The sequence below is a fragment of the Telluria sp. LT1R51-2 genome (assembly GCF_059685775.1).
In genome coordinates, this window is the sequence record NZ_JCASIM010000001.1 from 3554018 (window position 1) to 3611688 (window position 57671).

Annotated in this window: 47 protein-coding genes and 1 tRNA gene (2 of these 48 running past the window's edge); 11 read left to right on the plus strand and 37 right to left on the minus strand. The window is 62.5% G+C overall.

All coding sequences use genetic code 11. From position 1 onward, the window contains the following. The 13 genes from AC56LH_RS15625 to AC56LH_RS15685 all read right to left on the minus strand — a co-directional run. On the minus strand, window positions 1-2927 hold the 5' portion of the coding sequence (locus AC56LH_RS15625; RefSeq protein WP_499647506.1) for a methyltransferase domain-containing protein. Its footprint begins 676 nt before the window's first position; the window shows 2927 of its 3603 coding nt (coding positions 1-2927); its start codon is at window positions 2925-2927; the stop codon falls past the left edge of the window. A gap of 25 nt (window positions 2928-2952) precedes the next feature. Further along, entirely contained in the window at window positions 2953-4350 is a 1398-nt protein-coding gene (locus AC56LH_RS15630) for an ABC transporter ATP-binding protein (RefSeq protein WP_499647508.1), read from the minus strand. Continuing rightward, on the minus strand, window positions 4340-5092 hold the full coding sequence (locus tag AC56LH_RS15635) for an ABC transporter permease (RefSeq protein WP_499648485.1): 753 nt from the start codon (window positions 5090-5092) through the stop codon (window positions 4340-4342). The genes AC56LH_RS15630 and AC56LH_RS15635 overlap by 11 nt, the downstream gene beginning before the upstream one ends. A 98-nt stretch (window positions 5093-5190) precedes the next feature. Beyond that, on the minus strand, window positions 5191-5736 hold the full coding sequence (gene rfbC, locus AC56LH_RS15640; RefSeq protein ID WP_499647510.1) for a dTDP-4-dehydrorhamnose 3,5-epimerase: 546 nt from the start codon (window positions 5734-5736) through the stop codon (window positions 5191-5193). Next, a complete protein-coding gene (rfbA, locus tag AC56LH_RS15645; protein WP_499647512.1) occupies window positions 5736-6620 on the minus strand; it encodes a glucose-1-phosphate thymidylyltransferase RfbA in 885 nt (294 codons plus the stop codon). Before rfbA ends, rfbC begins: the two co-directional genes overlap by 1 nt. A gap of 2 nt (window positions 6621-6622) precedes the next feature. Then, on the minus strand, window positions 6623-7540 hold the full coding sequence (gene rfbD, locus AC56LH_RS15650) for a dTDP-4-dehydrorhamnose reductase (RefSeq protein ID WP_499647514.1): 918 nt from the start codon (window positions 7538-7540) through the stop codon (window positions 6623-6625). Further along, entirely contained in the window at window positions 7537-8607 is a 1071-nt protein-coding gene (rfbB, locus tag AC56LH_RS15655) for a dTDP-glucose 4,6-dehydratase (RefSeq protein WP_499647516.1), read from the minus strand. Before rfbB ends, rfbD begins: the two co-directional genes overlap by 4 nt. A 210-nt stretch (window positions 8608-8817) precedes the next feature. Then, window positions 8818-9597: a glycosyltransferase gene (locus tag AC56LH_RS15660; protein WP_499647518.1), complete on the minus strand. Its 780-nt coding sequence runs from the start codon at window positions 9595-9597 to the stop codon at window positions 8818-8820. Window positions 9598-9606: 9 nt separating this feature from the next. Further along, a complete protein-coding gene (locus AC56LH_RS15665; RefSeq protein WP_499647520.1) occupies window positions 9607-10533 on the minus strand; it encodes a glycosyltransferase family 2 protein in 927 nt (308 codons plus the stop codon). 44 nt (window positions 10534-10577) lie between these two features. Then, the gene (locus tag AC56LH_RS15670; protein ID WP_499647522.1) at window positions 10578-12140 is read right to left on the minus strand and encodes a DEAD/DEAH box helicase; all 1563 of its coding nucleotides are present in this window, start codon (window positions 12138-12140) and stop codon (window positions 10578-10580) included. Between the two features lie 281 nt (window positions 12141-12421). Further along, window positions 12422-13171: a hypothetical protein gene (locus tag AC56LH_RS15675; protein WP_499647524.1), complete on the minus strand. Its 750-nt coding sequence runs from the start codon at window positions 13169-13171 to the stop codon at window positions 12422-12424. Between the two features lie 23 nt (window positions 13172-13194). Continuing rightward, window positions 13195-13815, minus strand: coding sequence for an LON peptidase substrate-binding domain-containing protein (locus AC56LH_RS15680; RefSeq protein ID WP_499581143.1), 621 nt, complete (start codon window positions 13813-13815; stop codon window positions 13195-13197). Window positions 13816-13913: 98 nt separating this feature from the next. Continuing rightward, window positions 13914-14357, minus strand: a complete 444-nt coding sequence (locus tag AC56LH_RS15685) for a hypothetical protein (protein ID WP_499647526.1) — start codon at window positions 14355-14357, stop codon at window positions 13914-13916. A gap of 201 nt (window positions 14358-14558) precedes the next feature. On the opposite strand from AC56LH_RS15685, the gene AC56LH_RS15690 reads away from it, so the two are divergent. After that, window positions 14559-16853 (plus strand): CHASE domain-containing protein, encoded by a 2295-nt coding sequence (locus AC56LH_RS15690; protein ID WP_499647528.1) that lies wholly within the window; start codon window positions 14559-14561, stop codon window positions 16851-16853. A gap of 16 nt (window positions 16854-16869) precedes the next feature. On the opposite strand, the gene AC56LH_RS15695 is transcribed toward AC56LH_RS15690, so the two are convergent. Then, entirely contained in the window at window positions 16870-18696 is a 1827-nt protein-coding gene (locus tag AC56LH_RS15695) for a bifunctional diguanylate cyclase/phosphodiesterase (RefSeq protein WP_499647530.1), read from the minus strand. 330 nt (window positions 18697-19026) lie between these two features. Here AC56LH_RS15695 and AC56LH_RS15700 point away from each other — a divergent pair, with 330 nt between their 5' ends. The 4 genes from AC56LH_RS15700 (at window position 19027) to AC56LH_RS15715 (ending at window position 22027) form a co-directional block, all read left to right on the plus strand. After that, window positions 19027-19452, plus strand: a complete 426-nt coding sequence (locus tag AC56LH_RS15700) for a YbaN family protein (protein WP_499647532.1) — start codon at window positions 19027-19029, stop codon at window positions 19450-19452. Window positions 19453-19511: 59 nt separating this feature from the next. Continuing rightward, complete coding sequence (locus AC56LH_RS15705; protein ID WP_499647534.1) at window positions 19512-19970, plus strand: Rrf2 family transcriptional regulator; 459 nt, start codon at window positions 19512-19514, stop codon at window positions 19968-19970. Continuing rightward, a complete protein-coding gene (locus tag AC56LH_RS15710) occupies window positions 19957-20940 on the plus strand; it encodes an NAD(P)/FAD-dependent oxidoreductase (protein WP_499647536.1) in 984 nt (327 codons plus the stop codon). Before AC56LH_RS15705 ends, AC56LH_RS15710 begins: the two co-directional genes overlap by 14 nt. A gap of 61 nt (window positions 20941-21001) precedes the next feature. Beyond that, window positions 21002-22027: a ribonuclease Z gene (locus AC56LH_RS15715; RefSeq protein ID WP_499647538.1), complete on the plus strand. Its 1026-nt coding sequence runs from the start codon at window positions 21002-21004 to the stop codon at window positions 22025-22027. 12 nt (window positions 22028-22039) lie between these two features. Here AC56LH_RS15715 and AC56LH_RS15720 read toward each other — a convergent pair whose 3' ends face one another. Then, window positions 22040-22642: a hypothetical protein gene (locus tag AC56LH_RS15720; RefSeq protein ID WP_499647540.1), complete on the minus strand. Its 603-nt coding sequence runs from the start codon at window positions 22640-22642 to the stop codon at window positions 22040-22042. 282 nt (window positions 22643-22924) lie between these two features. Between AC56LH_RS15720 and AC56LH_RS15725 the strand changes: the two genes are divergently transcribed. Next, window positions 22925-24085, plus strand: coding sequence for a sensor histidine kinase (locus AC56LH_RS15725; RefSeq protein WP_499647542.1), 1161 nt, complete (start codon window positions 22925-22927; stop codon window positions 24083-24085). 163 nt (window positions 24086-24248) lie between these two features. Here the strand turns inward: AC56LH_RS15725 and AC56LH_RS15730 are convergent, their stop codons facing one another. The 14 genes from AC56LH_RS15730 to ybiB all read right to left on the minus strand — a co-directional run bounded on the left by AC56LH_RS15730 (window position 24249) and on the right by ybiB (window position 45676). Next, window positions 24249-24740: a hemagglutinin repeat-containing protein gene (locus tag AC56LH_RS15730; RefSeq protein WP_499648487.1), complete on the minus strand. Its 492-nt coding sequence runs from the start codon at window positions 24738-24740 to the stop codon at window positions 24249-24251. Window positions 24741-24755: 15 nt separating this feature from the next. Further along, window positions 24756-24893 (minus strand): hypothetical protein, encoded by a 138-nt coding sequence (locus tag AC56LH_RS15735; protein ID WP_499647544.1) that lies wholly within the window; start codon window positions 24891-24893, stop codon window positions 24756-24758. Window positions 24894-24935: 42 nt separating this feature from the next. Further along, complete coding sequence (locus AC56LH_RS15740) at window positions 24936-25352, minus strand: Imm70 family immunity protein (protein WP_499647546.1); 417 nt, start codon at window positions 25350-25352, stop codon at window positions 24936-24938. Window positions 25353-25612: 260 nt separating this feature from the next. Next, window positions 25613-29974, minus strand: a complete 4362-nt coding sequence (locus tag AC56LH_RS15745; RefSeq protein WP_499647548.1) for a hemagglutinin repeat-containing protein — start codon at window positions 29972-29974, stop codon at window positions 25613-25615. Between the two features lie 178 nt (window positions 29975-30152). Further along, a complete protein-coding gene (locus AC56LH_RS15750) occupies window positions 30153-30542 on the minus strand; it encodes a hypothetical protein (RefSeq protein WP_499647550.1) in 390 nt (129 codons plus the stop codon). A gap of 2 nt (window positions 30543-30544) precedes the next feature. Continuing rightward, a complete protein-coding gene (locus AC56LH_RS15755; protein WP_499647552.1) occupies window positions 30545-36766 on the minus strand; it encodes a hemagglutinin repeat-containing protein in 6222 nt (2073 codons plus the stop codon). 255 nt (window positions 36767-37021) lie between these two features. Next, on the minus strand, window positions 37022-37552 hold the full coding sequence (locus AC56LH_RS15760; RefSeq protein WP_499647554.1) for a hypothetical protein: 531 nt from the start codon (window positions 37550-37552) through the stop codon (window positions 37022-37024). Between the two features lie 381 nt (window positions 37553-37933). Then, window positions 37934-38012, minus strand: a tRNA-Ile gene (locus AC56LH_RS15765). Window positions 38013-38125: 113 nt separating this feature from the next. Continuing rightward, entirely contained in the window at window positions 38126-40381 is a 2256-nt protein-coding gene (gene rpoD / locus AC56LH_RS15770) for an RNA polymerase sigma factor RpoD (RefSeq protein ID WP_499647556.1), read from the minus strand. Between the two features lie 226 nt (window positions 40382-40607). After that, window positions 40608-42404: a DNA primase gene (gene dnaG, locus AC56LH_RS15775; RefSeq protein WP_499647558.1), complete on the minus strand. Its 1797-nt coding sequence runs from the start codon at window positions 42402-42404 to the stop codon at window positions 40608-40610. A 130-nt stretch (window positions 42405-42534) separates the two neighbouring features. Then, a complete protein-coding gene (locus AC56LH_RS15780; RefSeq protein WP_183556374.1) occupies window positions 42535-42984 on the minus strand; it encodes a GatB/YqeY domain-containing protein in 450 nt (149 codons plus the stop codon). Between the two features lie 127 nt (window positions 42985-43111). Further along, a complete protein-coding gene (gene rpsU / locus AC56LH_RS15785) occupies window positions 43112-43324 on the minus strand; it encodes a 30S ribosomal protein S21 (protein WP_005665410.1) in 213 nt (70 codons plus the stop codon). 95 nt (window positions 43325-43419) lie between these two features. Further along, entirely contained in the window at window positions 43420-44637 is a 1218-nt protein-coding gene (locus tag AC56LH_RS15790; protein ID WP_499647560.1) for a BaiN/RdsA family NAD(P)/FAD-dependent oxidoreductase, read from the minus strand. A gap of 58 nt (window positions 44638-44695) precedes the next feature. Further along, window positions 44696-45676 carry a DNA-binding protein YbiB gene (ybiB, locus tag AC56LH_RS15795; protein WP_499648489.1) on the minus strand — a complete coding sequence of 327 codons (981 nt, stop codon included), beginning with the start codon at window positions 45674-45676 and terminating at the stop codon, window positions 44696-44698. 147 nt (window positions 45677-45823) lie between these two features. Here ybiB and AC56LH_RS15800 point away from each other — a divergent pair, with 147 nt between their 5' ends. The 3 genes from AC56LH_RS15800 (at window position 45824) to AC56LH_RS15810 (ending at window position 48995) form a co-directional block, all read left to right on the plus strand. Beyond that, window positions 45824-46885 (plus strand): 3-deoxy-7-phosphoheptulonate synthase, encoded by a 1062-nt coding sequence (locus AC56LH_RS15800; RefSeq protein WP_499647562.1) that lies wholly within the window; start codon window positions 45824-45826, stop codon window positions 46883-46885. Window positions 46886-46974: 89 nt separating this feature from the next. Continuing rightward, on the plus strand, window positions 46975-48015 hold the full coding sequence (gene tsaD, locus AC56LH_RS15805; RefSeq protein ID WP_499455522.1) for a tRNA (adenosine(37)-N6)-threonylcarbamoyltransferase complex transferase subunit TsaD: 1041 nt from the start codon (window positions 46975-46977) through the stop codon (window positions 48013-48015). A gap of 134 nt (window positions 48016-48149) precedes the next feature. Then, window positions 48150-48995, plus strand: a complete 846-nt coding sequence (locus tag AC56LH_RS15810) for an endonuclease/exonuclease/phosphatase family protein (RefSeq protein ID WP_499647564.1) — start codon at window positions 48150-48152, stop codon at window positions 48993-48995. Here AC56LH_RS15810 and AC56LH_RS15815 read toward each other — a convergent pair. The 3 genes from AC56LH_RS15815 to ybaK all read right to left on the minus strand — a co-directional run bounded on the left by AC56LH_RS15815 (window position 48992) and on the right by ybaK (window position 50953). Then, window positions 48992-49660, minus strand: a complete 669-nt coding sequence (locus AC56LH_RS15815) for a DsbA family oxidoreductase (RefSeq protein WP_499647565.1) — start codon at window positions 49658-49660, stop codon at window positions 48992-48994. The genes AC56LH_RS15810 and AC56LH_RS15815 overlap by 4 nt on opposite strands. An 88-nt stretch (window positions 49661-49748) precedes the next feature. After that, window positions 49749-50372, minus strand: a complete 624-nt coding sequence (plsY, locus tag AC56LH_RS15820) for a glycerol-3-phosphate 1-O-acyltransferase PlsY (RefSeq protein WP_499647567.1) — start codon at window positions 50370-50372, stop codon at window positions 49749-49751. An 89-nt stretch (window positions 50373-50461) separates the two neighbouring features. Beyond that, a complete protein-coding gene (gene ybaK, locus AC56LH_RS15825) occupies window positions 50462-50953 on the minus strand; it encodes a Cys-tRNA(Pro) deacylase (protein ID WP_499647568.1) in 492 nt (163 codons plus the stop codon). A gap of 38 nt (window positions 50954-50991) precedes the next feature. On the opposite strand from ybaK, the gene AC56LH_RS15830 reads away from it, so the two are divergent. After that, window positions 50992-51948 (plus strand): endonuclease/exonuclease/phosphatase family protein, encoded by a 957-nt coding sequence (locus AC56LH_RS15830; RefSeq protein WP_499647570.1) that lies wholly within the window; start codon window positions 50992-50994, stop codon window positions 51946-51948. 8 nt (window positions 51949-51956) lie between these two features. On the opposite strand, the gene AC56LH_RS15835 is transcribed toward AC56LH_RS15830, so the two are convergent. From AC56LH_RS15835 to AC56LH_RS15855, 5 genes are all read right to left on the minus strand, one after another. Then, window positions 51957-54119: a putative bifunctional diguanylate cyclase/phosphodiesterase gene (locus AC56LH_RS15835; RefSeq protein WP_499647572.1), complete on the minus strand. Its 2163-nt coding sequence runs from the start codon at window positions 54117-54119 to the stop codon at window positions 51957-51959. A 206-nt stretch (window positions 54120-54325) separates the two neighbouring features. Further along, window positions 54326-54547 (minus strand): hypothetical protein, encoded by a 222-nt coding sequence (locus tag AC56LH_RS15840; RefSeq protein ID WP_499647575.1) that lies wholly within the window; start codon window positions 54545-54547, stop codon window positions 54326-54328. 85 nt (window positions 54548-54632) lie between these two features. Continuing rightward, entirely contained in the window at window positions 54633-55535 is a 903-nt protein-coding gene (gene xerD, locus AC56LH_RS15845; RefSeq protein ID WP_499647577.1) for a site-specific tyrosine recombinase XerD, read from the minus strand. After that, entirely contained in the window at window positions 55508-56032 is a 525-nt protein-coding gene (locus AC56LH_RS15850; protein ID WP_499647579.1) for a methylated-DNA--[protein]-cysteine S-methyltransferase, read from the minus strand. The genes xerD and AC56LH_RS15850 overlap by 28 nt, the downstream gene beginning before the upstream one ends. Before the next feature lie 413 nt (window positions 56033-56445). After that, a complete protein-coding gene (locus tag AC56LH_RS15855; RefSeq protein ID WP_499647580.1) occupies window positions 56446-57447 on the minus strand; it encodes a TRAP transporter substrate-binding protein in 1002 nt (333 codons plus the stop codon). A gap of 108 nt (window positions 57448-57555) precedes the next feature. Between AC56LH_RS15855 and AC56LH_RS15860 the strand changes: the two genes are divergently transcribed. Then, on the plus strand, window positions 57556-57671 hold the beginning of the coding sequence (locus AC56LH_RS15860; RefSeq protein WP_499647582.1) for a PAS domain-containing sensor histidine kinase. 1918 nt of this gene lie beyond the right edge of the window; the window shows 116 of its 2034 coding nt (coding positions 1-116); its start codon is at window positions 57556-57558; the stop codon falls past the right edge of the window.

Consider the following 57671-nt stretch of genomic DNA (forward strand, 5'->3'; position numbering starts at 1 on the left):
AGGATGGCGCCGTCGCACAGGCAAATCGCGGCCAGTTCACGCTGCTTCATCGCATCGGCGGCACGCTGCTTGACTGCATCCGCCTGCAAGGCAGCCTCGCGTGACATGCGCAGGAAATGCAAATCGACCGTGTGGAACAGTGCCTTTGCCTTAGGGCAATAGCGCCGCACTGCGGCCAAGTGCCGATCCACCACGCCGGGACGGAACAGCGACACCAAGTCGTACCGCGCGCCGTGCGCCACCAGGTGCTGTTCCACGCTAATCACATACGGCGCATACAACACTTCGATGCCGGCGCGCTGCAGCGCAGCCGTATACTCAGGCATGTAAAGGAAATTGTCTTCAGCGATAAACGTCACCTGGAACCCCATGTCGCGCAACAGCAACATGATGTTGTAGGCGATCACCGAACCGGCATCCTGATTCGGCGTCGGCGTGCAGTGGTCCAGCACCAAAGCACGGCGGGTGGCGCCGCGGTCTTTCTCAGCATCGACGTTGATACCGTTCGGCATGTGTTCGTCCAGCTGTGTGTGCCAGCGCTGGTACAGTTTCTTGAAATTCTCGATCTGGTAGGCCTTCACCCCCTGCGAGGTGTCGGTGCCGGACGAGATGCCTTCGTGATGAATCACCGCCGACAGCGGCTGATAGATCACGCGGTAGCCGCGAGCGCGGACTTTCAGTGCCAGGTCGGCGTCTTCGCAATACGCCGGTAAATACAATTCGTCGAATCCGCCGAGATCGTCGAACAGCGCTTTCGTCAGCATGATCGAAGCGCCGGAGATGTAGTCAACCTCGCGCGCGTAGTTATACACGGGCAGGGCCGGGTCTTGGAAGCGGCCGAAGTTCCAAGCGCTGGCGTCCTGCCAGATGATGCCGCCGGCCTCCTGCAGGCGGCCATCCGGATACAACAGTTTGGACCCGGCCAGGCCAGTGCCGGGGAAGGTGGCGAAGGTGCGCAGCAATTCGTCCATCCAGCCGGCCAGCACTTCCGTATCATTGTTGAGGAAATACACGTATTCGCCCAAGGCCAGGCGCGCGCCATGGTTACAGGAGCGGATGAAGCCCTGGTTGACCTCGTTGCGCACCAGGCGAATTCCGGGGACGCCGTTCAGCACTGCCACCGAGTCGTCCGGCGAACAATCATCGACGACGATGACTTCAAATGCGGCGGCAGGGGGATGGGCGGCGATCGAGGCCAAACAACGCAAGGTGTAGTCGATTTTGCCGTAGATCGGGATCACCACGCTGACAAGCGGATGTGCCGACGGCTGTATGGCGGCCGGCACCACAACACTGGTACGCGGCGTAGTCTCTGGCAAGACAGCGGGCACGGACACTGCCACCGGTACGATCGCGGCAGCGGGCGGCGCCACACTGACCGACGCCAGCTTAGCCGGCGGCGCCACGCTGGCGTGCGCGGGACCGGCCTGTGTTTCCGACGAGCGGCCAGTCAGCGTCAGCGCGGCGCGTCCATAGCGCCGCACCTGCTGTTTTGGTGAACTGAGCCAGCGGCGCGCCTCGCGCAAGGGCAGCGTCAGGCGCCATGAGTTGGTGGCGGCCATGCGCTGTAGCCGACCTTCGGACTCGGCCAGCAATCGGTCCAGATGGGCGATTTGACCGTCGCGGGCCACAATCAGCTCATCGAGATGAAGCGTGCGGTTATCGAGATGGGCCACTTGGCCGTCGCGAGCAACGATCAGCTCGTTCAAATGTGCAATATGCGCATTTTTCTCGGCGAGTTGGCCTTCCCGCTCCAAGCGAAGCTTGTTCTGGCGCAGTATGTGGTCATCGCGTTCGCTGATCCCCTGATTGGCCTGCGTGGTCCATGCCTGGTACTGCGCCACAGTGCGCGCCAGTTCCTCGACGCGCCGGTAGCCGGCGGAGATCGCCTGATTCAGGCCGTCGATCTGTCCAGCGCTGTGGGCGGCCTGAACCGCATTCCCCTCCACGGCCTGAGTCAGTTGCCGCACTTGGGCATCACGGGCGCCGATCGCCAGGTCACGCTCGTTCAAGACCTCGATCAGCCTGAGCTTCTCAGTATCGCGCTCGCCGATCCCCTCCATGGCCTGAGTCAGTTGCAGCACTTGGGCATCACGGGCGCCGATCGCCAGGTCACGCTCCTTCAAGACCTCGATCAGGCTGAGCTTCTCAGCATCGCGCTCGGCGATGACCTGATTTTGATCCTGCGCCCACTTGGCAAAGCCGACATAGTGCTTCACCAAATCCAGCTTTTCCGGATACAGAAGCGACGTCATGGTCGAGACCGCAACCGGCAAGTACCCGGCGTCGGCAGCGCAGACCGCGACAAAATAAACGGGGTCCGTCAGCCCGGCCGCACCCGGCAGCATTTGGGTGCCTTCCAGATGCCAGGCCCGGTACGCCGATGGCTGGCCATCGAGAAGTTGGATTACCGAGCCCATCAACATGCGCTGGCCTAGGTAGCGGATGGCCCCGAACTGCTGCTTGAGCAAGGCGTCAAATTCGCCGAAATCGAGCTCCTTTACATGGAACTCATTATGCTCGCCGCTCTCCTCTGAATATACGGGGCGGTTCGGCGACGAGATGACCAGCACCCCTTGCGGTCGCAGCACGCGGCGAATTTCACGCAGCATATCCTCCTGCTCGGCCAGGTGCTCGATGGTTTCGAACGAGACCACCACGTCGAAACTGGCATCGGCGAAATCGAGCGCGATGGCGCTGCCCTGGCGATACACGAGGTTGGCTTTCTGATAGCTGCGAGCCGCGTGTTCCACCGCCTCGTCGGAAATATCCACGCCGGTGACGTGCACGGCCGCGTCGGCCAGCATGGCTGAACCGTAACCCTCACCACAGGCGACATCGAGCACCGTTTTGCCACTTACCAACTCCATCACGGTGGCGTAGCGATGGTAATGTTCCAGCTGGATACGGCCAGCTTCCGTCGGCATATACCGCTCACCCGTAAATTGCATCTTACACATTCTCCAAACTGATTTTTTTCATCGGCAGACCCACCAAACCGAAACAAACGGAACTGGCGTGCACGCGCAAGATCATGGCGTCGTGCAGCCAATGGTGTTGCACGTGCTCGTCCTGAGTACCTTCCGCGATCGCCGGCGAAATACTGTAGTCGCCCGAGGGCAGCACAGGCAGCCGGAACTGAAAGCGCGCCAACAGTTCCGTGCCGGCCGCCACCACGACGGGTGCGTGCTGGTACACCAGAAAAGTGTTGTCCGAAAAGATCACCTGGCCGAGACGGTCCTTGAACTGGAAGCCGACGATGGGACTCAGCATCAACTGATGGGCCTGGCAACGGATCTCCAGCACCACATCCTCGCCACCAACGATCCAGGTCAACGGCACGCCATTCCAGTCGGTCAGGCTGACCCCGACGATTTTGGCGTACCCGGTACCGAAACTGGTTTTATCCGCTTCGAAGCGGAACACTTCTATATCGTTGCGTAAGGTCGAGCCATTAATGAGCGGCTCGCGCATGTCGCGAAATGTAACCACGCCATTACTCGCTTGCTCCTCCTCAGCGCCCTCTTCCACGGCGTCGGCGTTCGGTATGACCGCGCTGGTGCCGGCAACGTCCTGGGTGGTTTCGTACAGACTCGCCAGGTAGTGCTCGGAAACGTCTTTCGGCGTGCCGATTTCCACGACTTTGCCGTGGCTGAGCAAGACCGCCTTGCTGCACAAATTGACCAGCGCGGTCGTATCATGGCTGACAAACAGCACAGTGCCGTTTTGCATGAACTGGCGCAGGAAGCGCATGCATTTTTGGGTGAAAAAGGCGTCGCCTACGGCCAGCGCCTCGTCAACGACCAATATATCGGCATCGACGTGGGCAATCACCGCGAACGCGAGGCGCACCATCATGCCACTGGAATAGGTCTTCACGGGCTGCTCAATGAAGGTTCCGATGTCGGCGAATTGCACGATGGCGTCGAAGCGCGCATCGATCTCGTCGTTGCTGAGCCCCAGCACCGACGCATTCATATAAACATTTTCACGACCGGTAAATTCCGGATTGAACCCGGAACCCAGCTCCAGCAGCGCGGCAATGCGGCCATTGGTCTGGATGCTGCCGCTGGTCGGTGTGAGCGTGCCGCAAATCATTTGTAGCAGGGTTGACTTGCCCGAGCCGTTACGCCCGACGATACCGACGGTTTCGCCTTTTTTGATATCGAACGAGACGTTCTTGACGGCCCAGAATTCACGGAAATATTGCTTGGCCGGCGACCCACGGCGTTTCAACCGAGGCAGCAAAAACTGCTTCAGGCGGTCGCGCGGGGTGTCGTAGATTTCGTAGCATTTGCTGAGATTTTCGATGCGGATGGCCGATTCGCCCAGCGGAGGGTTAGAGGACATCGGCGAATCCTTTCCGGGTTTTCTGGAACCAGGCATAGCCGCACCAGGCGCACGCCATGGCGGCGCCCGTGTACACCCCGAGCCCGAACCAGTCCGGCAAGCGGCCCCAGATCAGCACGTCGCGGGCCTGTTCGATGATGAAAGTCAGTGGATTGAGCATAATGATCGAGCGGAAGCGCTCCGGAACCGCGGTCACGGGATAAAACACCGGCGACAGGAACGTCAGCACCGTCGTGAGGATCGCGACAAACTGTCCGACGTCGCGCAGAAATACACCGAGCGACGCCAACATCCAAGCCAACCCCAGAATGAGAATCAGCAACGGCAGCAGCACCAGCGGCACGAATACAGCTGTCCATTGCAGCGCGCCATTAAATAAGGCATACGCGGCCAGCAGCACCGCCAAGCTGATCAAACTGTGAAACAGCGCTGCGCCAAGGTTGACAACTGGCAGCACTTCCAGCGGAAACACTACCTTTTTAACATAGTTAGAATTGGCCAGAATCAGGCCGGGGGCACGATTGACTACCTCGCTAAAGAGGCCCAGCACAATCATGCCGACGAACAGCACCAAGGCGAACTGGGTTTTACTCTCGTCGCCGCCGAGGCCACTCCAACGCGAACGGAAAATCTCGGAGAACACGAAGGTGTACACCACCAGCATGAACACCGGATTGAAGAACGACCAGGCCAGGCCTAACGCCGAGCCCTTATAGCGCCCCACCACCTCGCGCCGCGTCATTTGCGCCAGCAACTGCCGATTGCGCCACAGACTGGCGGCCAGCGACGCCGGTGAGATGGGTTGAGCGGCGTGCGGATTGATCGTGACACTGGCTTGTTTCACGCAAAACTCTCCGCATCGGCCAGCAGCTTACCCAATTGGTCCTTGCCGGACAGGGACGGTGCACCGCTGTGCGGCCACGCGACATTAACCGTGGGGTCGTTCCACGCCAGGCTGCGTTCGAACTCGGGATACCAGTAATCGGTTGTCTTGTAGAGGAACTCAGCAGTTTCCGACAGCACCACAAAGCCATGGGCAAAACCGGGTGGCACCCACAACATGCGTTTGTTGTCGGCCGACAGTTCAACACCCACGTGCTGGCCAAATGTGGCCGAACTGCGGCGCAGGTCAACGGCCACGTCGTATACGGTGCCCTGCACTGCCCGTACCAGCTTGCCCTGCGGATGCTGGATTTGATAGTGCAGGCCGCGCAGCACGTTTTTGACGGAGCGGCTGTGGTTGTCCTGAACGAACTCGACGTCGTAACCGATCGCCGCGTTGAACTGGCGCTGATTAAAGCTTTCGAAGAAGAAACCGCGTTCGTCGCCGAATACTTTCGGCTCGATCAGCACCACGTCCGGTATGGCTAAGGGGGTCGCTTTCATCAGAACACCGTTTCTTTTAACATGCGTTGCAGATACTGGCCATAACCGTTTTTCGCCAGCGGCGCCGCCAGCTTCGCCACCTGGGCCGCGTCGATCCAGCCGCGGCGGTACGCGATCTCTTCCGGGCAGGCCACTTTCAGACCCTGGCGGTGTTCAATGGTCTGGATGAAATTGCTGGCCTCGTTCAGGCTCTCGTGGGTACCGGTGTCGAGCCACGCGTAACCGCGGCCCATGATTTCCACGTTCAGTTGCCCGCGCTCCAGATAGACCCGGTTGACGTCAGTGATTTCCAGTTCGCCGCGCGGCGACGGCTTCAGGCTGGCGGCGATGTCGACCACGTCGCCGTCGTAAAAATACAGGCCGGTGATGGCATAACTACTCTTTGGCACAGCTGGCTTTTCCTCAAGGCTGGTGGCATGCCCGGTCGCGTCGAAGTCGACCACACCGTAGCGCTCCGGGTCCTTGACGTGGTAGGCAAACACGGTCGCGCCGCCAGGCTGGGTGCCGGCTTTTTCCAGCTGGCCCTGCAGGTCATGGCCATAAAAGATGTTATCGCCGAGAACCAGCGCGCTCGGTGCGCCGTCGAGGAACTCCTTACCGATGATAAACGCCTGGGCCAGCCCATCCGGGCTCGGCTGCACCGCGTACTGCAGGTTCAGGCCCCAAGCGCTGCCGTCGCCGAGCAGCTGCTCGAAGCGCGGCGTGTCCTGCGGCGTGGAGATGATCAGGATGTCGCGGATGCCGGCCAGCATCAGCGTGCTTAGCGGGTAGTAGATCATCGGCTTGTCGTAGATCGGCAGCAGCTGTTTGGACACGGCCATCGTGACCGGATAGAGCCGGGTGCCGCTACCGCCGGCGAGGATGATGCCTTTGCGTTGTTTCATGATTATTTCTCGAGGATTTCGGTCAGCACGCGAATCACGCCGTGCTGCCAGTGGGGCAGCGTCAGGTCGAAAGCGGCTTGCAGCTTACCGGTGTTGAGGCGCGAATTTTTCGGGCGCGGGGCCGGCGTCAGGAAGGCGTCGCTGGTGACGGCGGCGATGTCCTGCTGCGCCACCTTGATGGCCACGCCGGCGTTGCGCGCGGTTTCGATGACGAGGCTGGCGTAGCCGTGCCACGACGTGCTGCCGGCCGCCGCCAGATGGTACACGCCGGCCAGCTCAGGCCGTTGCCGGGCCACGCGGATGGCGTGCGCCGTGACGTCGGCCAGCAGATCGGCGCCCGTGGGCGCGCCGATCTGGTCGTCGATGATCGACAGCTTGTCGCGTTCGCCCGCAAGGCGCAGCATGGTTTTGGCGAAGTTGCCGCCGCGCGCCGCGTACACCCAGCTGGTGCGGAAAATCAGATGTTTGCAGCCGGACGCCTGGATTGCTTGTTCACCTTCCAGCTTGGTGCTGCCGTACACGCTGAGGGGGCCGGTGCTGTCGGTTTCCGACCACGGCTGCTGGCCACCGCCGTTAAACACGTAATCGGTCGAATAATGCACCAGCCAGGCGCCGCAGGCGGCCGCCTCGCGCGCCAGCACGCCCGGCGCCAGGGCGTTGATGGTGCGGCACAGGTCTGGCTCGGACTCGGCTTTGTCGACCGCCGTGTGGGCTGCGGCGTTGACGATGATGTCCGGCTGCACCGCACGCACGGTGGCGGCGATGCCGTCCAGATCGGTGAAGTCGCCGCACAGCGTCGTGTCACCACTGTCGAGCGCGACCACATCACCCAACGCCGCCAGGCTGCGCTGCAGCTCCCAGCCGACCTGCCCGCCCTTGCCAAACAGCAGGATTTTAAGGGGTTTTGACGACGTGGTCATGCCACACGCTCGCCGTAGTTTTGCTCAACCCAGTCGCGGTAGGCGCCGGACTGCACGTTGGCCACCCAGTCCTGATGGTCCAGATACCATTGCACCGTTTTACGGATGCCGGTCTCGAATGTTTCGGCCGGCTTCCAGCCCAGTTCACGCTCGATCTTGCCTGCGTCGATCGCGTAACGGCGGTCGTGGCCGGGACGGTCGGTGACGTAGGTGATCTGCTGGCTGTAGGCGGCGCCGTCGGCGCGCGGACACAGTTCGTCGAGCAGCGCGCAGACGGTGTGAACGATGTCCAGATTCGGCTTTTCGTTCCAGCCGCCGACGTTGTAGACCTCGCCCGTGGTGCCGGCTTCCAGTACGCGGCGGATCGCGCTGCAGTGGTCTTTGACGTACAGCCAGTCGCGGATCTGCTGGCCGTCGCCGTACACCGGCAGCGCCTTGCCGGCCAGCGCGTTGACGATCATCAGCGGAATCAGTTTTTCCGGGAAGTGGTACGGACCATAGTTGTTGGAACAGTTCGTCGTCAGCACCGGCAGACCGTAGGTGTGGTGGTAGGCGCGCACCAGATGGTCGCTGGCGGCCTTGCTGGCCGAATACGGGCTGTTCGGTTCGTAGCGGTGCTGCTCGGTGAAGGCGGGCTCGTCTTTGCCCAGCGAACCGTACACTTCATCGGTCGACACGTGCAGGAAACGGAAATCGCTCTTGGCCGCGCCGTTCAGCGTGCCCCAATAGGCGCGCACCGCTTCCAGCAGGTTGAAGGTGCCGACCACGTTGGTCTGGATGAAGGCGCCCGGGCTGTGGATAGAGCGGTCGACGTGGCTTTCGGCGGCGAAGTTGACGATGGCGCGCGGCCGGTGTTCGGCCAGCAATTTGGCCACCAGGGCGCTGTCGCCGATGTCGCCGTGGACAAAGATATGGCGCGCATCGCCGGCCAGCGAGGCCAGCGTCTCCGGGTTGCCGGCGTAGCTGAGGATATCAAGATTGACGACCGCTTCGTTGCCCGGTGACGCCAGCCAGTCGAGGACAAAATTTGCGCCGATAAATCCGGCTCCGCCCGTCACTAAAATCATCTGAAACTCCTCGAAAGCTCATCAAAGTAAAATGGTTCTGACGAGGGAATCAAACATGTTTCAGGTGAAGAAACCGCCAGTTAGTTATCGATTAGCCCAACATATATCCCCGCCACAGCGCGCCAATTTTATCTCATCCGCCCGGCGCGGGGCTGATATTCTACCAATATAGCGCCCCCTGAGACAAAATTTACACGTGCTGGCGCGGCCTCAGCGTCGGCCCGACCAGCTGCGCCACTGGATGCGGAAATAGGTGGCCGAGCGGAAAAAACGGAATGCGCTCTGCACGTGCCACCACATAAAGCGCGGTCGGCGGTGGCTGTCGCGCTGCGCCCGGTGGATCACCGCCACGGCACGGTTGACCAGAATGTGACAGCCGGCCAGGCGGGCCCGGGCGCCAAAATCAACATCCTCGAAATACAGAAAAAAGCCGTCGTTGAAGCCGCCCAGCAAAGCGTACGTCGGGCGCGGGACCATCAGGAACATGCCGGCCACCCAGTCCGGCATCAGCAGGTCGCCCTGTTGCGGCACCGGATCGGGCGCGATTGGCCGCTTCAAAATACGGCACAGCAGCCGCTTGGCGAGGCGGTAAGGTGACGGGAAACAACGCGCACTGTCCTCGACCCGGCCGTCGCCGTCAACGATCAACGGCGCGCAGATGCAGTGCGGGTCCGCTTCGGCCAGCGCCAGCAGCGCCGTGAACGGGTCGCCGATCAGTTCGATGTCGGGATTGAGGATAACAAAGTGCTCGCCACCACTGAGGGCAAAGGCGGCATTGTGGTTGCCGCCAAAGCCTTTTGGCCGGACGTTTTCCACCAGCCGCAGCGGGAACGGCAGCGTTTCCAGTCCCGGCGGCGCCACTTCCGGCACGTTGTGGGTCAGGATCACGTCGAAATCGCTGCGCTCCAGCGCCGCCAGCTGCAACAACAGGCGCGCCACATAAGCGGCGTGTCCGTGGCTAACGATCGACAATGTTATTTTTTTATTCATACAATATTATTATCTGCCTTGGAAGCGTCCCAGTCCAGCCAGCACAGCACGGGCGAACACGCGCACCTGCAGCGCGCGCGGGCGCTGGGTGGCAATCATCAGCACCTGATGTACACAGTTAAACGCGACCTCGCGCAGCCCCAGCAGCAGCGGCACGTGTGCCAGCCGCAGCATGTAAAAGCCGTTGCGGATACGGTAAAAGCGCCGCGCCGCCGTATGCACCGGCACCCGCCAGCGCAGGAACGGCATGGTGTGGTCGCCGATGGTGTGCAACATGCTGGCGTCGGGCACGGCGTAGAAGGTGTAGCCACGCGCAAGCGCCCGCAGGCACCACTCGGTATCGACATAGTCGATGAAAAAATCGTCGCGCATCGGGCCGACGTCGTCCAGCACGGCGATACTGGTGAAGGTGCCCGACGAGATCGCCATCGAGATGACAAACGGCGCGCCGCCGGCGCCGTCGGGCACGATTTTGGTGCGCAGGCCAAAGCGACGCAGCAGGATCAGGGGGTAATAAAAACCGTCCCGCGCGTGCCGGAACACAGGCACCGTGGCGGCTACTTTGGCGTGCGCCGACAGCGCGGCGAAGCTGCGCCGCAGCGTGGCCACAAAACCGGCTGGCGGCGTGCTGTCCTGGTCGAAATAGACGATGTAGCGGGCGCCTTGCTGGCGGGCCAGCGCCACGCCGGCGTTCTGGGCGTGGGCGATGCCGGTGTTGCTGTCCAGCGACAGCAGCGTGACGGCCGGCAGCGCGGCGCAGGCGGCCGCCAGCGCGGCCGCGTTGGCGCTGCCGTTGTCGACCACCAGCACGCGCTCGACCTGGCTGCGCAGCAGCGCGGCCAGACTGGCCACCTTGGCCGGATCTGGGTTGTAGGTAACCAGCACGGCAAAGATGCCGCGCGCGCCGTCGGCGGGGGAGTCGGAGATGGGTATCATCGGAAGCGCGCGCGAGCGCCAGGGCGAATCGCGCGCGGCGCTGCTTATTGCTTGCGCAAGCCGCCCAGCAGGGCCGCGACTTTTTGCTTCGGCTTCGCCGCCGCGACCGTTTCGTTGTGCACTGGCGCGCTGGCATTGGCCGGCTCGTACGGCTTGAGGAACCACGGATCGATCTTGCCTTGCCGCGGGTACGGGCCGGAGCCGGGCCGGCTGTAACGCTCGTTGCGCTCGGCGCGGTCAGGGCGCTCGCTGCGCTCAGGACGCTCAGGACGTTCGCCCCGCTCGGCCGGGCGGGCCACCGGCGCCGGGCGCACTTCGCCCTCGGTACGGCGCGCTGGCCGCTCGCCGCGGCCGCTGCGATCACTGTCGCCGCGCCCGGCCGGGGCCGGTGCGAAGCCGGTCAGCTCACCGCGCGTGATGGTTTGCTTGATCAGTTTTTCGATGTCGGCCAGCAGGCGCTCGTCCTTGTCCGAATACACCGACAGCGCGTCGCCCGAGGCGCCGGCGCGGCCCGTGCGGCCGATCCGGTGCACGTAGTCTTCGGCGTTGTACGGCAGGTCGTAGTTGATCACGGCCGGCAGGTCGGTGATGTCCAGGCCACGGGCGGCGACGTCGGTCGCCACCAGCACTTCGACACCGCCATCCTTGAACGCGTCCAGGGCCGCCATGCGCTCCTGCTGGGTCTTGTCGCCGTGGATCGCCGAGGCCTTGATGCCGCGCTTTTCGAGGTGCGTCGACAGGCGCGAGGCGCCGATCTTGGTGTTCGAGAAGATGATCACCTGCTTGAGGTTGCGCGAGCGGATCAGGTGCTCGACGACATCGCTCTTCTGGCCTTCTTCGACCTTGTAGACGATCTGCGTGACCTTGTCGGCGGTGGCATTGCTGCGCGCGACTTCGATGGTCAGCGGATTGTTCAGGAAGGTGTTGGCCAGCTTCTTGATTTCGGGCGAGAACGTGGCCGAGAACATCAGGTTCTGGCGCTGCTTCGGCAGCAGGTTGATGATGCGCTGCAGGTCGGGCAAAAAGCCCATGTCGAGCATGCGGTCGGCTTCGTCCATTACCAGCATCTGCACCTGGCCGAGGCTGACATTCTTCTGCTCGATGTGGTCCAGCAGGCGGCCCGGCGTGGCGATGACGATCTCGACACCGGCGCGCAGCAACTCGGTCTGCGGCTTCATGTCCATGCCGCCGAACACGACGGTGGCGCGCAGCGGCGTGTGCTTGGCGTAGGCCTTGACGTTTTCGGCCACCTGCACCGCCAGTTCGCGGGTCGGCACGAGGATCAGCGCGCGCACCGGGTGGCGCGCCGGCGACATGCTCGGATTGGCATGCTGCATCAAGAGCTGGATGATCGGCAGCGAAAAGCCGGCCGTCTTGCCGGTGCCGGTCTGGGCCGCGCCCATGACATCGCGGCCTTGCAGCACGACCGGAATGGCCTCGGCCTGGATCGGCGTCGGGTGCACATAGCCCTGGTCCGTCAGCGCGCGCAGGATTTCCGGCGCCAGGCCAAAATCGGCAAAGCGCACGACCGGAATGGCGTCGGCAGCGACCAGCACATCCACGTCTGGCGTGACAGCAACTTCGGTATTGTTCGGGGTATCAGACATAGTTTTTTTCGGGAAATCGTTCGTTCAGCTCTACGATCGGGCATATTGACCCGTCGCGATCGGCAGCACACAGCGAGAGGGGACAACGGAAACCGGACGCCGGCGCAAGGCGGCGGGACCGGATGATTGGCCAGCAAGCGGGCCGGAGAAAGCGGACGTAGAGACACTTTTAGCGGGTGACAAGATACCCGAAATCGACACCCCTGTATATGCCCGCCACTTTTTTAAGCAGTTTACCAGAAGGAACACTGCGGCGTACGCAGACTGCGGCAGCGCCCTCCTCACCGCGCCCAGCCGCGTTGCCGGGCGGCGCGTTCAGCAGCCGGGTCGAGCGCGCTGCCGGCCATGCGCGCCTCGATGGCAGCGCGCACGGCCGGCGGCGGGATCGAGCCGTCGAGCCAGGCTGCGCCGGCCGTGCCCTGGGACAGGACCGGGATCGTCCAGCGCCCGCGGCGCAGGCAGGCCAGGCCTGCTGTGGTATCGACGACGAAGCTGCGGCAATAGCCGCCATCCTTGGCCACGAACGTGACGCCGATGCGCACTCCGCTGTCGGATGGGCCGGGCGTGGCCAGTTGATCGTCCAGTGCTGCTACCAGCGCGCCGCGCGCGACCAGCACGCCGTTGTCATGGTCGAGCACGGCCAGGCCAGGCCCTTGCCCCAGATGATGCCAGCCGACCGCGCCCAGCACGGCGCTGGCCAGCAGCGCTGCCGTGAGCGTCACCCAGTGCAAGCCGATGACCCGGCTCGGCGGGGGCGGCGGGAACGGCATGGGGCGGCCGGGGCGCAGGGTGTTCAGGTGCACCACCTTGGCGCCCTGCTGCACCGGGCGCTGCGCGCTGGCACCGCCATCGTGGCCATTGGCCGATACCCCGACGCTGCGCCCGCGCCCGTTGCGCAGTTCGGTCCGGTGCTGGGCCACGCGCGCCGCCAGGATGGGATCGGCATTGGTTGCCCGCTCGACCGCCGCACGCGCCGGCTCGGCAAGGTCGCCGTTGATGTACGCAATGAGCAAGTCGTCCGAGAATGTCATGCTGGCTGGACCCCGATGAGCGGCTAGGAAGTGATCAACCCATGTTCGTCGAGGACATCGTGCAGCAGTTCGAGCCGGATCACGGGGTTATCAAGCATCAGCATATTGTGCTTTTGCTGGTTGGGCAATGGCAATAGCTCGCACCAGCGGTTGGCGACCCAGCCACAGTCGTCCAGCCGAAACGGCGGTTGCACCGGCCAGCGGTGCTGCGGCACTTCGTGCAGCGAATTGAGTACCCGGTCGAGCGCATCGGCCGCGCCCTGCAGCTCGGACGGAATGCGCACCACCTGGTCTTCTTCGGCCAGCTCGGCCTCGGCCACCCACAGGCCATTCACGCGCTGCTCGGCGGTGACAACGTTGAAACGCGCCCCGCCCCGGCACAGCACCTGCAGCAGGCCCGGCGTTTCAGCCGTGGTTTCGGTGACCGAGGCGATGGTGCCGGCTGCCACGAAGCGCTCTTGCTGGGCATCGGCCTTGCGCACCTCGTGCCCGCTGGTGAGCAGGACGACGCCGAACGGCGTGCCGTCGACGATGCAACGGCTGATCATGTCGAGGTAGCGTACCTCGAACACCTGCAGCGGCAGCACCCCGTCCGGAAACAGCACCGTACTGAGCGGGAACAGTGGCATGGAAATCGTCGACATGGGTTCATGATGACAGAATCGCCGCCAACGCGGGACACGATTGCCGGACACACGGGCGCTGCAATTGGGCCTGCGCGCCAGCCGCAGCCGTCACCATCTCAATCGTCCGGCGAGCGTAGCGGCAGGTAGCGCACCCAATGGTGCAGGCTGCCCAGGCGCCAGACCAGGCGGCCCCAGCCAGGGCCGGGCGCGGCCACCATGCGCACGCGCACGACTTTGCCCAATACTGGCGGGCAGACATACTCGACTACCCCTTCTTCGCTGAACGGCAGGCGCACGTCGCGCCCAGGTACGAGTTTGAGGGGGCCGAACACGATCGGCACCCGGTCACTGTTGCGTAGAAGCAGCACATCCTGCACACCCCGCGTCAGGCGGATTTCCCGTGGCACGGTCATGCCATTGACCGTGACGCCAGGCGGAAACACCAGCAGCAGTTGATGGCTGCCACCCTTGATCGGGGCGAGCATGCTCCACAGCGCACTCAGGCCAAGCACGGCAATCAACCCCGTCAACGGCCAATGGCGGCGCAGGAATTGCGTCATGGCGCGCCTGCGTCATTACAAACCAGGCGATTCGGGCTAGAATGTTTCATAAAATAAATTAACAGCAAATGGGTCCGGCTGATGTGACTCATTAACAAATTAGCAAAAGTTGCGTGCGCCCTGCGAATGCGAGGGTGCGTATCCTGTGGAGACCTTACCGCTCCCATCCATTGCGCCATCAAGGCTGCCCCATACAAGGACATGCAGCACACCCCCACCCGCCCCCCTGCCTCACCGCCGCCTGCCGCCGGCCACGCGCCACTGTTGATGGCGCTGCTGGTGTTCGTGATCACGCTGCTGGTGACCTGGGTGGCCTGGTCGAGCGCGCAGCGCAGTGCAGAAGCGCAGCTGCGCGAAGCCTTCGATTATCGCACCCGCGCGATGACCTACAACATCAGCCGGCGGATGCTCGTCTATGAGCAGGTACTGCAAAGCGCGCGCGGCTTCCTGCGCGGCTCGGTCGACCTGCCGCGCGCCGTGTTCGGCGAGTATTACCAGAGCCTGGATCTGGTGCAGAATTTCCCCGGCATCGGTGCGCTCGGCATCGCTACCCGGTTGGCGCCGGGCGACGTGGCGGCGCACGAAGCGCAGGTACGCGCCGACGGTTTTCCCGATTACCGTGTGCAGCCGGCGCCGGGCGACCCGGCATCTGGCCCGCTGCTCGCGGCGGTCTCGCACATCGAGCCGTTCAATGCGCGCAACCTGCGCGCGTTCGGCTTCGACATGGCCAGCGAACCGGCGCGCCGCGCGGCCCTGCTGGCGGCGCGTGACAGCGGCCATGCGACCCTGAGTGGCAAGGTGGTGCTGGTCCAGGAAGACGACGGCAGCGCCGAGTCGGGCGTGTTGATGTACCTGCCCGTGTATCGCACCGGCCGCCTGATCGACGACGCCGCGCAGCGCCGCGCCGCGCTGACCGGCTGGATCTACGCACCATTTCGCATGAACGACCTGATGCGCCGTGTGGGTGGCGTCAGCGCGCCCGAACTCGACGTCACGATCCACGACGGTGACACCGTCACCCCGGCCACGCTGCTGTACCAGTCCGCTGGCGCGGCCGCGCACACGGCGCCGCGCTTTTCCGCGACCACCAGAATGATGATCGCAGGCCGCGTGTGGACCGTGCGGATGGGTTCCGGCGTCGATTTCGAGGCCGCGCTCGATACCACCCGGCCGCGCATGATCGCGCTCGCCGGCATCGTGCTCGGCGCGCTGGCCAGCCTGATCGTGTGGCTGCTGGCCAGTTCGCGTCGGCGCGCGCTGGAACTGGCGCACGCGATGACGCTCGAACTGCGCGAGTCGCACGACCGCATCGCCGCGGACGGCCGCCGTACCCGCGTGATCCTCGAAACCGCCTACGACGGCTTTGTCGCGCTCGACCGCCAGGGGCGCGTAACCGACTGGAACGCGCAGGCTTCGCAGATCTTCGGCATGGAAGCCGACGACGCCATCGGCCGTCCGGCCGAGGAATTGCTGCCGGCCGAAGGCCATGCGGCCTTCCGCAACGCGTTCGATGCGTTTGCCAGGAGTGGCGTGGGCCCGCTGCCGGGCCAGCCGGCCGAAACCGAGGTGCTGCACACGAGCGGCCGGCGCGTGCCGGTCGAACTGGCGGTGGCGCTGTTGCCGCCGTCGGACGGCGCCGGCGCCACCGTGTTCGTGCGCGACATCACGTCGCGCCGCGCCGCTGAAGAACGCGAGCTGCAGCGCCAGGCGCGCCTGGTCGAAGCGCGCATGGCGCTGCACCGCGCGCAAAAGCTCGAAGCGGTGGGCAAACTCACCGGCGGCGTGGCGCACGACTTCAACAATATCCTGCACATCATCAGCGCCAACGTGCAGCTGATGCTGCGCGCCGACGGCCCGCCCACGCGCAAGCGCCTGCACAACGTGCTCGACGCGGTCGAACGCGGCTCGAAGCTGGCCGGCCAGTTGCTCGCGTTTGCGCGGCGCCAGCCGCTGCATCCGAGCGTCGTCAACGTGGCCGAACTGCTCGATCGCAGTGACAGCCTACTGCAGCGCGCCGCCAGCGACGCCGTCAAGCTCGAACGCAGCAGCGCGCCCGACCTGTGGCCGACACTGGTCGATCCGAACCAGCTCGAGCACGTGCTGCTCAACCTGATCATCAACGCGCGCGATGCGATGGAAGGCGGTGGCCACATCGCGCTGCGGCTGGCGAACGTGACGATCGACGCGGCAGCCGGCCAGCTCGATCCCGAACTGGCGCCGGGCGACTACGTGATGATCACGGTGGCCGACACTGGCCACGGCATGCCGCCGGAGGTGATGGAGCACGCGTTCGAGCCGTTCTTCACCACCAAGCCGGAAGGCAAAGGCACGGGACTGGGGCTGTCGATGGCGCATGGTTTCGTGCGTCAGAGCGGCGGGCAGATCCGGCTGGCAAGCAAGCCGGACGCCGGCACCACGGTGACCATCTACCTGCCACGCCATACGGCGCATGTGCTGCCGGCCCTGGCCGTGCCCGATGTGGAGGCGTTGCCGTGATGCCGGTCGGTCGCCGTCAGACCCGGGTGCGGTAGCTGCCCGAGATCCGGTTGCGCCCGTGCGCCTTGGCGTCGTACATCGCCAGGTCGGCGCAGTGCAGCAGCGCTGCGCCATCGTCGCCGCAATCGGGATACAGGGCGTAACCAATGCTGCCGGAGATATTCAGTTCGCGCGGACCGTCGATGAACGGTTGTTCCAGGCACGCCAGGATGGCGACGGCCACGCGCTCGGTGTCCTGGGGCTGCGTGCAACGCGGCAGCAGCACGGCGAATTCGTCGCCCCCGATCCGCGCCAGCGTATCCGAATCACGCAGCACCGCACGCGCGCGCTCGGCCACCATCCGCAGCAGGCGATCGCCGACCGCATGGCCGTGCGTATCATTGACGGGCTTGAACTTGTCGAGGTCAAAATAGATCAGGCCCACCTTGTGGCCATCGCGCGCCGCGACCCGGATCGCCTGGCGCATGCGGTCGTCCAGCAGCACGCGGTTGGGCAGCTTCGTCAGCGCGTCTTCGTGCGCCATGCGCCGCATGCGCTCTTCTTCCTGCTTGCGCGCGTCGATGTTCGAGAACGTGCCAACCATGCGCAGCGGCTCACCGCGCTCGCCCCATTCGGTGACGGTGCCACGCGCCTCGATCCAGCGCCAGCTGCCGTCGCGCATGCGGATCCGGTGCACCATCGCGTAATCCGGCGTGACGCCATCGATATGCGCGCGCAAGGCGATACGCACGGCATCGATTTCGTCCGGGTGGACCAGCTCGGCCATCCCCTTGCTCCCGAACCACGACACGCTCGCGTGTTCGCTGTCGAGGATGCGCTGCGCACTGGGCGAGAGCAGCGCGATGCCATTCGTGATATCGCAATCCCAGACACCGTCGCCGGCAGCGTTGAGCGCCAGCTTCCAGCGTGCCTCGGCCGCCGCCAGCGCCCTGAGCGCCCGTCGGCGCCGGTCGGCAGCGCCAATCGCCGCCCAGCCCAGCACGCCCAGCACGAGCGACACGACCACGCCCACATTGCGCATCATCGCGCTTTGCTGGGTGAAGCGCGCCTCGGCGTCGTGCACGGCCTGGCCGACCGTGACCACCAGACCATAATCCGGCAGCTTGTGCCAGGCAAAGAAGCGGTCGATCCCGTCGAGCAGGCTGACTTTGCGGAACATGCCATTCGGGGCTTTGGCCAGAATATGCGGCGCGTGCGCCATGTTGACGCCCATAAAGCGTTGGCCATCCGGGCGCGAAGTGCGCGCGATGATGGTGCCGTCCAGGCGCATCAGGCTGACGGCGGCATCCGGGCCCAGATCGATGCTGTCATAAAAGCGCAGGAAGTACGAGGGCGGAATCGAGGCGGCAATCACGCCCGTCAGGCGCCCGCCGGTATCGCGGATCGGGCGCGTAAAATGAATCGACCACTGCCCGCTGACAGGATCTTTCTCGGGGCGACCGACATACAACTGGTCGCCGGCCTGCGTGCGGTGCACGGCGAACTCGGGCAACGCGCCTTGCGCCAACTGCCGTGGCTGCGCCTCATCGTTCGAATACAGCAGATGGCCACTGGCATCGGTGATGGTGAAATGGATTGGCATGCGCAGATGGCGCGCGTGCTCGGCCACGCCCTGAGCGAAATCAGCCGGATCGCGCTGCCACGTACCGCGCAACTGGACCAGCGACAGGTCGACCAGACCCACCGTGGCCCTGACCTCTTCGGAAAAAGCACGCGACAGGTTCTGCACATTGCTCTTGCCGCTCGCTTCGGCCAGCGCCGCAAAACGCGCCTGCTCGATCGCGACCAGGACCCAGACAGCCAGAAGCATCACGGCGACATACAGCACCAGTTGGCGTAACACACGGGGTCGGACGAAGCCGCCGAGTACAGCCACCGAAGAATGTGGCGAAGTGGGAAAAGACATGGAAGATGGCCGGATCGAGCCAGGCAGCAGGCGGACAGCACATGGAATGGATAGCCGGGCGTCAAAGCAATTCCTGGTACTGCCAAACAAACGCGCCCGTCGTTGAGCCGACTATTATACTGACTTATGCGAAAAAAGTTGCAGTAAGGAACTTAACGTTGCGCAATAATATACGGTTCAACCACGCTTCACCCCAGTATGGTTGCACATAATGCATGATGAATAGTCATTTCGACAAGCGTGATCCGACGGTGCTAGAGTAGCGCCATGAAAGTTTTCTATAACATCCTCGGCGTGCTGGCTGTGCTGCTGGGTATCCTCGGCATCTTCCTGCCGCTGCTGCCCACCACACCCTTCCTGCTGCTGGCCTCGGCCTGCTTCGCGCGTGGCTCGGTGCGCCTGCACCGCTGGCTGATCGGGCATCGGGTGTTCGGCAAGTACATCGCCAATTTCGAGGCCGGCCACGGCATCCCGCTCAAGGGCAAGATCGTCGCGACCGTCATGCTGTGGGGCTCGATGGCATGGTCGTCGCGGCACTTCGACAGCATCGCGATCCTGATCATGATGGGCGTGATCGGCGCCTGCGTAAGCACCTATATGTGGTGGTACCTGCCGACGCTGAAGCTGCCGCGGGCAGTGGTCGAACCCGCCGCCCCTGCCGAGCGCATCGTTTCCCGCACCGAACTGCCGTAAATGCCTGTTTTTTCATGCTGTCGTCATCTGCCGCGCCTTTTTGTACTATCATTAGTTACATGAAACGCGACAGCAAACTTTCTTCCGTCCTCCACGTGCTGCTGCACCTGGCCCATAGCGACCGCCCGATGACCTCGGAGCAGATGGCCGGCATGCTCGGCACCAACCCGGTGCTCGTGCGGCGCGTGCTGGCCGGCCTGCGTGAACGCGGCTACATCAGTTCCGAGCGCGGCCACGGTGGCGGCTGGACCGTGACGTGCGACCTGGCACAGGTCACGCTGCGCGATGTCTACGATGCGGTGGGCGCGCCCACCGTATTCGCGATGGGCAACCGCAACGAGCACAGCGAGTGCCTGGTCGAGCGCGTCGTGAATGCCTCGCTCGAAAGCGCGTTTGCCGATGCCGAGGCGCTGTTGGTCGAGCGCCTCGGCCAGGTGAGCCTGGCCGACCTGTCGCGCGACTTCAACGGACGCTACGACAATCATCTTCACACGAGGCCTGCGCATGAACACGACTGAACCGACACCGGCATCCCCATTGCCCTACGACGCCATCATCATCGGCGGCAGCTACGCCGGCCTGTCGGCGGCGCTGCAACTGGCACGCGCGCGGCGCCGCATCCTGGTGGTCGACGCCAGCCAGCGCCGCAATCGCTTCGCCGCCGATTCGCACGGCTTTCTGACACGCGACGGCCAGCCCGCCGCCGACATCGCCGCCGAGGGCCGCGCCAACGTCGCCGCCTATCCCAACGTGGACTGGCACGACGGTACGGCAACCTCGGCACGCCAGGATGGCGATGCGTTCGTCGTCGAACTCGACGGCGCCGCCACTGTGCGCGCTGCGCGCCTCGTGCTGGCCACAGGCGTGCGCGACGACCTGCCGCCCATCGACGGTCTGGCCGAGCGCTGGGGCAAGAGCGTGTTCCACTGCCCGTACTGCCACGGCTACGAACTGAACGAAGGCCGCATTGGCGTACTGGCCAGCGGCCCGTTGTCGCTGCACCAGGCGCAGATGCTGCCGCACTGGGGCCAGGTGACGTTCTTCACCAATGGCGTGTGTCCGCTCGACGACGCACAGCGGGCCGACCTGCACGCACGCGGCGTAGTGATCGACGAGACGCCGGTACGCCGGCTGGTCAATGTCGCCACCGTCGTGCTGGAGGACGGGCGCCAGGAAATCATGACCGGCCTCTTCACCTACGGGCGCGTGCACATGGCCAGCCCGATCGCGGAGCAACTCGGTTGCGCATTCGAACAGGGGCCGCTGGGGCCGTTCATTCGCACGGACGACAGCCGGCAGACCACGGTTCCAGCCGTCTTCGCCGCTGGCGACGCGATGCGCGCCGCCAGTTCGGTAGCGCTCTCGGTGGCCGATGGCGCCATGGCCGGCGTGGGCGCGCATCGCTCGTTGCTGTTTGGCGTGACGCCGTTCGCGGCGCCGATGATCCCTGCCGCGGCATCGTCAGCGCCTGCGGCCACGCGCAAATAGGCTTCTGCCCGTTTGTGTTGGCGTGACGGATAATGGCAACGTCACTTCACGAAAACCGCATATGGAAATCATTGTCCTGGGAACGTCGGCCGGCACGCCGACCCGGCAACGCAATATGTCCGGCCTGGCGCTGCGCCTGCGCGGCGCCAGGCAATGGGTGCTGATCGACTGCGCCGAAGGCACGCAGCACCGCATCCTGCGCACACCGCTGTCCGTCATGAGCCTGCGCGCCGTGTTCATCACCCACCTGCACGGCGACCATTGCTACGGCCTGCCGGGGCTGCTCGCCAGCGCCGCGATGGCGGGCCGCAGCGACGCCTTGACGGTCGTCGGCCCGCCGCCGCTGCGCGGCATGATCGAGGCCATCATGGTGGCGAGCCAGCTGAGTCTGCCCTTCCCGCTCGTCTGGCTGACGCCCGACGACCTGGCAGGCGACCTGGCTGGCGCGCCGCTCATGCCGGAGCTGACGGTGGATGCAACGGCGTTGTCACACGGCCTTCCGTGCTGGGCCTATGGATTCACGGAGGCGGCCATGGCGCGCCGTCTGGACACGGAGAAATTGCGGACAGATGCCGTGCCCGCGTCGCCGTTGTGGGGAGACATCCAGAGAGGGCGCGATGTGACGCTGGCCGATGGACGCGTCATCAAGGCGACGGACTACCTGCTGCAGCCACCCAGGGCGCGACGTATCGTCGTCGCCGGTGACAACGATCGGCCAGAGCTGCTGGCCAGCGCAGCGCATGGCGCGGACGTGCTGGTGCACGAGGCAACCTATACCGAAGACGTGCTGCAGAAGATCGGGCCGGGGCCGCAGCACAGTTCGGCGCTGCGGGTGGCGCGCTTTGCCGAAGAAGCGGGCGTGCGCAACCTGGTGCTGACGCATTTCAGTCCGCGCTATCAGGACCGTGGCGCGCTGCCGATGTCGCTGCTGGAGGATGAGGCACGCGCGCAGTACAACGGCCATCTGATCCTGGCGCGCGACCTGGATCACTATGTGCTGGACCGCAGCGGCGCCCTGACGCACACGGAGCAAGCGCCCACCGGCGTCAGGGCGGCGCCGTCAACGTCCGACAGACAACCGGGTTGAACTGACGCCGTATTACGCTGCTTCGCCAAATTCGGTTCTGGCGACCTGCACCCGTTTCATCGCGGTATCCGGATCGATGCCCGCCATGATCAGGTTGACGATTTCCTGCTTGTCCTCCTGCCCGATCCACGCGCATTCCTTGCGGTGCGAGCAGAAATAGGCGTACCACGCAACGTCGGCCGGCCGCTCCTTGCGCGGCTTCAGGCGTGCCGATACGGCAGCGCGTGCGGTCCTGGCATAGTCGACCAGCTGCGCATCGATGGCAGACCAGTCGAACGCCGCGACGGCGCGCTGGTCAGCATCCCAGTCGCCCAGATACTGCGCTGGCGGCCGCATCGTTGTTGGGCCGACGGCAAGGGCTGCGAGGTTGGGCAAGCCATGGGCCGCGCAGAATGCTTCGACGAACCGGAGTTTTGCACCGATGCCGACTGCGACTGCGCGGTCCAGGACCAGGTCTTTGGGATACAGAAGACGGGCCAGTCTGAGCAAGTCCTTGTAAGTGACGGGTGCGCCTTTGGCGGCGCCCGCGTGGTGCCGCAAAGCGTCGACCAGGCGCACGCCGATGTCGATATCGTTGTGCGTACGCGGGATGTCTGCAGCGGTAGGAGTGACCATGCGAATCTTGTCGGAAGTAGTTGGCCGTGGGCCCAATCCGTCATTATGCATGGCTTTGCACGCCTGCTGACCGGCTCGCCGATGCCGGCAGTGTCCGACCCGACGCTACCTCACCCGCCTGGGTTGTCATGGACAGTGTTCACAATCGCAGCGCGGTTTGCATCGCCATGTCTTGAAAACGTTAAATTCCGATCGTTTCATTCTACAATGGGCCGAATAACGTTCTGACAGACAGCACCCATACCGATGGTGGCTGCAGGCGTCCAGCCTGGGAGGCCCACCATGATGTACGAATTCCTTTCCAACAATGCCGACGATCTGATCCAGCGGTGTATCGACAAGGTGAACAAGCGTCCTCAGCGGAACGCGTCCAGAGAGCAACTGCGCACTGGCATACCCATGTTTTTGGAGCAGTTAACGAAAACGCTGCACGCAGAAGAAAAGATCGACACAGCAGCTGCGATGGCCATCTCAGGCGCCTCCGGGGGTGAGAGGAAAGACGCATCGGAAATGGGGGCGACGGCTGCCGCGCATGGCGCCGCGTTGCTTGCGCTGGATTACACGGTGGACCAAGTGGTGCACGATTATGGCGACTTGTGCCAGGCGATCACGGACCTGGCCATCGAGCGCGACGCGCCGTTTTCAGCGGATGAATTTCGTACCCTGAACCGTTGCCTGGACAACGCCATCGCCAGTGCCGTGACTGAATTCTCCTTCCAACGCGACTGTGCCATCTCTGATCGCTACGCCTCCGAAACCAACGAGCGCCTTGGTTTCCTGATGCATGAATTGCGCAATTCACTGAGCGTGGCCACCATGGCGGTCGCCGCGATGGAAGTTGGCCAGCTGTCCATTTCGGGCGCCACCGGCGCCTTGCTCAAACGTGGGCACGCGGCGATGCAGCGCCTGATCAACCTGTCACTGGAAGATGTGCGAGCCGAGGGCGCCGCGGCGGGGCCGAAAGGCATTTTCTCGCTCGCCGATTTTATTCACGAAGCACGTGATTCGGCGCAGCTTGAAGCTGACACGCGAGGCTCGGCACTCGTTGTCGCTGACGTCGACAAACTGTTGGCCATCCAGGGCGACCGGGATCTGTTACTCGCCGCGCTGGCCAATCTGCTCAACAACGCGCTGAAGTTTACCTGCCCGCATACCGCTGTCTCACTGACAGCCTATGCGGAAGGGCAACGTGTCCTGATCGTCGTGCAGGACCACTGCGGTGGCTTGCCAGCGGGGAATGCAGAAAAAATGTTTTCACCGTTCACGCAACGTGGCGATGACCGCTCGGGGCTGGGCCTGGGCTTGTCGATTGCGCGTCAAAGCATTTCTCGAAATGGTGGTCAGCTGTCGGTGGAGGATTTTCCGGGTGTGGGGTGTGCTTTTACGATGAATTTGCCGCGGCATCTGGCGCTGGATGGGATTCCGCCTGCTGAACAGCATTGAATGGCGACGTAGGGTGGTAATCCCTCAACGACATCTGCATGGCGCTACTGGACGACATGATGGTGCTTTCGCTTTTTGTGTTGCTCAGGCTGATGCCAACGCGACCTTTTGGTGCAGGCATTGCGAACTAGTGGTATGGACTGCGATGTCGGTCCCGATGCCGTTATTGAAATAAAATCGGCTGACCACTCAAAATCTCAGCCGTGCTGGCGCCGTAGCAGAATGGTGGTAGGCACAGGCTGGCATTCAAACCCGCACTCTTTTGCTTGCTCTCGAACGTGCTGCGGTCCTGCAGGCTTTCGATGTTCAGGTCGCCACCGATGTCGGCAATCACGTTCTGGCCCTTGATCACACCGCCCTTGAGCGTGGTGTCGCCGCCACTGATGACCGTCACGTTCTGGCCGCCGTTGACGTGGGTATTCGTGTAGGTCACGTCCTCGCCGTCTGCATTGCCGCGCGCTTTGCTCACCGCCAGGTCGATCGTGAAACCGTTGGAGGTGCCGCCAATGCCGAAGCCCACACCAATGCTGCTGCCGCTCGACTTGTTCGTGCTGTGCTGGCTTGCCATGCTTTCCGCCGCCACCAGGTTGACCTTGTTGTCGGCCGCCAGGGTGACGCTGTCGCCGCCGGTGATCTGGCTGCCGATGGCGCTCAGGTTGCTGGCCTGGCCCTAGCCCGTGCCGACGATCGCCACGTTGCCGCCGGCCTTGATCGTCGAGCCCACGGCGGTGCTGCTGGCCGAGTTGGTCATGCTTTCGCTTTTCGTGTTGCTCAGGCCGATGCTGACGCGACCATTTTGTGCAGGCATTGCGAACTGGCGGTACGGACTGCGATGTCAACCCCGATGCCGCTATTGGAATAAAATTGGCTGACCACTTGAAATACTAACCTTCGCAAGCTCGCGCAATCGTTCGACCAAGGGTTCTCCATCAATATCAAAGAAGCAGTCCAACAACGTGTTCGGACTAATGCCAAATGTTTTAGCCGCCTCTTTTTTCCATTCAGAATTAAGTTCGCTAGGTGGATATCGACGCATTACTTCCGCAATCTCAGATAACTCAGTAAGCAAGTGACGAGCATCCTCACTTTCCCACTTCCCATCATCATCGGAATGGGTATTGAGCATGGGGCAGACTGAACCTGCTTTACCATTTTCAACAGCAACAACAACAGCGTCACGGAAGAAATTAAAATCCGCATATGAACCGACTTCAACGCCTTCCAATTCATTGTCCGCCTCATCAAATACACAAAGATATAGTCCCATACTACGTCCGTTCAATTTTAATTAATCCGTTAACGCTATGCATGAACATCCTTAACGACTCGTGAACTTTCGCTGCTTTTGGCAGCCGAATAATAAGCTTTTGGCCACGTGTCTGCGCCATATATGCCAGCATCTTTATCTGATAGGTCAAGCGAAGCTCTGACGCGTTCTTTATAAGATAGACTTTGTCGCCAATCTCTGCGTCCGCTCTCGCCCCCCTAGGCGTCTGATGCTTAGTATAAAAAAAATCCATCAATGTCTCATTTATTAGGTTTAACAACTTTCACTCCCCACGAATCTAAATAGCTTTGAAATTTCGGATTCACTGGTCGCGTTGTTTGGATAGTAAAAGGCTGACGATCGATAGTTGCCTTATAGGTTTGCAGACGTAATTGGTGTGTCGAGTTCAATTCACTGGAACCGCCCTTTATTTCGAGATACCCGTTATCGACACCATCAAAGATTGATCCCTTCAGCTGCCCACCTTTGGTGTACTTTGGGTCGCCCACGATAGCTTTGAACGTCGCAGTATCAATCTGTTCAATGGAAGGCCTAAATACAGCATTGTTTTTCCCAACTCCAAGTGCTGCAAGCTGTTCTGCCTCATGAATTTGACCAGCCCTTAGCGGGTTTTCTACTGTATTATTTGTTCCATCAGCACGTCCAGCTGTCTCGGAATTACCCGCCCCCTCCCCACCCGAATCCGACAACAATGCATTGCTGGGAACATAACCCGGCGTGCCCGGAGTAGCCACAGGTACCGATACAAATGCACAAACTGGCGGCACGCACATTGGCACTGGCATCACCGATACTGTAGCACCTCCAGGTCTCGGTCCGTTCGAATCATCAAACAGATCTGGAGGCGTTTGTGCATTCCCGAATGGTCCATGCGTCGCAACTTGATAGCCTAAATTAACAGCACCACTCCCTGCACTTTTCAGTTGATCAGCCAACCCGTCAGCAGCCCAACCGATGATATAGAAGACTGCTTCTGATCCTCCATTAGTTGCTGCGCGCGTCGCCCAATCGAACGCGTCAATTGCCTTGTGCACCGGGCTATATGAAAACTCGCCAGTCTTCAATAACAAGGATTGTTCAGCAGTATATTGCTGCCCACGCTTTTCCTGTGCTTGCAAGGCGACTTTCACTGGCCCATCCATCAAACCAGCCGAGCACCGCGTAAGTGTACAAGCAGCGTCGGCCAGTCTCTGCTGCTCAGCAGGGCTCTTCCCCTTCTGCAATCTCTCAAGCAGAGGTATTTCTTTACGGTCTAGCTGCCGATTATTCGTATCCGTCACCAACCCGGTCGCCACGCCCGCCTCGCCACCGATCGCCGCCCCAACGCCAATCGCCGTGGCCTGCGCCAGTGATTGCGCCATCGCCCTCGCAGCTTCAAGACCGACACCTTGCTCTAGCAGCGCCATTTCAACATTCTTTTGCAGTGTCTCCAGCGCTTCGGCAGACCCGGCGACAACGCCTGCGCCAAGCGCACCGCTCAAGCCGCCAGTCAAACCACCGCTGACCCCATGCAGCGCAGTCCGGTAAATACCGCCTTCTTTCCACTTCGCGATCTCGTCCGGGCTCGCTCCTTGTGCTTCTAGTTCAGCCGCTTTTTTGTTCGAAAAATCGGCAATCTCTTTCGGCGCAATCTTGCTGAATTTCTCCGTGATCGCCACCTGCGCATCGACATCCTTCTGCAACTGCTGCGCATCCCACCCCTTGGTCAATGCGCCAGCGTCACCGGACGATGCCGACGTCACTTCACGATCCAGCCCGGCCAATACCGCCTCGACGTCCTTGCCCGTCGCCAGCTGCTTGTCCTGATCGGTGATCACAACAACGCCTCCGCTGATGCCGCTCCTGGTAACACTGCTCTGGCTACCGCTGACCGACCCTATGCCGCCGCTTGCCGTCGGCTTGCCAGCTTGCTGGGCCGCGTCGTTCTGCGCCTCAGTCAGATTCCCCGGCCTGCCCGACTGGTCTCCCAGCATGCCGCTGACCGAACCGGACAGCGAGAAGCCACTGGCGCTGTGCTCGTCCTTGTTGATCAGGTCCGATGCGCTCAGACTGCCGGTCAACAGCAGATTCTTGCCTTGGTCGATCGCCGCCTGGCTACTGCCGAGCACGCCGCCTTTGAGATCGGTATTGCCACCGACCGATACCTGGAAGCCCCCGTCGCCGGCCTTGATGCCGCTTTGCTCCTGCACCGACAGGAAGGCGCCGTTGACATTCGACTTGGCGAAGCTGCCGCCGGCCGTGCTGGCGCCGTAGCAGAATGGTGGAAGGCACAGGCTGGCATTCAAACCCGCACTCTTTTGCTTGCTCTCGAACGTGCTGCGGTCCTGCAGGCTTTCGATGTTCAGGTCGCCACCGATGTCGGCAATCACGTTCTTGCCGGTGATCACACCGCCCTTGAGCGTGGTGTCGCCGCCACTGATGACCGTCACGTTCTGGCCGCCATTGACGTGGGTATTCGTGTAGGTCACGCCCTCGCCGTCTGCATTGCCGCGCGCTTTGCTCACCGCCAGGTCGATCGTGAAACCGTTGGAGGTGCCGCCAATGCCGAAGCCCACACCAATGCTGCTGCCGCTCGACTTGTTCGTGCTGTGCTGGCTTGCCGTGCTTTCGGCAGCCATCAGGTTGACCTTGTTGTCGGCCGCCAGCGTGACGCTGTCGCCGCCGCTGATCTGGCTGCCGATGGCGCTCAGGTTGCTGTCCTGGCCGGCGCCCGTGGCGATGATCGCCACGTTGCCGCCGGCCTTGATCGTCGAGCCCACGGCGGTGCTGCTGGCCGAGTTGGTCGTGCTTTCGCTTTTCGTGTTGCTCAGGCCGATGCTGACGCGGATGCCGGCCTTCTGAACGGCCTCGCCCGAGGTCGGCATCTCGCTGATCGCCGAGGCAGCGTTGATCGCTGCCAGCGCGGTCAGGCGCGCGTTGCCCGTGTCCTTCGCCGCCTCGGCCATGCTTGCCACAGTACGCACCGCGTCGAGTAACGGCGCACTCACCGTGCCGCCGATGGCGGTCTTGCTGTAGCTGGAATGGTCGGTGCCCGTGGTGGTGTCCTGGGCCGCTGTGATCAGGACATTATTGGCGCCGATGACGATATCGCCGCTCTGCGTCAGCACGTCGCTCGCCGTCTGCGTGTAGGTGTTGCCGGCCGTAAGCGTGACGTTGCCGTCCAGGCTGGCGAGCTGGCTGCCCGACTGCGTGACGGCCTCGCGCGTGCCATCCTGCTTGCTCTTGACGGTGCCGATCGATGGCTGGAGGAAGCTGCCGATCATGCCGGACTGCTTGCTGCTGCTGGCCGAGTCTTCGCTCACGCTGTTCTGGGCGCTGACAATGGCCAGATTGCGCCCGGCGCTGATGGCGATGTCGTCGTCGGCCACGACGGTGCTGCCCTGAATGACAGTGTCGCGCCCGCTGGCCGTCGTCACGTTCGCGCCGGTCAGCACGCTGCCCACCTGCGTGACCGACTCGCTGGCGCTGGTCTGCTGCTCTTGCCCCTTGCTGTAGCCGATGCCGACCGCGCTGACCGAAAAGCCACTTTTCTTTTCTTCCAGCGTATGGCGTTCGGTGCTGGTTGTCGCTGCCGTCGTGACAATCAAATCGCGGCCCGCACCCAGTGCCAGCGCATCGGTCGCGGTCAGCTCGCTCGCGCCCACGGTGATGTCGTTCTTCGCCGCGATGCTCACGTTATTGCCGCTGATGCTGCTGCCGATGGCCTGCGTGGTGGCGCTGTAGTCGGCCTTTGTGGCACTGCTTTTCTTGAAGGTGCTGCTCGATTCGCGGTGGGTTGCCACGTCTGACAGATGGTTTTCGGTCGTGCTCACGATGTTGACGTTGTTGGTCGACGACAGGGCCACGTTGCCCCCGCCTGCCAGCGTGCTGCCCGTCACGTTCAGGTCGGCGCTGCCGCCAACGCCGGCCCGCACGGTCAGGTCGCCGGCAGCGGCCACGCCAGCGCCGACCACGGTTTCGTTCCGGTGCACTTGCTTGTCATACGCCTTGCTCGACGCGTCGTTCATGACCGACGAGTTGGCCTCGTTCTTGACCGCCGCGATATTGATCGCGCCACCGGCGGCGATAATGCCGCTGCCCTTGCCTCCCGTGCCCACCGCCACCTGGGTGCCGGTCAGGCTCAGGTTGCCGCCTGCAATCACCGTCAGGTCGCCACCGGTACTCACCTGGCTCAGCTGATGCGTCACGCTGCTGTTGCTCTCGGTGTAGCCGCTGATCAGCGAGTCGTAGGTGCTGCCCGTCTTGACCGTGTCGAAACGAATGTCGTTCCCAGCCGTGATCACGGCGCTACCAGCACTGAGCTTGCCGGCAAGGTCCGTCAGGTCGCGCCCGGCGTCGATGCTCAAGGCGCCCGTGGTGACAATGCTGGCTGCGTTCGACAAGGCCGTCGTGCTGCCGCTGTTCTGCTGGGTCGCCCAGCTGTCCTTGACCACGAGCGACTCGTTCCTGATGTCGCGCCCGGCCTGCAGTGCGACGTTGCCGCCGGCGATCGCGCCGCCGCGGTTGACGATGTCCTGCCCGACCACGAGCACCGTTCGGCCATTGCCGCCGTCGATCACGCCGCCGATGTTGGCGATGCTGTCGGTGACGTTGATCGTCACGCCGTTGCCGTGACGAGCGCGCCGCCCGGGGTGAGCGCTGCCTTGCCGTCTAGTCTCAATATACTTTGGAGCGAAGGTTGTGCCGCATCGCCGATTGTTTGAACGATCTGAGGACGAGAAGGATCTCCTCGCACCACAAGGCTGTCCTCGAATGACAGGGGCAGCCTATTTACCCCAGCTACAACTGGCAGTAGACATGTTTATTTCGGACCGCCGCCTCTCTCAGGAGTATTATAAGCTTCCCTAGCTCGTCAGCTAAAATTTGACTATCAACGAGACAAATTAGCTCCTCCTTATTCTGATTCCACCCATAACAAAAACTTATTTTCTTATTACCACCATTAACAAGACGGTTTTTTTCACTCAACAACAAACTAACAGTTTCCTCGACAATGTCCGCCTCAAGGTTTTCCTCCTCATATTGAGCAAAGTCAGTCAGGTGCTTATCGTTTAACGAATCCCAGAGTTTAATATGAAATAACCACTCCGCAGCTTCGCCGGATAACGTTAGGTCTTTCTTTGAGTATTCATCTTCGGCGTCCAAAATCAGGAAATATGAAGGATGCATTTTCAGTCGCTATCAGTAAAGTGTGTCAAGGCTTTCCTAATATCAGCAGGAACTCCTGTTTTTGATGTCCCTGAATTTTTAATCAGCGGAACATTATTTGGTATTGTATTTCCAAATTGATCGGTGTACCTGAGCGGACCGCTAACTGCGGTATCCTCAACTCGGAAATATTTGCCAGCGTTGTCGTAAACAACTTGTTTACCAGTCGTGGGATTCGTATAAAGGGTTTTCCCAGACGCCGTGTATGTAATCACAGGGTTGTCACCCGCAATTCTCGCGATCGTTTCTTTCGCGGAAACTTTCTGTTGAAACTCTGAGAATTTCTCAGCGCGGGCGGCACCCGCTGGGTTGGAGACAGGCGCTGTAAGAGGCGAAGTAGCATTTGCCCCATGAGCAGTTGCAGCTACGCTTTGGGCTTCCTTTATGTGAACGCCTTGCCCTGCAGCTTGAGTTGCACTCGCAATTTTTACTGCGTCCTCAGCCCTAACCCCTAGCTTGATTAAATCCCCTGCCTTAGCAATGGCTTTCCCAGCACCCGGGGCCAGATCAAGCACATTTGTCGGGAATAAAACTTCATTTGCTGCGTACAAAATCGCAAGAGCAACAATTTGAGGCTCAGTCAGATTACCTTTGCCTGCTGCATCATTCAAAAACCTCTTGATTAACTCCTGTTTTTCAACTAGCGTTTTTACCTCTAATTTTTCAAGCAGATTACCAACGCTCTCTAGACCTTTCTCTCCATTTTTCGATACAAAATCTTTTGCTTTCTTCAGCGCGTCATCAACCGCCTTGCGCACATTCGAGTTGTTTTCCAGTTCGATCAGCGCCGCAGTGTTCGCTACATCAGCTTGCGCGCCGGCCGCTACTGCCGCCCCAACGATCAGTGTCTGAACCAGTGCCGCGCGCGTCTCTTTCTGTTCGTTACTCAGCGCATCATTCTCCTGCGCTGAAAGAAGCGAGCTGATCAAAGTGGCGCCCGCCGCTGCTACGGCAGCGGTTCCACAGTTCGCCCCCGCAGCGCCGGCCCCGACGCAGGACGACACTGCATGTAAAGCCGCGTGCGCAGGCGTTCCCTCAGCAATGCCGTAGTCTTCGGCCAATTGCTTGATGCCGCCTGCAACATTGGCCTGTGCCCAGTTCACCAAACCACGTTGTATAAATTCACCCGTGGCACCGCTGATATTTCCGGACGCTGCGGCTGTCAGCGCAGTCACAATCTGGCGGTACGTGCCGCCCGCCCCCCACTGCTCGTCAATTGTATTCGCTTCAACGCGTGCAGTAACGGCTGCGCCCCGAAGTGCATCTGCCTCAGCGAGTTTAGCCGATCTTTCCAGTCCTTCCGGCAGCGCATTCGCCTCCGCAATGAGCCGATCGGCGTTCCCGTCCGCGCTTTCGGCATCACGTCGCGCCTGGTCCGTAGCGCGTGCCTTATCCGCCAGGAAGGTCGATACCTGCCCGGACAGTGCGCCTACGACTTCGAAGCCGGCCTGGATCGACGCTTGGTTAAATTTGTTCTCGATCTTGCCGCTGGTATCGCGCTCGTTCGACACATCGCGGTTCAGCTCGGCCAGCACTTGCCCGGCGCTCATCCCGGTCAGCGCCTGTTGTTGCTGACCGTTGGTGATGCTGACCAGGCCCGCACTGATACCGCTGTGCGTCATACTCGACGCGCTACCCCCCGCCCCCATTGCGGTCGGCGCATTCATGCCGGTCCCGCCGGTCTGCATCATCTTCCAGCTATCGCCCGCCACGCCGGCGGTATTCGGCGCTGCATCTCGGCTGTCGCCCTTGCTGCCCACGCCGCCGCTCAGGCCAACACTGTGCCCTTTGTAGTCGGCATGATTGGCGACGGCACTGACAGTCAGCGTGCCCGTCGAAAGGCTGTTCTTGCCATCGGCAATTGCCTCTTGCGAACTGCTGACGACGCCACCCTTCAGGTCCGTATTTCCGTCGACAATCACCTGGAAGCCACCGGCGCCGGCCCGGATGCCGCTTTGTTCCTGCACACTGGCGTAATCACTTTTGAGCTTGCTGTCGATGAAGCTTCCGCTCACGCTCACACCCACACCGACGGTACCGCTCGCGCTCAGGCTCTGGTTCTTGCTGTCGAAGGTAGCTGTGTCTTGGAGGCTCTCGATATTGAGGTCGCCGCCGACTTTCGCCACGACTTGCTTGCCGGTTGCAACAGCGCCTCTGATGTTCGTATCGCCGCCACTGTCGATGACAAGCCCGTTGCCGGCCGTAACGTGGGTGTTGAGCTGCGTCGTTCCCTTGCCATCTTCCTTGCCTTTACCCTTGCTCACGCTTGCAGTAAAGCCAATCGATGTTCCGCTGGTGCCAAACGACGCGCCAACACCGGCGGCCGCGCTCATGCTGCTGCTGTCGGTATGCTGGCTCTCCTTGTCCTGCGCGGCGATCAGGTTGACTTCGTTATCCGCTTTGAGCTTGACATTGCCACCGGCGGTCACGTCGCTGCCGACGATATTGATGTTGCTGGCCTCGCCACCGCCAGTGGCGACGATCTTGATATCGTTACCGGCCTTGAGTGTGCTGCCAGCATTGCCCGAACCACCACTGGTTTTGCTCGTGTGCGATTCCGAATGTCCCACTGTCAGGCTAACGCTGACGTTCAAGCCGTTCTGCGCGATGTCATTGGCGGTGTTCTTCGCTGCCAGAGCAGCCGTTGCCGCCGCAAGTGCCTGGACCCGGCCATCCTTGGACTGCGATCCCGCGTCCTTCATCGCCTGCATTGTCTGCAATGCGCCAACCACCGAGCCGCCCACGGCCAGCGTCAAGCCGTCCTGCACCGTACTCTGCTCGAACTTGTCGCGCACATCGTCGCGGCCCGGATCCACCGTGACACTCTTGCCTTCGAGTGTCATGTCGCGGCCCGCATGCAGATCGCTGCCGCTGACCTTGATTGCATCCCCGGCAGTGATATTCAGGTTGCCGCCGAGCGAACCAACCATGCTGCGCGACTGGCCGCTCTGGGTCGTCGCGTCGCGCGCCTGATCGGTCGTGGTCGTGCGTTCGCCGTAGCTGATGCCAAAGCCGCCACCACTGAGGAAGCCGCTTTCCTTGACTTCCTTGTGGTGCCTTTCGGTCAAGGTGCTCGTGGCCGCAGTGATATTGACCGAGCCTCGTGCCGACAGGTCGACATCACCCTCACTTGCGACCGCGCTGCCGCGCACATTGATATCCTTGCCTGCGATGATATCGATCGTCTTCCCGGACAGGCTGCTCGCGATCGCCCCGCTGCTTTCGACATAATCAGCTTGCTGCGTGGTTTTGCTGCGCAACAGGCCACTCGACGAACGGGTGCTTGCTGTATCCGACAGGTGCCGCTCTTGCGCCGATACCACGTTCACGTCATCGGCTGCCGACACGCGCAGCGCCTCGCCTGCGCCCAAGCTGCTTGCAACGATGTTGAGCGACCCGGCGCCGCTTGTGCCGACTTGCACCGCCAAGCTGCCAGCAGCAGTAACGCCGGAACCGATTACAGTCTCGCTCTGGTAGATGCGCTTGTCATGGGCTTTGCTCGACGGATCGTTCTGCTGCGACGAATTCACCTCATTCTTCACCGCCGCGATGTTGACCGCGCCACCGGCGGCGATAATGCCGCTGCCTTTGCCTCCCGTGCCCACCGCCACTTGCGTGCCGGTCAGGTTCAGATTGCCGCCTGCTTTCATCACCAGGTCGCCACCGGCACTCACCTGGCTCAGCTGATGCGTCACGCTGCTGTTGCTCTCGGTGTAGCCGCTGATCAGCGAGTCGTAGGTGCTGCCCGTCTTGACCGTGTCGAAACGAATGTCGTTCCCAGCCGTGATCACGGCGCTACCAGCACTGAGCTTGCCGGCAAGGTCCGTCAGGTCGCGCCCGGCGTCGATGCTCAAGGCGCCCGTGGTGACAATGCTGGCTGCGTTCGACAAGGCCGTCGTGCTGCCGCTGTTCTGCTGGGTCGCCCAGCTGTCCTTGACCACCAGCGACTCGTTCCTGATGTCGCGCCCGGCCTGCAGTGCGACGTTGCCGCCGGCGATCGCGCCGCCGCGGTTGACGATGTCCTGCCCGGCCACGAGCAGCGTGCGGCCATTGCCGCCGTCGATCACGCCGCCGACATTGGCAATAGTTTCGGTCACGTTGATCGTCACGCCGTCGCCTGTGACGAGCGCGCCGCCCGGGGTGAGCGCTGCCTTGCCGGCATGCGCGACGTACACCTTCGGCACCAGCACCGTTTCGATACGGCCATCGGGCAGCTGCACGGTCTCGCTCACCAGCCAGACAATGTCGCTCGTCAGGTGCGCAACCTGCTCGGCGCTTAAAGCAACCCCGGGGCGCAGGCCGAACTCGTGCGCGGCGCTCACGCCGCTCGTGAGCAGGTTCTTGTAGATGGTGTCGTCGCTCAAGTCTTTGTTCGGTGCGCTGCCGGTCAGCCCGGCCAGTTGCTCGCGCACCAGGCGCTGCTCGTAGAAGCCGTCGCCCAGGCGTTTATGGGTCATGGCCGGGTCAAGGGCGACCTGCTCGAGCAGGAAGTCGCTGCTGGTCCATTGATCCTGTTTGGCAAATTGCGGACGCGTTTCGAACAGGTAGTCGCTTGACGGGTTCTGGTTCTGCAGGAACAGGCCGCCGGGGGCGACTTTTCGTGTTTCGCCGATGGCGCTGCCCTGGACGCTGGTCGCGCCCTGGCCGGCAGCGCCGCCGAGACTGCGCACATCGCCGGCGCCGATCTGGTCCGCGCCGGCATGCGCGATCACGGTGGTCTGCCCATCGTTGCGTACGCCGCTGGCGCCGGCTGCGCCGTGCACGCTCAGGCCGTTGCCTGCACCGCTGCCGCTGACATTACCGCTGGCGCCTGCGCCATTGGTCACGCCGCTGGCGCCGGTCGCGCCGCCGCCGGCAAGCTGATTCTGTACGCCACTGGCGCTGCTGTGTCCGGCTGTGGCCAGGCTGCTGCCGGCGCTGGCGGATTGGGCGCCCGCGAATACAGCGCCGGTGCCGCCGCCACTGCCAGTGACGTGGCCCAGGACAGCGCCGCCGTCGTTGCCGTTGCCGCTGGCCGCATTCGCGCCGGCACTGCCGGCGCCGGACTGACCGCTGCCGATCACCTGCACCGAATCCCGGATATTGCCGACCGTGCCGGCGGTGACGTCCACATTGGTGAAGCTGCGCCCATTGATGAAGACGCCCTGGGCGCCTTCAATGACTCCCCTGGCCGAGCCGATCACCTCCGAGATGCTGTCCTGCTTGTAGTAGGTCTTGGTGTTGTCGTAGGTGTACCAGTAGCCATCGAATGTGTGCGTGCGGTAGAGCGTTGCGCCTGTATTCACGATTGCAGCGGTACCGGTCATCCACAACTGCCCGCGCGCCTTGATGTCGCCGTACTGATTGTCGATCACGTCGCGCACTGCCAGCGTCATGTTCCCGCCCGACAGGATCTGCGACTGCGCACCGGCGCCTGCGGCGACCCGGTTTTCCACCGCCACGTGATGCGCATCACGCTTGAGTTCCTCTTTTTCGTGTTGCGGCGCCAGTTGCCTGAGCCTCTGGCGGATGATCGTGTTGCGCGGATCGTCATAGCCTGGCTGGGTCACCAGCCGGATGCAGTCGGTGCTGCAGGTGCCGTAGGCGCCCGAGAACGTCACCTGCTCGGCCCACTTCTTCATTCCCTCGCGGCCATCGAGGATATTGCCCTGCGGCCCGCCCTGGTCGGGATTGGCCATGACGGAGCGCCCGAAGTAATAAATGACCTTGGTGCCATCCGTATTCCGGATGCGTTGCTGGGTGCCATAGGCGCCATACTCGCCGCTGCCTGCGACAAAGAAGGCCGAATCGTTGGCATGAGTGCGGATCACGGCGCGCGTGATCATATGACCATCCGGCGTGACAAAGGCCGTTTCTTCCAGAATGTCGTTGGGGTTGACGAAATACAGCTCGTGCGGATTGTAGTTAGATGATTTCGGATCGTAATAATCGTGGTTTCTGCCGTTCTCGCGCCAGGAAGGCACCCGCATGTTGACGGTTTCGTCCACCGTCGTCACCTGCTCGATCCGTACATTGTCGCGCACGTTCGTGAGCGTGCCGGCATCGAGCGCCAGGTCGCCGGCCGCCTCGATGGTCGACGAGTGATTGTTGACCAGGCCGGTCGAGCCGCCCCCCACGCCGCCAATGACCATGTTACCGGCACTGTAAAGCGTGGCGCCATCCGTATTGTTCAGCGTGCCGTCCACGGCCAGGTGCAACGACCGAAGAGCAAAGACACGATATTTCACACAGACAACTAAATGAACAAAGTATAGATGTTCAATTTCTATAGGGAAATAAATTAAGCCCGATATGTCATCCCGCTAGGTGCTGGCGCCAAATAATGTGTCTTTTAGGCGACGCTCCCGTGACAATTGGAGAGATTGCCTGAGTCGTCGGCGGGATGGCGCTCATTCTGGGAAAACGCCGCCCTCGCAGCCATTTCTGCGCACAACGGCGCCTTAGCCGAATCGCGGCAGACTGCACTCGAGCGGCTTGAATTCGACAGGGGTTGGCGCTGCTGCATCGGTAATGTCCTGCACGGACTGGCCGCATTTGCCGGCAGCGAATTCGAACAGCGCCAGATAGGTGTGCCCGGCCTGCGGCGTAAATTGCTGCGTGAACGGCCCGCATTGCCCGGAAGACCACGACTTGCCGATCTTGTCCGACCATTTTGATTGGCTGAACACCTGCAACGGCACGCCGGCTTTGACAGTCTGCTTGCCTTCGGGCAGGACGCCTACAACGGCGTTCGCCTTCTGTTGCAGCGTCGCGATAAACGGCAGGAGCTTTTCACGCAGGAGCGCCGCATCATAGATGCCCGCCGCCCGGGTCAATCCTTCACATGATTGCTCACTCGCACTGGTGTGAAACACGACGTGCATCGCGTCGCCGCGCGATTTGAAAATCAGGGTTGCGTCGTCGGATGGGGCTTCCTGCGCAATGGCAAGGACGGGGATGGCAAGCAGTATGGCGATGATCGAATTTTTCATTGGAATGCTCTGATGAGGAGAAGGCTGACCATTCGGGATCGCCAAGCAGATACTTGAATAAAGTTCCAGAGGGCAACTAAATGACGTCGCAGTCTACATCATCACTGCATCCGATGACACCTGTTCGCAGAAACAGGTACAACCGTCATCATGCGTCTGCGTCGGGCGCGGCATTCGCCTGCCGGCATCCGCTTGAGCACCATTGCCGGGCTGGCGCATTGTGGCCGGATTGATGAGCATGCAGGGCGGATCGGCATCGTCATCGGCAGTGCGGAATGCTTCGATGAATTGCAGTTGCATTGATGCCATTGGTAGTCAATGGCATCCGGCCCACAAAAGCAAAAGGGTTACAGACAATGCGCTGTAACCCTTCAATTTGGCTGGTAGGCCTCCCGTGAGTCGAACACGGCACCAACGGATTATGAGTCCGCTGCTCTAACCAAGCATGAGCTAGAGGCCCAGAAACTGGGATGGTGGCAAGCAAACGCCACCTGCGCATCAACACGAACGTGATGAGCGAAGTGGCGAGAGCATATTGCCTTTAGTACAGGCGCGTCAAGCCCGTATCAGCAATCAGCTGTTGTTCTCGAGGAAGCTCTTGAGCTTGTCCGAGCGCGACGGGTGACGCAGTTTGCGCAGCGCCTTTGCCTCAATCTGCCGAATCCGCTCGCGGGTGACGTCGAACTGCTTGCCGACCTCTTCCAGCGTGTGGTCGGTCGACATCTCGATGCCGAAACGCATGCGCAGCACCTTGGCTTCGCGTGGCGTCAGCGAGTCGAGCACATCCTTGACCACGCCGCGCATCGACGCATGCAGCGCGGCGTCCGATGGTGCCAGCGTGTTGTTGTCTTCGATAAAATCGCCCAGATGCGAATCGTCGTCGTCACCGATCGGCGTTTCCATGGAAATCGGCTCTTTCGCGATTTTCATGATCTTGCGGATTTTATCTTCCGGCATTTCCATCTTGATCGCGAGCGTGGCCGGGTCGGGCTCGGCGCCGGTCTCTTGCAGGATCTGGCGCGAGATCCGGTTCATCTTGTTGATCGTCTCGATCATGTGCACCGGGATACGGATCGTGCGCGCCTGGTCTGCGATCGAACGGGTGATTGCCTGGCGAATCCACCACGTTGCGTACGTCGAGAACTTGTAGCCGCGGCGGTACTCGAACTTGTCCACCGCCTTCATCAGGCCGATATTGCCTTCCTGGATCAGGTCGAGGAATTGCAGGCCGCGGTTCGTGTACTTCTTGGCGATCGAAATCACCAGGCGCAGGTTGGCCTCGGTCATTTCGCGCTTGGCCTTGCGCGCCTTCATTTCACCGGCCGCCATCTGGCGGTTGATGTTGCGCAGGTCCGGCAGCGGCAGCACGACGCGCGCTTGCAAATCGATCAGGCGTTGCTGCAGTTCCTTGATCGTCGGGATGTTGCGGCCCAGGATCGCGCTGTAGGCATGGCCGGCGTTAACTTCGCCATCTACCCATTCCAGATTGGTTTCGTTGCCCGGGAAGACCTTGATGAAGTGGGCGCGCGGCATGCCGCAGCGGTTCACGGCCACGTCGAGGATCTGCTTTTCGATGTGGCGCACTTCGTCGACCTGGCCGCGCAGCGTGTCGCACAGCTTTTCCACGACCTTGGCCGTGAAGCGGATGCCCAGCAGCTCGTTGGAGATCGCGTCCTGCGCCTTGACGTAGGCTTTCGAGTTGTAGCCGTCCTTTTCGAACGCCTTGCGCATCTTGTCGAATTGCTGGGCGATCTCGGCGAACTTGGCCAAGGCCGTGACTTTCAGCACTTCGAGCTGCTCGGCCGAGTAACCGGCGGCGCCCGAATTGCTTGGCGCCTCTTCTTCTTCCTCTTCGCCTTCGGCGTCTTCTTCGTCTTCTTCGTCCTCATCGGACTCGCTGGCGACGGGCGCGGCAACCTGCGGCGTGTTGTCTTCGCCTTCCTGGTCGACCAGGCCGTCGACGATTTCGTCGATCTTGATTTCGTCGCTGTCGATCTTGGCGGCGGTGCCGATGATCTCGGCGATCGTCACCGGGCAGGCCGAGATGGCCTGGATCATGTCCTTCAGGCCATCTTCGATGCGCTTGGCGATCTCGATTTCGCCTTCGCGCGTGAGCAGCTCGACCGAGCCCATTTCGCGCATGTACATGCGAACCGGATCGGTGGTGCGGCCAAAATCGGAGTCGACCGTCGACAGCGCAGCTTCGGCAGCCGCTTCGGCTTCATCGTCGCTGGTGGCGTTGGGGACATTGTCGGACAGCAGCAGCGTCTCGGCATCGGGCGCGTGCTCGTAGACCGCAATGCCCATGTCGTTGAACGTGCCGATGATGCCTTCGATCGCTTCCGGATCGACGATGTTTTCGGGCAGGTGGTCGTTGATCTCGGCGTACGTGAGAAAGCCGCGCTCCTTGCCCGACTTGATCAGGGCCTTGAGCTTGCTGCGGCGCAGCTCGAGTTCTTCTTCGCTGGCCTCGGTATCGGACGAGAACGCATCCTTGAGCAGCGCCTTCTCTTTGGCCTTGCGGTCCTTGGCCTTGGCCTTGTCCGCAGCCTTGAGTTCGGCGCGCTCGACCGCGTTCAGCGCGGCGATCTCGTCGTTTTCAGGGGTGAATTCTTTTGGTTTGCGACCGCGCCGGCCCGGCACTTTGACAGACGGCAAGACGTAGCCCGACGTATCGATGGCGGCAAGCGTGGCCGCATCGGTCGTCTGGTTGACAGGCGCCGAGGTCGCCGTACGCACCTCCGCCTTGTCTTGCGCGTTGTCGGCCTTGGCGGCGGACGTTCTCGTGGTCGTGGCAGCCACGTTGGTTTCGGGTTTCTTGGTTGGCACAGGCGCTTTCGATGTCACAACGACTAACTTTACGGTGGTTAAGAATAAAGTTTTGTTACCTTCATCATCCTGCAGGCACAAATCCATGCCCCGCTAACTAATACTCCACGCACGCAATTGAACCAAGAAGTGTTTCAACAGTTGCAATAGTTAGCGTTTTATTATAGCACGCACCCTTTCTTTTTCCAGTCGTGAGCGCCTTGGCCCACAGGGAGAAAGCCCGTGTTCATCGGGGTGCCATCGCCGCGGTGGCTTCGCGTTCCAGAACGTCCAGCTGGGCAGTAATCTCGCGATAGCGAGTACTGACCTGATCTGGGGTCAAGCCGGCAGAAAACAACTGGTTCAATTCTTCTCGTAACGAATCCATCTTGATTTGGCGTACTGAACTGAGCAGGACAATGCGATCGCCATCGACCTCGTTTTCGGGTTCGGCGGCGATTTCGGCAATCATGCCATCATACTCGTTAGTGACTTCATGCAACTGTTGTGACAGTGCGGCAAACGTGCCGTGCTGGCCCAGGGCCTGTGCGGTGTCGATCAGATGCCGCAGGCGATCGGCGCCCTCCTCACCAAAATAGTCGAATGCGCTTAGCGCGACCTCGTCGAGTTCCAGTGCCAAATGCGGGTGCGCGACCAGGATGCGCAGCATCTTGCGCTCCAGCCCTACCGGCTCAGGCCGGCCCTGACGCGGTGGCGCGCGGCGCGCAGTGGCCACTGGCTTGGACAACTCGAACAGGCTTTCGATCTCCGCCGGCGTCGATTGCGTCATGCTGGCCAGGCCGCGCACGATCTGCAGGCGCAGGCTCGACGGTGTCATCGATTGCAGCAGCGGCTTGGCGTCGAACTGCGACTTGGCGCGGCCTTCGGGCGTATCGAGATCATGCTCTTGCGTGACTTCGCGCAGCAGGAATTGCGACAGCGGCATCGCATCGGCAATTTCTTGCTCGAAGGCTTCGGCGCCGCGCTCACGCACGAAGCTGTCCGGGTCGTGCTCTTGCGGCAGGAACAGGAACTTGATGGTCTTGTTGTCGCTCACTTGCGGCAGGCACGCTTCTAGTGCGCGGCGCGCGGCCTTGCGGCCGGCCTTGTCACCGTCGAAACTGAAGATCACGTCATCGGTCTGGCGCAGCAGCTTTTGCACGTGGGTACTGGTGCAGGCGGTACCAAGCGTGGCCACCGCTTGCGGAAAGCCCAATTGTGCCAGCGCGACGACGTCCATATAGCCTTCCGTCACCAGCACATAGCCGGCGTCGCGGATCGCCTGGCGCGCCTCGAACAGGCCGTACAGCTCCAGGCCTTTCTGGAACAGCGGCGTTTCAGGCGAGTTCAGGTACTTCGGTTCGCCGCTGTCGAGCACGCGGCCGCCAAAGCCGATGACCTGGCCTTTGGTGTTGCGGATCGGGAACATCACCCGTTCACGGAAGCGGTCGTAACGTTTGTGGCGGTTGCCCTCTTCATCGACCTTGTCGATCACCAGGCCCGACTCGACCAGTACGTGCGCCTCGTACTCGGGGAAGACGGCGCGCAGGCTGTCCCAGCCGGCCGGGGCGTAGCCCATGCCGAAGCGGGCCGCTACTTCGCCCGTCAGGCCGCGGTTCTTGAGGTAAGCAATGGCGTCCGGTGCTTCGCGCAGCTGGGCGCGGTAAAACGCGCAGGCTTGCGTCAGCGCATCGGTCAGCGCCAGGGATTGCGCCTGCTGGGCGGCGCGCTGGGCAGGCGGGATCTTGTCGTCGACGTCGGGCACGATCATGCCGACGTTCTGGGCCAGGTCTTTCACCGCATCGACAAAGCCCATGCCCGAGTATTCGATCAGGAAGCCGATCGAAGTACCGTGCGCGCCACAGCCGAAGCAGTGATAGAACTGCTTGGTCGGGCTGACCGTGAAGCTGGGAGACTTTTCGTTGTGAAATGGGCACAGGCCCATGAAGTTCGCCCCGCCCTTCTTGAGCTGGACGTAGCGGCCCACGATATCGACAATGTCGACCCGGTTGAGCAAATCGGTGATGAAAGTTTGCGGAATCACTTGAGCTTACACAGTGTTTGTCTAGGGCCAGACTATACCGCAGCGCCTGCTGCAAATTGATATGCAACAAGTTGTCGTCCCTGCCCAAGGGTGGGCAGGGACGACGCGTTGCAGGTGACGCTGATGGCGTTTATGCGCCAGCCAGGGCTTTCTTGACCAGGCCGGAGACCACGGTCATGTCGGCGCGGCCAGCCAGCTTTGGCTTGAGCACGCCCATCAGCTTGCCCATGTCTTGCGGGCCGGTCGCGCCGGTTTCGGCAACTGCAGCCGCGACTTCGGCGGCGATTTCTTCGTCCGACAGGCCAGCGGGCATGTACGCCGACAGGATGACCATCTCGGCCTTCTCGATGTCGGCCAGGTCGGGACGGTTGCCGGCTTCAAACTGGCTGATCGAATCCTTGCGCTGCTTGATCATTTTTTCGATCACGGCCAGCACCTGGGTATCGTCCAGCTGGGTCTGCTCGTCGAGTTCCTTGCGCTTGACTTCGGAAATGATCAGGCGCACCGCTGCCAGGCGGCCGGTTTCCTTGGCGCGCATGGCGCTTTTCATGTCTTCGGTCAGTTGTTCTTTTAAGCTCATGGGATCTCCGTATTCAAAAGGGTGAAACGACAAAACCCGCTGCGGCGAAACCGAAGCGGGTTTGCGGACTTCAGCGACTCGCCGGGACTGGCAATGCCGTCACCGGGTCTTGGCCGTCTGAACTGTCTTAGTACAGTTTCTTCGGCAGTTGCTGGCTGCGGATGCGCTTGTAGTGACGCTTCACTGCTGCTGCCAGCTTGCGCTTGCGTTCTGCGGTCGGTTTTTCGTAGAACTCGCGTGCGCGCAGTTCCGTCAACAGACCGGTCTTTTCGATGGTGCGTTTGAAGCGACGCATGGCGACTTCGAACGGCTCGTTTTCTTTAAGGCGGATAGTGGTCATGTAAAAATCAAACCGTTGGATTTAGGGAAGAACGAAATTCTAGCATCGTTTGCAGTCGAGTGGAAGCTTTAATCACGAAGTGGTGTTTTCAAGCGTCAACTATTTGCCAGCGCCAGACCGGCCGCCACGCCCGATGCCCAGGCCCACTGGAAGTTGTAACCGCCCAGCCAACCGGTCACGTCGACCGTCTCGCCGATGAAGTACAAACCGGGCACCTTGTTGGCCATCATTGTCTGCTGCGACAGGCCCTTGGTATCGACGCCGCCCAGCGTGACCTCGGCCTTGCGATAGCCTTCCGAGCCGGTCGGGACGATAGCCCAGCGGTTGATCGCGTCGCCCAGCGCGCGCAATTTCGCATCGGCCATGTCGGCCAGGCGCGCAGTCGCATCAAAGCCATTGGCCGCGAGCAAGCCTTCGGCCAGGCGCGCAGGCAGCCACTGCGTCAGCACATTGCCCAGCTGCTTTTTCTCGGTTTTCTTCAGGCCGATCAGCGTGTCGGCCACGTCCATGTCGGGCAACAGGTTCAGCACGATCGGCGTGCCCGGCTGCCAGTAGCTGGAAATCTGCAGGATCGCCGGGCCGGACAGGCCGCGGTGCGTGAACAGCAAGTCTTCGCGGAAGTGGCCACCCCGTGCGCCCTTGCCTTTGCCGCTGCCGGTGCTGACATCGACCTCGAGCGCGATGCCCGCCAGCGGCACAAACGGCTCCCAGCTGGGGCCGTCGAAGGTCAGCGGCACCAGACCCGGGCGGGTCTCGATCAGTGGCAGGTCGAATTGCGTGGCGATGCGATAGCCGAGATCGGTCGCGCCGATCTTCGGGATCGACAGGCCACCTGTGGCAACGACGACATTACCTACTAATAACTCGCCGGCGTCGGTCTCGATGGCAAAGCCATCATCGGTCTTGCGCATACCGGCCACCTTGCACGGCATGCGCCACTCGACGCCGCCCAGGTCGCATTCGGCGCGCAGCATCGCGATGATCTGCTCGGCCGAATCGTTGCAGAACAATTGGCCGCGGTGCTTTTCGTGGTAGGCGATCCGGTACTTCTTGACGAGCGCCAGGAAGTCCTGCGCTGTGTAGCGTGACAGCGCGCTGCGGCAGAAATGGGGATTGTTCGACAGATAATGCTGCGGTCCGGCGTTGACGTTGGTGAAGTTGCAACGCCCGCCGCCCGAGATGCGGATCTTTTCGGCCAGCTTGGCCGCGTGGTCGACCAGCACCACGCGCTTGCCGCCCTGCGCCGCGACGGCCGCGCACATCATCCCGGCCGCGCCCGCGCCGATTACCGCCACATCGAATTGATTTGCCATGCCTGCCACCACCTTTGCTCAACCCGCCATTGTATGCGAGTGGCGCACTGGCGAACAGCTAGTCGGCCGCTGGCAGGCTGCGCGCGCGGATCTTGCGCGAGACTTCGACGCAGTACGCCACCTGCGTGGCAATCGATGGCGGTACCGGCACCTCGCCACGCAGCGCGGCGCCGATCCAGGCGGCGGTGGTGGCCGCGTCACGGCCGTCCGGCACGATCGCCAGGTCGTCGGTGGGCGCGTCGCGCTCCACCAGCAGGGCGCGCTGGCCGGCGTGGAACCAATCGATGCGCTGGGCGCGGTGCGGGTGGGCCACGGTTTCGCCCTCGGTGCCGCGCATCAGGAACGCATCGCCCCGGGTTTCGCTGTCGACGCCTTCGAAGTACTCGCCCAGCGTTACCAGGTATTCAGGGTGCGTGTACGAGACCAGGCGCAGCGCCGGACCATCGAATGGCTGCAGGATCTTGACGATGGTGTGGGTCGAATTACGCACGCCCAGCACGCGGCGCAATTCGAGCATGCGCGCGAGTTCAGGGGCCAGGTGCTCGATCGGCATGAAGGCCACGCGGCCATGGACGAATTCGTTGTGGACTTCGGCGCCGGTGGTCGCGTCGGTCACGCCCAGCTCGTGCAGGATTTCTGCGGTGGTGACGCGGCCCGGATCATTGCTCACGCCATGCACCAGCACCGGCACGCCTTCGCGCGCCAGCAGCAGCGCCAGCAGTGGCGTCAGATTGGCCAGCTTGCGCGAACCGTTGTAAGTGGGAATCGATACCGGGGCGAATTCGCCGCGCGGCGCCGGCAGCGGCGTGAACGCGGCGCTCGCTGCATCCATGAAGCCGGCGAGTTCATCCACCGACTCGCCCTTGATGCGCATCGCAAGCAGAATGGCGCCCAGTTCGAGGTCGGACACGCGGCCTTCGAGGATGGCCGCGTACAGCCGGTGCGCGTCGTCGCGCGTCATGCTGCGCGCCCCTTTCACGCCGCGGCCGATTTCCTTGATGAAGGGGGCAGCGACAAAGCGTTCGATATCGGTAGTCATGACAAAAGGATACACGGGAACGTGGCACTCCGGCAGCACGCACGGATGCAGGGCGCGGCTTGAGGTCCCCATTTGGGGCTCCGCATGTGCACATACAGCAATTTCCGCTTACACTGATCCATCCCCCAGAAGATTATAGATTGCATCATGACCAGTACGCCACAAATCGAAAATACCAACGTCAGCTCGTTCGCCCGCATGCCAACGCCGGTCGAGCTGCATACCACCCTGCCGCTGAACGAACGCGCCTATGCCACCGTGATGCAGGGCCGCGAAACGCTGCGCAATATCCTGGACCGCAAGGACAAGCGCCTGTTCGTCGTCGTGGGCCCGTGCTCGATCCATGATCCCGAAGCCGGCCTCGACTATGCGCGCCGCCTCAAGGCGCTGCAGGACGAGGTAAGCGAGACGATGGTGCTGGTGATGCGCGTGTACTTTGAAAAGCCACGCACGACCACCGGCTGGAAGGGCTATATCAATGACCCGTTCATGGACGATTCGTTCCGTGTCGAGGTCGGCATGGAGCGTGCGCGCCAGTTCCTGCTGGACGTCTGCGAAATCGGCTTGCCGACCGCGACCGAAGCGCTGGATCCGATCTCGCCGCAATACCTGGGCGACCTGATCGCCTGGACCGCCATCGGCGCGCGCACGACCGAATCGCAGACGCACCGCGAAATGTCGTCCGGCCTGTCGACGCCCGTGGGCTTCAAGAACGGCACCGATGGCGACGTGAGCATTGCGATCAATGCCGTGCTGTCGTCGTCGAACCCGCACGCATTCCTGGGCATCAATGGCCAGGGTTCGGTGTCCATCGTGCGCACCAGCGGCAATGCCTACGGCCACGTCGTGCTGCGCGGCGGCGGTGGCCGGCCGAACTATGATTCGGTCTCGGTGGCGATTGCCGAACAGGCGCTGACCAAGGCCAAGCTGCCGGCCAACCTGGTCGTCGACTGCTCGCACGCGAACAGCTACAAGAAGCCGGAACTGCAACCGCTCGTCATGTCCGACGTCATCCAGCAAATCCGTCATGGCAACCAGTCGCTGGTGGGCGTGATGATCGAGTCGAACATCGTCAGCGGCAGCCAGTCGATTCCGAGCGACCTGTCGCAGCTGGTCTATGGCTGCTCGGTCACCGACGGCTGCATCGGCTGGGAAGAAACCGAAACCATGCTGCGCGAAGCGCACAAGGAATTGCTGCAGCGTCCGTAACAAACAGCACAACATCCGCAGGGTGGGCGGCAGCGCCTTCCACCCTGCGGTAGAATGCCCGGTTCCGCTCAATCCACCTGGCTTTTTACATGATCGTTCTCGGCGTCGAATCCTCCTGCGATGAAACCGGCTTTGCTCTGTATGACACCGAGCGCGGCCTGCTGTCCCACGCCCTGCATTCGCAGGTCGCGATGCATGAAGAATATGGTGGCGTGGTACCCGAACTGGCGTCGCGCGACCATATCCGGCGCGCCATTCCGCTGCTGGACGAGGTGCTCAAGCGCGCCAATCTGCCGGCCTCGAACATCGACGCCATCGCCTATACGCAGGGCCCCGGCCTGGCCGGTGCGCTGCTGGTCGGCTCGTCGGTGGCATGCAGCCTGGCGCTCGCGCTCGACAAACCCGTGCTGGGCGTGCATCACCTCGAAGGCCACCTGCTCTCGCCGCTGCTTGCATCGGAACGCCCGGACTTCCCGTTCATCGCCCTGCTCGTCTCGGGCGGTCACACGCAGCTGATGCGCGTCGATGGCGTGGGCAGCTACACGCTGCTGGGCGAAACGCTGGACGATGCTGCCGGCGAAGCCTTCGACAAGTCGGCCAAGCTGCTGGGCCTGGGCTATCCGGGCGGTCCGGCGATCTCGCAACTGGCCGAGCGCGGCGATCCGGCAGCCTACAAACTGCCGCGGCCGATGTTGCACAGCAAGGATTTCAATTTCAGCTTTTCGGGCCTGAAAACGGCGGTGCTTACCGTCGTCAAGAACCACGACGTCAAGGTGATTGCGGATATTCCCGAACAGGACAAGGCGAATATCGCACGCGGCTTTGTCGACGCGATTGTCGACGTGCTCACCGCCAAGTGCGTAAGCGCCATGAAGCACACGGGTTTGAACCGGCTGGTGATCGCCGGCGGCGTTGGCGCCAACAAGCAACTGCGCGCGTCGCTCAATGCGGCTGCGGCCAAACGCAAGTTCAAGGTTTATTATCCGGAGCTGGAATTTTGCACCGACAATGGCGCGATGATCGCGTTTGCCGGCGCGATGCGTCTTGAGCGCAACCCTGCACTGGCGCAGCGCGATTACGCATTCAATGTGCGTCCGCGCTGGCCGCTGGATGAACTCGAAGCGGCCTGAAAACACAGCGGCGCCACCCTCCAAAAAGACTGCCGGCAGCAGTGAACTTGCCTCTCTGACACTGATCCTACGGTGTGACCGTTGCCATTAAAACGGTGGCAATATCCGTCGATCAAGTTTTACGGAGGTGAACAATGCGCGTAGTCAGCTGGAATATACATTGGGGTTGTGGCAAGGACGGCCGGATCCGCATTCACGCGATGATCGACGTGCTGCGCCGCCTGAATCCCGATGTGATTTGCCTGCAAGAGGTGGCTGCCAATCACCCCGAGCTCGAAGGCAGTGCCAGCGCCAACCAGTTCAAGCAACTCGCCGGCGCCTTCGGCGGCTACCACGCGATGGAGCATGCGCCGAGCGAGATTTACCAGAACAATGTCCCGCGCCTGTTCGGCAACCTGATCCTGTCCAAATACCGCATCTCGCAAGTGCACCGCCATCTGCTGCCGTGGCCAGCCGACCCGGACCATGCGGCCGGCATGCCGCGCGGCCTGCTGGAAACCGTCGTTGAAGCGCCTGGCGGCAAGCTGCGCCTGCTCACGACGCATCTCGAATATTATTCGCCCGTCCAGCGCATGGCGCAGGTCAACCGCATCCGCGAACTGCATGCCGAGGCCAGTGCTCGCGCCCTGCTGTTCCAGCCCGATCCGAACCTGGACGCGCCATTCCAGCTGGGCTTTCGGCCCGGCTCGGCAATCCTGTGTGGTGATTTCAATTTCGCGCCCGATGCGCCGGATTACGCGGCGCTGCTTGCCCCGCCGGACGGCAGCGCGCTGGCGCTGGTCGATGCCTGGCGCGTGGTGCACGGCGACATGGCGCGCGCGCCGACCACCGGGCTGCACGGCTATCCGTGGCCCGAGCGGCCTGAGTGCTACGATTATTTCTTCGTGACCGACGATCTGGCGCCACGCCTGACCGCCCTGGACGTGCAGTCCGAAACGGCGGCGTCGGACCACCAGCCGGTGGTCCTCGATCTGACTTAAACGGCGGCGTCGGCCGGCGCTTCCAGGCCTGGAATCTCGCGCAGCGCGCGCTCGAATACCTCAGGCAGCTGGCCACCGGAGATCAGGTGTTTCTGGTTGATGATCACGGCTGGCACCGACTTGATGCCGGCGTTCAGGAAGAACTGCTCGCGCTCGCGCACTTCGTCCTTGTACTCGTCCGACGCCAGGATGCGCGCCGCCGTCTCGCGCTCCAGGCCCACGCTCTCGACCGCGCGCAGCAGCACCGCGTGGTTGCTCGGGTCTTCGCAGCGGGTGAAATAGGCTTCGAGCAGCGCCACCTTGAGCTGGCGTTGCTTGCCTTCTTCTTCGGCCCACGACAGCAGGCGGTGCGCGTCGAAGGTGTTGTAGATGCGGCCGCGCCGCTCCATGTCGAACGTGAAGCCCACAGCGGCGCCGCGCTCGCGGATCATCTCGCGGCTGGCTGCCTGCTGCTCGAGGCTGGCGCCATATTTTTCGGTGACGTGCTCGACGATGTCCTGGCCTTCCGGCGGCATGTTCGGGTTCAGCTCGAACGGCTGAAAATGCAGGTCGATGCGCACGTCGTCGCCCACTTTCAGCAGTGCCTGTTCGAGGGATTTGAGACCGACCGCGCACCATGGGCACGAGACGTCCGACACGAAATCAATCCTGAGTTGCTTGGTCACGGGTATTACCTTTCTGTCCGGCGCAGCACGAATATGCCGCTATTGCCAGCCATGGTAACGCCTCCGTAAAAACCCCGCGCACGCTGCCTTATTTTGCCTTCCCGGCCCCGCCCGACTTGCTGCCGAGCTTGGATTCCTTGCCCGCGATCAGGTTGCCGATATTGCCACTGTGACGCCATACCAGCAGCGCGCTCATGACGATCACGGCCAGCAGAATGGCATCGGCGCCGAACAGCATGCCGTAGTACAACGGCGCGAATACGGCCGCCACCAGCGCGGCCAGCGACGAGTAGCGAAATGCGTAGGCGATGATCAGCCAGGTGGCCAGCGTTGCCAGGCCCAGCCATGGATTGATGCCGAGCAGCACACCGAGTGCGGTGGCCACGCCCTTGCCGCCGACAAAGCGGAAAAACACGGGCCACAGGTGACCGATGAACACCGCAATGGCCACCAGCGCGATGCCGGTATCGTCCAGCCCATAGTCGTAGCCATAGCGCACCGCGAGCCAGACGGCCAGCCAGCCCTTGGCCGCGTCGCCAATCAGCGTGGCAATCGCTGCCTTCTTGCTGCCGCTGCGCAGCACATTGGTGGCGCCGGGGTTTTTCGAGCCATACGTGCGCGGGTCGGACAGGCCGAACGCGCGGCTCATCACGACGGCAAAGGAAATCGAACCGAGCAGGTAGGCGGCAATGGTGGCAATCAGGGTGTTCATCGTGTCTCTTTCGTGGGCGCCAGTGTCGGGCTCATTTTTCTACCGGAAATTGGTGCGTGAATATACACCATCGACTGCATGCCGCGAAGCTACTCGGCGATGGCGCACGCCACCGGGCGCGCCTGCAGCACATCGACCAGCACGCGCGGATCGATGCCGATCAGATAGCCACGGCGCCCGCCGTTGATGTAGATTTTTTCGAGTTGCAGCACGCTCTCTTCGACATACACCGGCAGCGCCTTGCGGATGCCGAACGGCGAAGTTCCACCAACCAGATACCCTGAATGGCGCTGGGCCACATCCGGCTTGCATGGTTCGACTGACTTGCAGGGGATGGCGCGGGCCAGATTCTTGGTCGACACCTTGCAGTCGCCATGCATCAGCACGATCAATGGCCTGGCTGCTTCATCCTGCATGACCAGGGTCTTGATCACGTCATGTTCCGGCACGCCCAGCGCGCTGGAGGAGACCGATGTACCGCCATGCTCCTGATACGCATAAGGATGTTCGGAAAACACGACGCCGTGCTTGCGCAGGAATTGGGTCGCGGGGGTCTCGGAGACGTGCTCTTTCTTGGCCATGCGTGTTACGCTAAAGACGAACAATAGGGGTTTCTATTATGCAGGAAGAACTTCGGTTTGCCACCTTCAACACTTTCAATCTGGCACCGCCTGGCGCACGCTTGTACGACAATCTCGCGCCCACCACGGCCGCCGAATACGAAGCCAAGCTGGACTGGACGGCGCACCAGCTCGACCTGATCAACGCCGACGTGATCGGCTTCCAGGAAATTTTCTCGCAGAGCGTGCTGGCGGAAGTCCTGCGGCGCACGCGGCGCTACCATGACGCGCACCATATCGGCTTCGATCCCGACCCGGGCGCGGCGCGCCTGACGCCCAGCGTGGCCCTGGTCTCGCGCCTGCCGCTGGCCGAGCCGGGCACCGAGCCGGGCACCGAGCTGGGCAAGTTCCCGGCCAATGTCACGATGCCCGCCGGCAGCCGCGACCCGGACCGCTTCACGCGTGCGCCGCTGCATGCGGGCGTGATCGCGCCGTCGGGTGTGGTGATTGATGTCGTCGTCGTGCACCTCAAGTCACGCCGCCCCGATTACCGCTCGAGCGACAGCGGGGCCGACCCGCACCTGTATGCGCTGGCGTGCCTGCGCTCGCTGATCCGGCGCGGCACCGAAGCCACCGCGCTGCGCGTGCTGCTGACGGATATGGCGCACACCCACCGTCGCCCGCGCATCGTGCTGGGGGACTTCAATGACGTGGCCGATTCGGTGACGACCGAGATCGTATTGGGCGCGGGCACGCCGCTGGACGAACGCCTGTACGACGCAAGCCAGGTGCAGCGCCGGCTCGATCACCAGCGCCATGTGGGGTATTCGATTCTGCACGACACGCGCCATTCGACGATCGACCATATCCTGGTGTCGCCCGAATTCAATCCGGCGTTGCCCGATGCGATCGGGGAAGTGGTCGATGTCGTGTATCTGAACGATCACCTGAACCTGGGGTTGCCGGAAGCGTCGGACCACGGGCAGGTGCTGGCCAGGATCCGGTTGTTTGACTAGGCTTCTGCTCACAGCCGGTGCGGCGCCAGGTTTGGCCGGGAACTGGCCGCGCTGGCATAAAACCCCTGGTAATTGTCGCACCCATGCTGGCGCAGAAAGTCGAGCTGCGCGGCAGTCTCCACGCCCTCCCCCACCACCCGTAGCTGCAGGCTGCGCGCTACCGCAATGATGGCCGGCACCATGGCGGCATGCACCGGATCGTGCGCCACGTCGCCCACGTAGCTGCGGTCGATCTTCAGCTTGGTCAGTGGAAAGCGCCGCAATGCTTCCAGGCTCGACAGGCCGGTACCGAAACGGTCGACATTCAGCCGTACACCGCGCGCGCGCAGCGCCAGCGCCGTGGCGCGAAACGCCGGCTCGCCCCGGATCAGCGCGTCTTCGGCGATCTCGAGTTCGAGCGCGTCCGGTGGCAACCCGGCGCTCTCGAGTGCGGCGTCGATTGCCGGCAGCAGGCCGTCATGCGCCAGCTGGACGTCGGACAGGTTGACCGCCACCGTGACGGCGGACCCGGCATGGCGCCATGCGCGTGCGCGCCGGCATGCCGCGCGCAGCACCCATTCGCCGATCGGGACGATCAGCCCGGAATCTTCGGCCACCGGCAGGAATTCGTGCGGCAACAACAGCCCCCGCTGCGGATGGCGCCAGCGCAGCAACGCTTCGACCGACGTCACACGTCCCGTCGCCACTTCGATTTCGGGCTGGTATTGCAGCATGAATTCCTTGCCGTCGAGCGCCTGGCGCAGGCGGTTTTCAAGCTCGACGCGCTCGATCATGTGGGCGTTCATGGCGGGGCTGAAGAAACGGAAGGTGCCGCGGCCGTTCTGCTTGGCGTGGTACATCGCCACATCGGCATGGTGCAGCAGGGTTTCGACGTCGGCACCATCGTCGGGACACAGCGCGATGCCGACCGACGCCGACAGCGTCACTTCTTGCGCGCCAATGTCGATGGGCAGCGCCACGGCCTGGGTGATGGCGACGGCCACGTGCGCCGCCTGGTCGGCGCCCTTGATGTCCGACAGCAGCACGACGAACTCGTCGCCTCCCAGGCGGCTGATGGTGTCGACCTGGCGCACGCACGCACATACCCGTGCGGCCACTTCGCGCAGGACGACGTCGCCGGCCTGGTGGCCGTGGGTGTCGTTGATCGCCTTGAACTTGTCGAGGTCGAGGAACATGACGGCGGAGCAGCTGCCCTGGCGCCGCCAGGTAGCCAGCGCCTGGTGCAGCCGGTCGAGGAACAGGATCCGGTTGGGCAGGCCCGTGAGGGCGTCGTGCTCGGCCTGGTGGCGCACCTGTTCCTCGATGCGCTTGCGCTCGCTGATATCGGAGAGCATCGCCATATAGCTCGAGACGTCGCCATGCGCATCGCGAATCGCTGTGAGCGTGACGCGTACCGGGTAGCGCTGACCGTTGCTGCGCGCGCTGGCCAGTTCGCCTTCCCAGTGGTCGGTGCCTTCGAGCTCGGCCCAGATGCGCTCGTAGAAGCCATCGTCGACGCCCCAGCCGAGGCTGGCCAGTGTATGGCCGATGATCTGCTCGGGCGCATGGCCGGTGATACTGGTAAACGCCCCATTGACGGCGCGTACGCGGTACTGGGCATCCATCATGATGATGGCGTCGCGCGCATTCTGGAACACCTGCGCAGCCTGCGCGAGACTGGTCTCGGCTTCTTTGCGCGCCGTGATGTCGACCTCCATGCAGAAGATCTCTTCCATTACGTGGTCGTGTTTGACGGGGTAGTAGCACGAATACACCCAGTGGCGCCGGCCGACGGTGGACTGCACCAGCCAGTCGCTTGCCTGCGGCGCCTGGCCGGTACGCCAGATGGTGGCGATGACGTCTTCGAATTCGGTCTGGCGGCCGGGGTGGAACACCACGTCGCGAAACGCCCGGCCGATGGCATCGGCGGCGCGGATGCCGTAGAGTTCTTCGCTGGCGTGGTTCCAGAAGCGGATGATGCCGGCGCGGTCCATCGAGTGCACGGCCACCACCGGCGCCAGTTCGAGGGCCGTGACGAAATGGTAGAGCCAGCCAAAAGCATGCGGGTTGCCCCCGGCCCCGTCGTACAACGGGTTGAGGGCGGTCGGGCCGGTCTGAGCAGGCAGCGCCTCATCGAACCCGGCCTGCCTGGCTGCCGCACGATCCGGGGGGTCTGGCAATAGCTTGCTCATGGCAGCGCCTTTCGCTTGGGCAGTGACAGCAATCAGGAAGACAAGCCTGTCATTGGCATGCTGCGAGACACGCTCCGTTTGCGAGGCGGCGCTGCGCGCTGGCAGCGAGGCAATTGCACCCTGCCATCAGGTCGGGCAGCCAGCTGACCGCTTGTCGCATTCAGATGGCTCAGACTGCAATTACTGCGGTTAGTTCAATGATGAGATCAAGCGGGGCTGGCAGGCAGGGCTGCCGGGGCCACGGCTTCGCTGTCGCTGGTGCTGTCGTTGCTGCTGTCGCTGTCGTTGTCGCCGTCTTGCACGATGACATTGCCGTCAGCATCGAGTTCATTCTTTGGTTCGAGCTTGCGCTTGGCCTTGTCGTCGGCCTTGCGCTTCTTGTCGAGTTCCCGTTGCCGTTTTTCGTATTGAAAATTATTCCGTGCCATAGTCACCTCGATATGATGGGCGGTAGGGGCTACCGTCCTGACCGGCCATTATGGACTACCGCGCCGATCCCGGCTTGCCTTAACGCTAACCGCGGGGGTGGTGTTCGGTGTGCAGACGCTTGAGTCGTTCGCGCGCCACATGGGTGTAAATCTGCGTGGTCGAGATATCGGCGTGGCCCAATAGCAGTTGCACCACGCGCAGGTCGGCACCATGGTTGAGCAGGTGCGTGGCGAACGCGTGGCGCAGCGTGTGCGGTGACAGCGGCCCGGTGATGCCAGCCTTCTTGGCGTGCTTCTTGATCAGGATCCAGAACATCTGGCGCGTCATCGGGCCACCGCGGCTCGTGACGAACAGCGCGTCGTCCATCTGGCCATTGAGGATGATGCCACGCGCATCTTTCAGGTAGCGCTCGATCCAGCGCCGCGCCTCTTCGCCGAACGGCACCAGGCGCGTCTTGCTGCCCTTGCCCGTTACCCGCAGCACGCCATCGTTCAGACTCACTTCGACCAGCTTCAGGGCCACCAGTTCCGACACGCGCAAGCCGCTGGCATACATCAGCTCGAGCATCGTGCGTTCGCGCAGGCCCAGTGGCGTGGCCACGTCCGGCGCAGCGAGCAGTGCCTCGACCTGGCTTTCGTTCACCGTGTGGACGAAACGGGTCGGCTGGCGCGCCGACGCCATCTTGAGGCACGGATCGACGTCGATGCGGTTGCGGCGCAGCGCCAGCCCGTAGAAGCGCTTGAGCACCGACAGCCGACGGTTGGCCGTGCTCGGGCGTGAATCGGGATGGCGGTCGGCAAAATAGGCGGCCAGGTCGTCCGCGCCGACGGCCAGCAGGCCACGGTCGGGCTGGCGCGCGTGCAGCCAGGTGGCGAACAGGCGCATGTCGCGCCGGTAAGCGTCGAGCGAGTTCTTGGCCAGGCCCTGTTCCAGCCAGAGCGTGTCGCAGAACTCGTCGATCAGGGCCAGATCGACTGTTGTTGCCATGGACTTGCAGTGGCGCCTTCGTGGCGCAGCAACCAGCGTTTCACCGACAGGTGAAAGCCGTTTTCGTCATCCTGATTGGCAAAGCCGCCCAGGCCGCCGGTAGCGGTGACGCGGTGGCACGGGATCACGAGCGGGAACCGGTTGGCGCCGCAGGCCTGGCCGACGGCGCGCGGGGCCGAGCCGATCATGCGCGCCACGTGCCCGTAGGTGTGCACGGCGCCACGCGGGATCGCGTGGATGTGCTGCCAGACCTTGCGCTGGAACTCGGTGCCGGCCTCCAGCAGCGGCAGGTCGAACACGACATCGGGATCCTGCAGATACCGCGTAACCTGCTGCGCCGCACGGTCGGCAAGCGCGCTGTCGGCGCTTTTTTCGGCAAATGACGGCGGCAGGTAGACCAGCTCGCAGACCTTGTCATCGTCCGTGCGGATGCCCAGCGCGCCGAAGGGCGCCGGCACGATGGCATTGAACAACAGGGAGGCGCGATCTGGCTTCATGGAGACGGTTGGCAGTGCGGGGCGGGACCATCCCGCTGGCAGGCACTCCGGCATCTTACCCGCCGCAGTGAGTGCGCGGCCAGTGGTTTGGTGTCAGCACACGAAAAACAGGCGAAAAAAAAGCGCACCATCAGGTGCGCTCCAATTCGGGTCACGTCTCCGGTCGTTTGGCAGTGCCAACGACTTCTGTAAAACGTGCTGTCTCCTCGAATGTTCTCCGGTACGAGTACCGTTCTTATAGCAATGCTCCCCCAAAACCTGTACTGCTTGTTGCTGGCACTACACCGCACCACTTCAGTGCGTATGAGCGCCATGATAACGCAAATGCTTATAGAAAATGTATCTTTTAGGTCACAAAAACAGAAAATTGTTTTACTTATAAACAAAATGTCTTGGTGACCATGACCTGATGTTCAGCGTGCGACCTCGCGCAGGATAGCATGCACGGTCTCCTTGCCGATACGGCTTTCCATCTGGCCGTACACGGGCTGCAGCGCACGGCGCCAGTCGGCCTGCTGGGCCGGAGTGAGCGTATGGATCACGGTCGTGCCCGATTGACGGATTTTTTCCATCGATTCGTCGTTGGCGCGCTGGGCGATCTGCTTTTCATACACGGTTGCTTCGCGCATGGCCCGCGTCAGGATCGTGCGGGTCGCCGCGGGCAAGCCGTCCCAGAACTTCTTGTTGACGATCACGGCGTAACCCAGGTAACCGTGATTCGACACGGTCAGGTGTTTTTGTGTCTCGTGCATGCGCTGCGTGTACATGTTCGACGGCGTGTTTTCGGTGCCTTCCACCACCCCGTCGCGCAGTGCCGGCGCGGCTTCGGAAAACGCCAGCACCATCGGCTGGGCACCCAGCGCACGCATCTGCGCATCGAGCACCATGGACGCCTGGATACGCATGCGCACGCCATCGAAATCCTTCAGCGCGACCAGCGGCTGATTGGCCGACATGACCTTGAAACCGTTGTCCCAGAAGGCCAGGCCGGTGATGCCCTTCGGTTCGAGCTTGCGCAGCAGCTCGCGCCCGATGCGCCCTTCCGTCACCTTGTACAGCGCGGCCTTGTCCGGAAAAATATACGGCAGATCGAACGCTTCGAATTCGCGCACGCCCAGCGGCGAAAACTTGGCCAGCGACGGCGCCAGCATCTGCACGGCGCCCAGTTGCAGGGCTTCGAGTTCTTCGCGGTCCTTGTACAGCTGGCTGTTCGGATAGACTTCCACCCTGACCTGGCCGCGCGTCATTTGCTCGGCCAGCGCCTTGAACCGCTCGGCGGCGCGGCCCTTGGGCGTATCCGGCGCCACCACGTGACTGAACTTGATCACGATCGGCCCCTGTGCCCAAGCATTCATACTGGCGGCTGCGGCCAACACGGCGCACAGCGCGCGCATGGCCAGGGAATTGAGTTGCATGACGGTTCGATTCTTCCTGATGAAACGTTACACTGGCACATGTCGCATTGCCCGTCATCGCGACGAGGCCACGATGCGCCCGACAGTGTAACCAAAACAGGACCTTGCATGAAATTTCCGTTCATCCAGCCCGGGGCGACAGACGACCTGGACGCCGGGCCCGAGCCGCGCGCGCGCTCGCGCGGCTGGCGTTTCCTGCGCTGGATGGTGCCGATCCTGCTGGT

Excerpts from the sequence above, each read along its gene's own strand:
- AC56LH_RS15630 (WP_499647508.1), bottom strand. The coding sequence starts at position 4,350 with ATGTCCTCTAACCCTCCGCTGGGCGAATCGGCCATCCGCATCGAAAAT.
- AC56LH_RS15635 (WP_499648485.1), bottom strand. The coding sequence starts at position 5,092 with ATGACGCGGCGCGAGGTGGTGGGGCGCTATAAGGGCTCGGCGTTAGGC.
- rfbC (WP_499647510.1), bottom strand. The coding sequence starts at position 5,736 with ATGAAAGCGACCCCCTTAGCCATACCGGACGTGGTGCTGATCGAGCCG.
- rfbA (WP_499647512.1), bottom strand. The coding sequence starts at position 6,620 with ATGAAACAACGCAAAGGCATCATCCTCGCCGGCGGTAGCGGCACCCGG.
- rfbD (WP_499647514.1), bottom strand. The coding sequence starts at position 7,540 with ATGACCACGTCGTCAAAACCCCTTAAAATCCTGCTGTTTGGCAAGGGC.
- rfbB (WP_499647516.1), bottom strand. The coding sequence starts at position 8,607 with ATGATTTTAGTGACGGGCGGAGCCGGATTTATCGGCGCAAATTTTGTC.
- AC56LH_RS15660 (WP_499647518.1), bottom strand. The coding sequence starts at position 9,597 with ATGAATAAAAAAATAACATTGTCGATCGTTAGCCACGGACACGCCGCT.
- AC56LH_RS15665 (WP_499647520.1), bottom strand. The coding sequence starts at position 10,533 with ATGATACCCATCTCCGACTCCCCCGCCGACGGCGCGCGCGGCATCTTT.
- AC56LH_RS15670 (WP_499647522.1), bottom strand. The coding sequence starts at position 12,140 with ATGTCTGATACCCCGAACAATACCGAAGTTGCTGTCACGCCAGACGTG.
- AC56LH_RS15675 (WP_499647524.1), bottom strand. The coding sequence starts at position 13,171 with ATGACATTCTCGGACGACTTGCTCATTGCGTACATCAACGGCGACCTT.
- AC56LH_RS15680 (WP_499581143.1), bottom strand. The coding sequence starts at position 13,815 with ATGTCGACGATTTCCATGCCACTGTTCCCGCTCAGTACGGTGCTGTTT.
- AC56LH_RS15685 (WP_499647526.1), bottom strand. The coding sequence starts at position 14,357 with ATGACGCAATTCCTGCGCCGCCATTGGCCGTTGACGGGGTTGATTGCC.
- AC56LH_RS15690 (WP_499647528.1), top strand. The coding sequence starts at position 14,559 with ATGCAGCACACCCCCACCCGCCCCCCTGCCTCACCGCCGCCTGCCGCC.
- AC56LH_RS15700 (WP_499647532.1), top strand. The coding sequence starts at position 19,027 with ATGAAAGTTTTCTATAACATCCTCGGCGTGCTGGCTGTGCTGCTGGGT.
- AC56LH_RS15705 (WP_499647534.1), top strand. The coding sequence starts at position 19,512 with ATGAAACGCGACAGCAAACTTTCTTCCGTCCTCCACGTGCTGCTGCAC.
- AC56LH_RS15710 (WP_499647536.1), top strand. The coding sequence starts at position 19,957 with ATGAACACGACTGAACCGACACCGGCATCCCCATTGCCCTACGACGCC.
- AC56LH_RS15715 (WP_499647538.1), top strand. The coding sequence starts at position 21,002 with ATGGAAATCATTGTCCTGGGAACGTCGGCCGGCACGCCGACCCGGCAA.
- AC56LH_RS15720 (WP_499647540.1), bottom strand. The coding sequence starts at position 22,642 with ATGGTCACTCCTACCGCTGCAGACATCCCGCGTACGCACAACGATATC.
- AC56LH_RS15725 (WP_499647542.1), top strand. The coding sequence starts at position 22,925 with ATGATGTACGAATTCCTTTCCAACAATGCCGACGATCTGATCCAGCGG.
- AC56LH_RS15735 (WP_499647544.1), bottom strand. The coding sequence starts at position 24,893 with ATGCCTGCACAAAATGGTCGCGTCAGCATCGGCCTGAGCAACACGAAA.
- AC56LH_RS15740 (WP_499647546.1), bottom strand. The coding sequence starts at position 25,352 with ATGGGACTATATCTTTGTGTATTTGATGAGGCGGACAATGAATTGGAA.
- AC56LH_RS15750 (WP_499647550.1), bottom strand. The coding sequence starts at position 30,542 with ATGCATCCTTCATATTTCCTGATTTTGGACGCCGAAGATGAATACTCA.
- AC56LH_RS15760 (WP_499647554.1), bottom strand. The coding sequence starts at position 37,552 with ATGAAAAATTCGATCATCGCCATACTGCTTGCCATCCCCGTCCTTGCC.
- AC56LH_RS15780 (WP_183556374.1), bottom strand. The coding sequence starts at position 42,984 with ATGAGCTTAAAAGAACAACTGACCGAAGACATGAAAAGCGCCATGCGC.
- rpsU (WP_005665410.1), bottom strand. The coding sequence starts at position 43,324 with ATGACCACTATCCGCCTTAAAGAAAACGAGCCGTTCGAAGTCGCCATG.
- AC56LH_RS15790 (WP_499647560.1), bottom strand. The coding sequence starts at position 44,637 with ATGGCAAATCAATTCGATGTGGCGGTAATCGGCGCGGGCGCGGCCGGG.
- ybiB (WP_499648489.1), bottom strand. The coding sequence starts at position 45,676 with ATGACTACCGATATCGAACGCTTTGTCGCTGCCCCCTTCATCAAGGAA.
- AC56LH_RS15800 (WP_499647562.1), top strand. The coding sequence starts at position 45,824 with ATGACCAGTACGCCACAAATCGAAAATACCAACGTCAGCTCGTTCGCC.
- tsaD (WP_499455522.1), top strand. The coding sequence starts at position 46,975 with ATGATCGTTCTCGGCGTCGAATCCTCCTGCGATGAAACCGGCTTTGCT.
- AC56LH_RS15810 (WP_499647564.1), top strand. The coding sequence starts at position 48,150 with ATGCGCGTAGTCAGCTGGAATATACATTGGGGTTGTGGCAAGGACGGC.
- plsY (WP_499647567.1), bottom strand. The coding sequence starts at position 50,372 with ATGAACACCCTGATTGCCACCATTGCCGCCTACCTGCTCGGTTCGATT.
- ybaK (WP_499647568.1), bottom strand. The coding sequence starts at position 50,953 with ATGGCCAAGAAAGAGCACGTCTCCGAGACCCCCGCGACCCAATTCCTG.
- AC56LH_RS15830 (WP_499647570.1), top strand. The coding sequence starts at position 50,992 with ATGCAGGAAGAACTTCGGTTTGCCACCTTCAACACTTTCAATCTGGCA.
- AC56LH_RS15835 (WP_499647572.1), bottom strand. The coding sequence starts at position 54,119 with ATGAGCAAGCTATTGCCAGACCCCCCGGATCGTGCGGCAGCCAGGCAG.
- AC56LH_RS15840 (WP_499647575.1), bottom strand. The coding sequence starts at position 54,547 with ATGGCACGGAATAATTTTCAATACGAAAAACGGCAACGGGAACTCGAC.
- xerD (WP_499647577.1), bottom strand. The coding sequence starts at position 55,535 with ATGGCAACAACAGTCGATCTGGCCCTGATCGACGAGTTCTGCGACACG.
- AC56LH_RS15850 (WP_499647579.1), bottom strand. The coding sequence starts at position 56,032 with ATGAAGCCAGATCGCGCCTCCCTGTTGTTCAATGCCATCGTGCCGGCG.
- AC56LH_RS15855 (WP_499647580.1), bottom strand. The coding sequence starts at position 57,447 with ATGCAACTCAATTCCCTGGCCATGCGCGCGCTGTGCGCCGTGTTGGCC.